Annotated in this window: 32 protein-coding genes and 8 pseudogenes; 26 read left to right on the top strand and 14 right to left on the bottom strand. The window is 69.8% G+C overall.

What is annotated here, in order from left to right:
- Window positions 1–270 precede the first annotated feature (270 nt).
- Together ACWD0J_RS29495 and ACWD0J_RS29490 are read left to right on the top strand one after the other, a co-directional pair.
- Window positions 271–945, top strand: a complete 675-nt coding sequence (locus ACWD0J_RS29495) for a formylglycine-generating enzyme family protein (protein ID WP_451498890.1) — start codon at window positions 271–273, stop codon at window positions 943–945.
- Between the two features lie 178 nt (window positions 946–1123).
- The gene (locus ACWD0J_RS29490; protein ID WP_451498889.1) at window positions 1124–1924 is read left to right on the top strand and encodes an aminoglycoside phosphotransferase family protein; all 801 of its coding nucleotides are present in this window, start codon (window positions 1124–1126) and stop codon (window positions 1922–1924) included.
- A 351-nt stretch (window positions 1925–2275) separates the two neighbouring features.
- On the opposite strand, the pseudogene ACWD0J_RS29485 reads toward ACWD0J_RS29490, so the two are convergent.
- Window positions 2276–2632 (bottom strand): annotated as a pseudogene (locus ACWD0J_RS29485) (integrase); the annotation flags it as partial.
- Here ACWD0J_RS29485 and ACWD0J_RS29480 point away from each other — a divergent pair.
- Window positions 2553–2732, top strand: coding sequence for a hypothetical protein (locus ACWD0J_RS29480; RefSeq protein ID WP_451498888.1), 180 nt, complete (start codon window positions 2553–2555; stop codon window positions 2730–2732). The pseudogene ACWD0J_RS29485 and the gene ACWD0J_RS29480 sit on opposite strands and share 80 nt — an antisense overlap.
- Window positions 2733–3086: 354 nt before the next feature.
- Here the strand turns inward: ACWD0J_RS29480 and ACWD0J_RS29475 are convergent, their stop codons facing one another.
- Window positions 3087–3542 (bottom strand): RICIN domain-containing protein, encoded by a 456-nt coding sequence (locus ACWD0J_RS29475; RefSeq protein ID WP_451498887.1) that lies wholly within the window; start codon window positions 3540–3542, stop codon window positions 3087–3089.
- A 330-nt stretch (window positions 3543–3872) separates the two neighbouring features.
- On the opposite strand from ACWD0J_RS29475, the gene ACWD0J_RS29470 reads away from it, so the two are divergent.
- A complete protein-coding gene (locus ACWD0J_RS29470; RefSeq protein WP_451498886.1) occupies window positions 3873–4505 on the top strand; it encodes a hypothetical protein in 633 nt (210 codons plus the stop codon).
- A 92-nt stretch (window positions 4506–4597) separates the two neighbouring features.
- On the opposite strand, the gene ACWD0J_RS29465 is transcribed toward ACWD0J_RS29470, so the two are convergent.
- Both ACWD0J_RS29465 and ACWD0J_RS29460 read right to left on the bottom strand, forming a co-directional pair.
- Window positions 4598–5415, bottom strand: a protein-coding gene (locus ACWD0J_RS29465) for an IS5 family transposase (RefSeq protein WP_451498885.1) whose coding sequence is annotated in 2 segments (ribosomal slippage) — window positions 4598–5052 and window positions 5052–5415 — 819 coding nt in all. Because the reading frame shifts where the segments join, the coding sequence is not laid out codon by codon here.
- Between the two features lie 89 nt (window positions 5416–5504).
- On the bottom strand, window positions 5505–6503 hold the full coding sequence (locus ACWD0J_RS29460) for an ArsR/SmtB family transcription factor (protein ID WP_451498884.1): 999 nt from the start codon (window positions 6501–6503) through the stop codon (window positions 5505–5507).
- Window positions 6504–7098: 595 nt separating this feature from the next.
- On the opposite strand from ACWD0J_RS29460, the gene ACWD0J_RS29455 reads away from it, so the two are divergent.
- On the top strand, window positions 7099–7731 hold the full coding sequence (locus tag ACWD0J_RS29455) for a DUF2461 family protein (RefSeq protein WP_451498883.1): 633 nt from the start codon (window positions 7099–7101) through the stop codon (window positions 7729–7731).
- Between the two features lie 930 nt (window positions 7732–8661).
- Here ACWD0J_RS29455 and ACWD0J_RS29450 read toward each other — a convergent pair.
- Complete coding sequence (locus ACWD0J_RS29450) at window positions 8662–9345, bottom strand: GntR family transcriptional regulator (protein WP_451498882.1); 684 nt, start codon at window positions 9343–9345, stop codon at window positions 8662–8664.
- 109 nt (window positions 9346–9454) lie between these two features.
- Here ACWD0J_RS29450 and ACWD0J_RS29445 point away from each other — a divergent pair, with 109 nt between their 5' ends.
- The 3 genes and pseudogenes from ACWD0J_RS29445 to ACWD0J_RS29435 all read left to right on the top strand — a co-directional run.
- Window positions 9455–10621 (top strand): mandelate racemase/muconate lactonizing enzyme family protein, encoded by a 1167-nt coding sequence (locus ACWD0J_RS29445; protein WP_451498881.1) that lies wholly within the window; start codon window positions 9455–9457, stop codon window positions 10619–10621.
- Window positions 10622–10784: 163 nt separating this feature from the next.
- Window positions 10785–11282, top strand: a pseudogene (locus ACWD0J_RS29440) (cation:dicarboxylate symporter family transporter); the annotation flags it as partial.
- 76 nt (window positions 11283–11358) lie between these two features.
- A pseudogene (locus ACWD0J_RS29435) lies at window positions 11359–11838 on the top strand (IS701 family transposase); the annotation flags it as partial.
- A 31-nt stretch (window positions 11839–11869) separates the two neighbouring features.
- On the opposite strand, the gene ACWD0J_RS29430 reads toward ACWD0J_RS29435, so the two are convergent.
- Window positions 11870–12691 carry a pentapeptide repeat-containing protein gene (locus tag ACWD0J_RS29430; protein WP_451498880.1) on the bottom strand — a complete coding sequence of 274 codons (822 nt, stop codon included), beginning with the start codon at window positions 12689–12691 and terminating at the stop codon, window positions 11870–11872.
- Window positions 12692–13103: 412 nt separating this feature from the next.
- Window positions 13104–13382 (bottom strand): hypothetical protein, encoded by a 279-nt coding sequence (locus ACWD0J_RS29425; protein ID WP_451498879.1) that lies wholly within the window; start codon window positions 13380–13382, stop codon window positions 13104–13106.
- Window positions 13383–13707: 325 nt separating this feature from the next.
- On the opposite strand from ACWD0J_RS29425, the gene ACWD0J_RS29420 reads away from it, so the two are divergent.
- From ACWD0J_RS29420 to ACWD0J_RS29380, 9 genes and pseudogenes are all read left to right on the top strand, one after another.
- Window positions 13708–14304 (top strand): Mu transposase domain-containing protein, encoded by a 597-nt coding sequence (locus ACWD0J_RS29420; protein WP_451498878.1) that lies wholly within the window; start codon window positions 13708–13710, stop codon window positions 14302–14304.
- Between the two features lie 181 nt (window positions 14305–14485).
- Window positions 14486–15162, top strand: a pseudogene (locus tag ACWD0J_RS29415) (ATP-binding protein).
- 85 nt (window positions 15163–15247) lie between these two features.
- Window positions 15248–15799: a putative immunity protein gene (locus ACWD0J_RS29410; RefSeq protein ID WP_451498877.1), complete on the top strand. Its 552-nt coding sequence runs from the start codon at window positions 15248–15250 to the stop codon at window positions 15797–15799.
- 548 nt (window positions 15800–16347) lie between these two features.
- Complete coding sequence (locus ACWD0J_RS29405) at window positions 16348–18906, top strand: hypothetical protein (RefSeq protein WP_451498876.1); 2559 nt, start codon at window positions 16348–16350, stop codon at window positions 18904–18906.
- Window positions 18899–23608, top strand: coding sequence for a DUF6603 domain-containing protein (locus ACWD0J_RS29400; protein ID WP_451498875.1), 4710 nt, complete (start codon window positions 18899–18901; stop codon window positions 23606–23608). Before ACWD0J_RS29405 ends, ACWD0J_RS29400 begins: the two co-directional genes overlap by 8 nt.
- A 15-nt stretch (window positions 23609–23623) precedes the next feature.
- Window positions 23624–24805, top strand: a complete 1182-nt coding sequence (locus ACWD0J_RS29395; protein ID WP_451498874.1) for a Kelch repeat-containing protein — start codon at window positions 23624–23626, stop codon at window positions 24803–24805.
- Window positions 24802–27936 (top strand): hypothetical protein, encoded by a 3135-nt coding sequence (locus ACWD0J_RS29390; RefSeq protein ID WP_451498873.1) that lies wholly within the window; start codon window positions 24802–24804, stop codon window positions 27934–27936. Before ACWD0J_RS29395 ends, ACWD0J_RS29390 begins: the two co-directional genes overlap by 4 nt.
- On the top strand, window positions 27933–33170 hold the full coding sequence (locus ACWD0J_RS29385) for a hypothetical protein (RefSeq protein WP_451498872.1): 5238 nt from the start codon (window positions 27933–27935) through the stop codon (window positions 33168–33170). The genes ACWD0J_RS29390 and ACWD0J_RS29385 overlap by 4 nt, the downstream gene beginning before the upstream one ends.
- The gene (locus ACWD0J_RS29380; protein WP_451498871.1) at window positions 33167–34984 is read left to right on the top strand and encodes a hypothetical protein; all 1818 of its coding nucleotides are present in this window, start codon (window positions 33167–33169) and stop codon (window positions 34982–34984) included. Before ACWD0J_RS29385 ends, ACWD0J_RS29380 begins: the two co-directional genes overlap by 4 nt.
- A 273-nt stretch (window positions 34985–35257) precedes the next feature.
- On the opposite strand, the gene ACWD0J_RS29375 is transcribed toward ACWD0J_RS29380, so the two are convergent.
- Window positions 35258–36205: an SDR family NAD(P)-dependent oxidoreductase gene (locus ACWD0J_RS29375; RefSeq protein ID WP_451498870.1), complete on the bottom strand. Its 948-nt coding sequence runs from the start codon at window positions 36203–36205 to the stop codon at window positions 35258–35260.
- A 106-nt stretch (window positions 36206–36311) separates the two neighbouring features.
- Between ACWD0J_RS29375 and ACWD0J_RS29370 the strand changes: the two genes are divergently transcribed.
- Entirely contained in the window at window positions 36312–36977 is a 666-nt protein-coding gene (locus ACWD0J_RS29370; RefSeq protein WP_451498869.1) for a TetR family transcriptional regulator, read from the top strand.
- A gap of 272 nt (window positions 36978–37249) precedes the next feature.
- The gene (locus ACWD0J_RS29365; protein ID WP_451498868.1) at window positions 37250–37399 is read left to right on the top strand and encodes a hypothetical protein; all 150 of its coding nucleotides are present in this window, start codon (window positions 37250–37252) and stop codon (window positions 37397–37399) included.
- Between the two features lie 188 nt (window positions 37400–37587).
- Here the strand turns inward: ACWD0J_RS29365 and ACWD0J_RS29360 are convergent, their stop codons facing one another.
- Window positions 37588–38328, bottom strand: a complete 741-nt coding sequence (locus tag ACWD0J_RS29360; RefSeq protein WP_451498891.1) for a GNAT family N-acetyltransferase — start codon at window positions 38326–38328, stop codon at window positions 37588–37590.
- A gap of 260 nt (window positions 38329–38588) precedes the next feature.
- On the opposite strand from ACWD0J_RS29360, the pseudogene ACWD0J_RS29355 reads away from it, so the two are divergent.
- From ACWD0J_RS29355 to ACWD0J_RS29345, 3 genes and pseudogenes are all read left to right on the top strand, one after another.
- Window positions 38589–38681 (top strand): annotated as a pseudogene (locus tag ACWD0J_RS29355) (IS5 family transposase); the annotation flags it as partial.
- A gap of 224 nt (window positions 38682–38905) precedes the next feature.
- Window positions 38906–40354, top strand: a complete 1449-nt coding sequence (locus ACWD0J_RS29350) for a PP2C family protein-serine/threonine phosphatase (RefSeq protein ID WP_451498867.1) — start codon at window positions 38906–38908, stop codon at window positions 40352–40354.
- 2 nt (window positions 40355–40356) lie between these two features.
- A complete protein-coding gene (locus tag ACWD0J_RS29345) occupies window positions 40357–40728 on the top strand; it encodes an STAS domain-containing protein (protein ID WP_451498866.1) in 372 nt (123 codons plus the stop codon).
- Window positions 40729–40767: 39 nt separating this feature from the next.
- Here the strand turns inward: ACWD0J_RS29345 and ACWD0J_RS29340 are convergent, their stop codons facing one another.
- The 4 genes and pseudogenes from ACWD0J_RS29340 to ACWD0J_RS29325 all read right to left on the bottom strand — a co-directional run.
- On the bottom strand, window positions 40768–40914 hold the full coding sequence (locus tag ACWD0J_RS29340; RefSeq protein WP_451498865.1) for a hypothetical protein: 147 nt from the start codon (window positions 40912–40914) through the stop codon (window positions 40768–40770).
- A gap of 376 nt (window positions 40915–41290) precedes the next feature.
- A complete protein-coding gene (locus tag ACWD0J_RS29335) occupies window positions 41291–41809 on the bottom strand; it encodes a DUF1203 domain-containing protein (RefSeq protein ID WP_451498864.1) in 519 nt (172 codons plus the stop codon).
- 395 nt (window positions 41810–42204) lie between these two features.
- A complete protein-coding gene (locus ACWD0J_RS29330) occupies window positions 42205–42423 on the bottom strand; it encodes an MmyB family transcriptional regulator (protein ID WP_451498863.1) in 219 nt (72 codons plus the stop codon).
- Window positions 42424–42746: 323 nt separating this feature from the next.
- Window positions 42747–42971: pseudogene (locus tag ACWD0J_RS29325) on the bottom strand (MerR family transcriptional regulator); the annotation flags it as partial.
- A 428-nt stretch (window positions 42972–43399) separates the two neighbouring features.
- Here ACWD0J_RS29325 and ACWD0J_RS29320 point away from each other — a divergent pair.
- The 4 genes and pseudogenes from ACWD0J_RS29320 to ACWD0J_RS29305 all read left to right on the top strand — a co-directional run bounded on the left by ACWD0J_RS29320 (window position 43400) and on the right by ACWD0J_RS29305 (window position 47262).
- Window positions 43400–44305, top strand: a complete 906-nt coding sequence (locus tag ACWD0J_RS29320; RefSeq protein ID WP_451498862.1) for an NADP-dependent oxidoreductase — start codon at window positions 43400–43402, stop codon at window positions 44303–44305.
- A 319-nt stretch (window positions 44306–44624) separates the two neighbouring features.
- Window positions 44625–45224 (top strand): NUDIX hydrolase, encoded by a 600-nt coding sequence (locus ACWD0J_RS29315; protein ID WP_451498861.1) that lies wholly within the window; start codon window positions 44625–44627, stop codon window positions 45222–45224.
- A gap of 555 nt (window positions 45225–45779) precedes the next feature.
- Window positions 45780–46027, top strand: a pseudogene (locus tag ACWD0J_RS29310) (response regulator transcription factor); the annotation flags it as partial.
- A 137-nt stretch (window positions 46028–46164) separates the two neighbouring features.
- Window positions 46165–47262: an NmrA family NAD(P)-binding protein gene (locus ACWD0J_RS29305; protein WP_451498860.1), complete on the top strand. Its 1098-nt coding sequence runs from the start codon at window positions 46165–46167 to the stop codon at window positions 47260–47262.
- Between the two features lie 110 nt (window positions 47263–47372).
- On the opposite strand, the pseudogene ACWD0J_RS29300 reads toward ACWD0J_RS29305, so the two are convergent.
- Window positions 47373–47637, bottom strand: a pseudogene (locus ACWD0J_RS29300) (hypothetical protein); the annotation flags it as partial.

The following is a 47637-nucleotide window of genomic DNA, read 5'->3' as shown; positions in this document are numbered from 1 at the left end:
AGCAGTCGGGTGCGACCACACGATTCTTCCTCGACCTGCGTGACAAGGGCGGACGGCTCTGCTTGGAGGGCTCGGCGGCCGGCGCGGAGACCGTCATCGACAAGTGTGTAGCCCCCGTGTCCGGCCCGTTCACGTCAGGAAAGCGGAATCAGTGAGTACCTGCTTGGCATGATCGGAGAAGGGTGATGACTTGCAGATTCATTCAGCCAAGGACAACCGTTGGCGGCTCTGTCGTTTCGCACTGGCAGGTCTCGTTAGGATCTTCTGATCATGGACGTGATGATGGGGAACGAGATGATCGCCATCCCGCCGGGGCAGGTGACGCTGTCGGACCGGCGGACACAACGCAGTTGGTCGGTCCAGCTTGCGCCCTACCAGCTCGCGGCATACCCGGTCACCCAGGCGTTGTACGCACAGATCACAGGCCAGTGGCCGAGTACCACCCCTGGGGACCAGTTGCCCGTCGAGTGCGTCTCCTGGTGGGACGCGGCGCGGTTCTGCAACGCGCTGTCCCAGTGCGCCGACTTGACGCCCGCGTACCACTTCCGTGCCGAGGTCGAAGATGTCGAGTGGGACGCGTCCGCCGACGGGTATCGACTGCCGACCGAAGCCGAGTGGGAGCACGCCTGCCGTGCCGGGACGACTGGGCCGCGTTACGGGGAGCTCGACGAGATCGGCTGGTACCGCGGTAACTCGCACGAGCGCATCCACGAGGTGGGCGGCAAACGCCCCAGCCCGTTGGGACTCTACGACATGCTCGGCAACGTCTGGGACTGGTGCTGGGACGTCTACGACGCCGAGGTCTATGGCCCCTACCGGGTGCTCCGTGGCGGTGGCTGGTTCGATGAGCACTGGAGTTGCCGGGCCTCTGCGCGGCGCCGCAGCCACCCGACTTTCCAGGTCGACGACGTGGGATTCCGCGTCGCGCGTTCCGTCGTGCGCTGATCCACGTCGTGGCGAAGGCCCTCTGTCGGCGAACCGGATCACTTGAGTGTTCTCGACAGGGTCTGAGGAAACCACTTGGGCAGCGAGAGCGGGGACCACGTTGCTCCGTTCGTGAAGGCGGTGGATGCGGTTCGCGGCCCGGCCCGCGCGGAATCGATCTGGCGATAGCGTGATCCTCATGACGGCTGAAGACGAGGCGCTGGTCGGCGGCATGGTGAACGCGGGGACGGTCTTCCGCCGGGGGGAGTTGGTGGAGCGACCGGCACCGCGCAACGCGCACGCCCTGCATGCCTATCTCCGCTCGCTGAAGGAGCACGGCTTCGACGCGGCGCCGGCCCCTGTCGGTCTCACCGCGGATGGCCGTGAGCAGCTGACTTTCATTCCTGGCGACGTGGCTTTGCCGCCGTTCCCGGACTGGGCGATGACGAGTTCTGCCCTCGAATCGGTGGGGAGCCTGCTGCGGCGTCTGCATGAGACCAGCGCGGCCGTCGTGGTCGACACCCGTGCCGAGTGGCCCCCGGACCTTGCCGACCCGGAGGGGGGAACGATGGTGTGCCACAACGATGTGTGCCCGGAAAACCTCGTCTTCCGCGACGGCCGTGCCGCGGCCCTGATCGATTTCGACTTGGCGGCCCCGGGCCGTGCCCTCTGGGACATCGCCATGACCGCCCGCTATTGGGTGCCCATGCTCGATCCCGGGTCCGCGGCCGCTCTCCATCCCCCCGGGCTGGATGCGGCCGCACGGCTGCGGATTCTTGCCGACAGCTACGGCCTCTCGGCGGGGGACCGCGCCGAGTTGCCCGGCGTCATAGAGCAGGCCACGGAGGTCTGCCGGGCCTTCGTGGCCCGCCGCGTGGCCGGCGCAGACCCCGTCTATCTCCAGGCGTTGGCCGAGCGTGGTGGATGGGAACGCTGGGACCGCATGCAGACCTGGCTGGTGGACCACCGCAAGACGTTCACGGCTGCCCTGCTGAACTGACCGGCCCGGAAGTTCGAGGACGGATTCACAAAACCATCGCCTTGCGTTGGCGGTATGCCTTCTGACGGCAACGCTGGGAGCACGTCCGTCGCTGTGACCTGCTGCGTCCTTCGGGCAGGGGACCCGAACAGACTGCGCAGGGCGGTGTTTCCGGGAACGCGTCCTGGACTGGGGCGAGGGCGTCAGCCCTCGCCCCAGTCGTGCTGGGTGAAGCTGCGGGTCCGGGGGGGGACCCCGAAGACGCGGATGCTGCCTGTTGTGTGGTGCGCCGGCGGTGGGCCCTTTGACGGCACCGGGCTGAGCATGTGCGGCGTTGCGACTGTCCGCGCCCGAGCGGCAGCGGCTGCTCGCAGACAGGGCGATCGGGACGTAGCCGCAGGCCTCGACCAGCGCGGCGTACTTCTGGTTGGGGGTGAACAGCCGTCCGGGATGATCGGGATCGGGCAGTCCCTCATGCGGCCCGTTCTGCCAGTGGGCAACGATCCACTCGTCCAGCAGCTCCTGCGTTTCGGGCAGCGACCACAGGTTCTCGTGTTCCGGGTGGCGGCCGCGGTGGTCGGTGTTGCGGCCGGTGCAGCCAGGGAGGAACTGGGCGAACATCGTTGCGACGGAGCCGAGCATCTTCTCGATGTGGCCCTCCTCGAAGGGCGAGCCCTTGTGCGTGGCCTGGAAGTCGATCTCCAGGAATCGGACCGAGGACCGCGAGTTGGCCGCCTTGGTCTTCTGGCGTGAGGTCACCGGCGTGGCGGGAGGGCTGATGGAGACCGACAGCCTGGTCTGGACGGAGGGAAACGGATGGGCAGCCTGAAGCGGCCGCCGGCCTTGGCGGTCGGCCAGAGGAGGGCACGTCGAAGTGCGCCTGCGCCGGCACGACGGGGAAGAGCCTGCGGGCGACGGACCGGTAGACGAGCGGTCGCACTGCCCCCGGCCGCGGGCTCGTGCGGCGGGACACGAGTGATCGTGCCAGGCCGCAGGGAGGGATTTCCGAAGACGAATCCCGGCCGGGTGGTGCACGGACGCACCACCCGACGCGAGTTGTCCCGAAAGACCCTTGCCGCCCCGGCGGTTTTCCAGGGCCCGCGCCTTTGCGAACATCCCCAGGACGCGTTCCCTCAATGTGTGCCGGGCTCCTCGGGCGAGCCGTCTCACGACAAGCGCAGGGCTACACCCATTGCTGGTAGATGCTTCCGTTGCAGGCTATGAGCCGGACACCCTGGGACACGCTGCCGTCGAGGCACCGTCCGGACTGCACGTGCCTGATCTCGCCCGTGGTGCCGGTGGGACGCCACTTCTGGTACGTGCTTCCATTGCAGGCCACGAGACGGACCCCCTGGGAGACACTGCCGTCGAGGCACCGTCCGGACTGGTAATGCCTGATCGGAGCGCTGCTGTCCCAGAAGTAGTCCCACTTCTGGTAGGAGCTCCCGTTGCAGGTGTTGAGACGGACCCCCTGGGAGACACTGCCATCAAGGCAGTGATTGGCGTAAGCCAGATTGTCCCAGGTGTTCCAGACGGTTGCCGTCGCCTGAGCAGGTGCGGCAAGCAGGGCGGTCATGGCCAGTGTTGCCGCCGTTCCCCCAGCCAGCACTGTCGCCCGGGACAGGGCACGCTTGATCATCGGCGTTCTCCTTTTTGATCGGTGACCACTTCGGCCGACAAGCGAAGGCTGCGTACCTCCGGCAGTTCGGCACCGAACGCATCCTTGGACACGTCAACGCCATGAATGCTCCGGGCCGCCGGCACGGGCGGCTACACCCTTAAGCCCTGGCTTAAGAGGCCCTAACAGACGTTGTTGATCATGTGACTTTCTACCGGCATCGGCCGACAGATCACTCGCGACGGCGGTTCACAGTCTCAGTTCGCGGGCGGCGCCTTCTGTGCGAAGACGGTCCGCGTAAGATCACCGCTGGAGGGGTGTGGCATGGCCATGAGGAATTACCGGTGGTGCGTGGCGATCGCGGCGGCCCTGCTGCTGGCCGGCTGCGGCGGTGGCGCGGAGAGCGACAGCTGGAATGGCAAGGCGGTGGCGCTCACGAAGGAACAGGTACGGGAGACGTTGCCGGATGGCGAGGCCATGACGCGTTGGAAGGAGTCGGCTCGGCCCATGGCCGTTGAGATGGACAAGCTCAACCGTTCGCAGGTCTGTCCCATCAAGGACAACGCGGGCTGCGAGAACTCCCGCTCCTACGGCGCCTCGACCTTCAGGCGCGACGACAACGCCGCCACCGTCACCTTTCTGATTATCGCCTACGACAGCGAACAGGCCGCCCGTAAGGCGTACGACGTGCTCTGGGACGGTTACTACGGCAAGAGGGTGGGACAGCGGGCCAAGACGTTCAGTCTCGGCCCGATCGGTGACGAGCGCGACGCTCGGTTCGGTTCCGCCGGCTTCCATGGCGAGCCCGGCACCGTGACCCAGACCCGGGTCGGCACGACGCTGCTGTGGACGCTGGCGGATTCCACGGACAAAGACAAGGACGGCGTCAACGAAGATAGTGCCCGGGACCTGGCCACGGTGCTCGCCAAGCGGGCCCGTCAGGCCCAGAACGGGGACGCGCCTTCCGCCGCGCTCGAGGGCTGACCGGGCGGCCACGCCGGGACCCGCCCCGCTGCTGGAGAGCATAGGAGCTAATCCACCCGAACTTGGTCCCGCTGCACGAGCTCTCAGAGGTCCTAACAAAGGCGTTGGACGTGGCGGTGGGTGATCAGGCATGTGGCGAGTCCGAGGAAGGCTTCGTGGATGTCGTCGCGTCGTTCCCAGCGGATGCGCAGGCGGCGGAAGCCGTGCAGCCAGGCGATCGTGCGCTCGACGACGTAGCGGAAGATGCCCAGGCCGGAGCCGTGTGGCTGGCCTCGTTCGGCGATGACCGGGCGGATGCCGCGGGCCCAGAGCAGTCGGCGGTACTTGTCGTGGTCGTAGCCGCGGTCGGCGAGGAGTGCGTCGGGCCGGCGTCTGGGCCGGCCGACGACGCCGGCCACGGTCGGAACTTTGTCGAGCAGGGGCAGGAGTTGGGTGACGTCGTTGCCGTTTCCGCCGGTCAGGGACACCGCGAGCGGGACGCCCTGGCCGTCGGTGAGGACGTGGTGCTTGCTGCCCGGCCGTGCGTGGTCGACCGGGCTGGGCCCGCTTTTGGGCCACGCCGGGCCGCCCTGACATGGGAGGAGTCGATCACCGCCCGCGACCAGTCCAGCTTCTTCGCCGCCCGCAGCTTCTTCAGCAGCACCAGGTGCAGTTTGTCCCACACCCCTGCTTCGTTCCACGCGGCCAGGCGCCGCCAGCACGTCATGCCGGACCCGAAGCCCAGCTCCTGCGGCAGGTACTCCCACTGGATACCGGTGTGCAGCACGAACAAGATCCCGCACAGTGCCTGCCGGTCCGGCACCCGCGGCCTGCCCTCCACCAGCTTCGGACCCGGCTCGGGCAACAATGGCTCGATGAGCGACCAAAGTTCATCCGACACGATCCATGGCCGGGACTGACGTTTCCCCACGAGCAGAACAACGACCACCCAAGCCGAAAGTCACATGATCAACAACTTCTGTTAGGGCCTCTAAGGGCCCACAGCCACGCTGCGCGGTGCTATCGCCATCGGTTCCCGGCCAGCAGTCCCCGGCCCAGGGCGGTGGCCATGTGCAGTACGGAACCACCGTGTCGGCTGGTGGTGATGAGGCGTGCCTCGCGCAACGCCTTGGTGTGCTGGCTGACGGCCGCCGGGGAGACACCGAGTCTCGCGGCCAGCTCAGTGGTGCTGCAACCGTCGGCGGCCACGCGCAGCGCGGCGGCCCGGGTACGTCCGAGCAGGGCGCCCAGGGGATCGTCGCCTACAGGGCTCTTGGGCTGCCACAGCGCGGCGCCGGTGGCCGGGTCGGTCACCGCCGGTACGGTGAGCCGCGGCACCGACGCGTCGTCGTACGGGTCGTACAGCAGGCTGAACTGACGCCAGGAGAACAGGGTCGGTACCAGGATCAGCCCTCTGCCGCCCAGATGGACCTCGACCTGGCGGGGGTGGCGTATCTCCAGCACGGGCGGCCGCCAGCGCACCAGCGGAGGGCTCAGAGCGGCCAGCAGAGCGTCGATTCCTCCCTCCAGGAACGTGTGGGCGTGCTGCGCCCGTACGGCCTCCAGCTGTGACCGGGACGCCGCCCAGTACGGTGCGACGGCCACCCGGTGACAAGCCACGAGGCCGGCCGCCAGCAGCCGCCGGGCATCGGCATCCCCGTCGGCGACGGCCCGCGCCCACGGCATGTGGGCGGGACCGACGGCGACGGGTTCAAGCTCGCGGCGTACCTGGGTGCGCGGTGCCCGCAGCAGAGCCTCCACAGCGTGGTCGATGTCGGGCGAGTCGCCGGCCAGCGCCAGCAGGTCGAGGCCCGGGCCCCGGGCCGGCAGCAGTGCGGTGAGTGGCCGGGCGTCCTCGCCCAGCCGGCCGGCCACCGTGGCGCGCCACCGTTGAAAGGGCAACGGGAGGGAACGCCCGCACAGCATCTCCAGGCTGTAATACGTCTCCGCGGCGGCCCCGATGGTAGTGGCCACCCGCGTGCGGGCGAGATCCTCCGCGGTGAAATGGATGCGCAGCACCACAGACCTCCGTCACGGAGCGGGGACACCTTCAGGCGCGGTGCCAGTCCGGCCGCCTCCTCCGTGGCGACCGTGAAATTGTCGGACGGGACGAGCGGGGCCTGCAACGCCGTTTCCGGACCTTCGGCCATGCAGCGTTCAGAGGATTTCGGTTGGCGTGAGAGTGTGCGCATCCCGCTGCCCGGGACAACTCGCATACGAGCCGCCGGACTTGTCCCGGCGTGGGCGCAGCGGGGGCGGCGCCGCGTGCGGGTGCAGGGGGCGAGCCACGGTTGTGCCGGTCTGGGTGCCGAAGGTGGACCGGAGGTCTGCGGTCAGCAGCAGAAGCGCGCTGAAGACGAGGTGGACCGGCCTGCCTACGAAGTGGCCGAAGAGGAAGCCGGTGCCGAGGATCGCCACTGCGCTGACGACCCGGATGACGGAGTCGAGGAGCGCGTGCCGGGTGCCGAGCAGGGCGGCGGGGGCGCGGAGCTGGACCTTGAGTCCGAACCGGCCGGCGAGCCCTGCCTCAACACCTCCACGACATCTGGGGCTATGCCTCCCTGCCCGTCGCACTCTCCCCGCGTACGGATCACGGATGCGCTATCCTCCGCGCATGCGCGGACAGTTCACCGGCTGGCCGGAGCGGGCCATGGACGTGTTGTGGCAGCTGCGAGGCGAACCGCCCCACGCGACCCGCGAGCGCCACCGCGCGGACCGCGAGCGCCTGGTCCGACAGCCGATGATCGCCCTGCTGAACGAGGTCGCCGACACCGACCCCCGGTACGAGGACTTCTCCGTCTGGCACTACCGCACCGACTCCTGGTGGTGGCAGCACCAGAGCGCGGTGATCCGGCTCGCCCGCAAGATCGAGATCGGTCTCCGGTTCGACCTGGACGGCCTGCGGATCCAGGGCGCCTGGTGGTATCCCGATCCCGGCCAGGTGGACATGTTCCGCAAGGCCGTGGCCTGCGAGGGGAGCGGCCGCGAACTGTCCGGCATCCTCGACGAGGTGCGGAAGAAGGGCTACGAGATCTCGGGGGACATGATGAAACGCCCTCCGCACGGCTATCCGACGGACCATTCCCGTACGCGCCTGCTGCGCCACCGTTCGCTGATCGCCGCCCGGCCCCTCGGTTGCGAGGAATGGCTGCACACGCCCGAGGCGGTCGACCGGGTCCTCTCGGCCGCCGCCGACCTGGACGCCCTGCTGATGTGGCTGGTCCGCCACGTGAAGCGCGCCGCCTGACATCAGGGGGGTGCCGCGCGGCACGGGAGGCCACTCGGTTCTTCGCCACGGCGGGCTCCACTCTCCGAGCGGGCGCCACTTCCGACCCGGGACATCTAGGTCGACCGCGAGAGGAGCGAGCTCCGCGACTTCTGCTGCGCCACCACCAACGAAGGCCACACCGTCATGACCCTGGAGCTCGGCCAGTGGATCCTGGCCAAGCTTCAGGAGGCGTAACCACCAGCCAAGGACGCCTTCGGCGGGTACGGCTTCCGGCAATGGCTGTAGCCCCGAACGCCAGTTGCTGACACGTCCCCCGACGACGGCCTCGCCCTCCAGCACCACGGGCCAGGGCAAGGTAAGCAACATTGCGGGGCAGAACGAGATGCGGAGCAGGTCGCGGTCGGGTTTGATCTCGGCAGAGGGCCAGATGCTCCGCCAGGTGAGGAGTTGACTCTTGTCGCCGTGATCCATCCGCTGGTGCACAGTGCGGAGTTGGTGCCCCCGGGACCCGGAAGCAAAAAAGGCCCCGCTCCCCGACGTGGATCGGGAAGCGGGGCTTCGGGGTGTGATGTGCGGGTCAGGGCGCCCAGGTCGCGGATGCCTTGTCGTGATCGTGGTTAGGGCGGCCAGCGGCGGTCGCCGGGGCGGCCGGGCGACGCATGGCGGTGATCGGGACGGCACCACGCTCGGCGGGCGGACTCGCCCAGACCATGCGCCAGGTGTCTTCCCACTCGCAGCCGCACGGATGGTCCGGGTGCGGGTGCGGGTGCCGTAAGAAGACGCCGTGGGTGTGGACTGCGCGTGGGATGCGAGGGATCAGCACCGAGGGGTCGTCGCCCGGGTAGAGACACTGGTGGAGTGTCGGTATTCAAGAGCCGCAGTATTCGCCCGCAGGGCGAGTGGGCGCGCACCTGGCCCGGTGACGTCAGAGGGGCCGGTCGCCGCGCGTCACGTCACGCGAATGCCCTCGCGGTCTTCGAGGGCGCTGATGGCGGTGGCGGTGAGGCTGTGGGTGATGTGGCCTCGCATCACCTGGGCGGCTTCGGCGGCGCGGCCGTCCACGATGAGGGAGACAAGTTCGTGGTGTTCCTGTAGGTCCCGGGTGCGGGGTTCGTCACCGGGCGGGAGTTCGAGGCCGAGGCGCCGGTAGCGGTCGGACTTGTCCCACAGGTCGTCCAGGAGACGGATGAGGACGTCGTTGTGGGAGGCCCGGTACAGCGTCTGGTGGAAGGCGCGGTGGGCCGTGAGTGCCTCTTCCCCCCATTGGCGGGTGACGGGGAGGAGCTTGTCGACGGCGGCCTGCATGGCGGCGATGTCGTCGTCCGTGCGTCGCTGGGCGGCGAGTTCGGCGGCGGTCGGGTCCAGGGACAGGCGGACCTCGAAGAGCTGGCGGGCCTCGTTCGAGTTCATGACGGAGACCCGGACGTCGCGGTGGGTTTCGACGGTGACAAGTCCCTCGCTGCTGAGGCGGCGGATGGCCTCGCGCAAGGGCGTGATGCTCATGTTGAGGGACTCGGCGAGGTCGTACTGGGCGAGCCGTGACCCGGCAGGAAGAGTGCCGGAGAGGATCCGGTCGCGGAGTTCTGCGTAGGCGAGGTCGCTCTTGCTGAAGAACAAGTTCTGTCCTGCCATAGCCCCCTGGACCGTTCCCTTCCGAAAGTTCCCCACCCCTTGACATCCCGCATCGGGCCAGCTCAGTCTAACAGGCGTCGCATCTTATAAGATATGAGAAAGGTCCGCAGTGAAGATCACAAACGTCTACGAGGGCGTCGTTCCGATCAGTTCCTCGATCCGCAACGCCTGGATCGACTTCAACTCCATGGACTGTTCGATCGTGGCGATCGAGAGCGATGTCATCCGGGACGGCAAGCCCGTGGTGGGCTATGGCTTCAACTCCAACGGCCGCTACAGCGCCGGCGAGATCCTGCGCCGCCGGATTCTGCCCCGCCTCCTTGAGGCCGAGCCCGGCAGCCTGCTCGACGAGCGGGGCGGCCTGGACCACGCCAAGGCGTGGGACGTGATGATGCGCAACGAGAAGCCCGGCGGGCACGGCGAGCGCTCGGTCGCGGTGGGTGTGGTGGACATGGCCCTGTTCGACCTGGCCTCCAAGATCGAGGGCAAGCCGCTGTACCGGTATCTGTCCGAGCGCTACGGCGACGGGCAGCCCGACGACTCCGTCTTCGTCTACGCCGCCGGCGGCTACTACGCCCCCGGCAAGACGCTCACCGGCCTTCAGGACGAGATGCGGGGCTTCCTCGACCTGGGCTACGACGTCGTCAAGATGAAGATCGGCGGCGCCGGCCTGGCGGAGGACCTGCGCCGTATCGAGGCCGTCATCGACGTCCTGGACGGCGACGGCTCCCGGTTGGCCGTCGACGTCAACGGCCGCTTCGACCTCGACACGGCCCTGGAGTACGGACGGGCCATGGAGCCCTACGGGCTGTTCTGGTACGAGGAGATCGGCGACCCGCTCGACTACCACCTCAACGCCACCGTCGCCGAGCACTACACCGGCCCCATCGCCACCGGCGAGAACCTCTTCTCCCTCCAGGACGCCCGCAACCTGATCCGCTACGGCGGCCTGCGCCCCGACCGCGACACCATCCAGGTCGACCCCGCGCTCTCCTACGGTCTGGTGGAGTACCTGCGCATCCAGGACATGCTCCGCCGGCACGGCTGGTCATCGAGGCGCTGCATCCCGCACGGCGGGCACCAGTTCTCCCTGCACATCGCCGCCGCCCTCAAGCTCGGCGGAAACGAGTCCTACCCGGGCGAGTTCCAGCCCACCGGCGGCTTCGCCGACGACGCCGTCGTCGAGAAGAGCCGCGTCGGCCTGACCGACACCCCCGGCATCGGCTTCGAGAGCAAGGCCGCCTTCTACAAGGTGCTGCGCGCCCTGCACGGCTGACCGCGACCCCACCGCAGACGCGCCCGCCACCGGGCGGCCGCCGTCGGCCGGCGCCACCGGATACGGGCGCCACACCCGAGATCGGGGACGCGAGCCGCGTCGTGTCCCCCGCCCCCCCACGGGACAGGGCTACACACGATCGTCGTGCGAGGGAGCACCAACGATGACAAGCACCACCACCGCCGGCCGCCCGCAGCGGTCACGGCTGAGCCGTCTCATACGGGAGCTGTGGTTCCAGGTCGTACTGGCCGCCGTCCTCGGCATCGCCGTCGGCATCCTCGCGCCCGGGCTGGGCGAGGACCTCAAGCCGCTCAACGACTGGTTCATCGCTCTGGTCAAGATGATCGTGATCCCGGTCGTCTTCTGCGTCGTCACCACTGGCATCGCCTCCATGGACAACCTGTGCAAGGCGGGCCGGATCGGTGTGAAGGCGATCGGCTACTTCCTGGTGCTGTCCCTGGTGTCCATGCTGATCGGGCTGGTCGTCGCCAACATCTTCCAGCCCGGCTCCGGCCTGCACGTCGACCCCTCGTCACTCAACGCCGACGACGTGCCCAAGACCGCCACCGAGCACGCCACCTTCACCGGCTTCATCTCCTCCCTCATCCCCGCCTCCCTGCTGGGCGCGATCACCGGGGATGCGATCCTGGCCGCACTGATGGTCTCGATCGTCGCGTTGCTGCAGGATCGGGACGACCTGGTCGACGAAGGCGTCGAAGCCGTCGTGGTAACCGTCGACGGCGATCGAGAAGCACGGCATCGGCTACGTCCTCGCAGTGGCCTGCTCAGCCCACATGGCCACCGGCGCCCGGCGCCTTCCGCGCCAATGCGCTGGTGAAGCAGGTGCCGAAGCGGGCCTGGCAGAAGCTCTCAGCCGGACGCGGCGCGAAGAGACAGCGGTTCTACGACTGGGCCGTCATCGGCCTCGCCGAGGCGGCACCGGGCCACCATCAGTTGCTGATCCGCCGAAACCGCACCACCGGTGAACTCGCCTATTACCGTTGTCACCCCGCCCCGTCGGCATCCCTCGCCACTCTGGTCACGGTCGCAGGTTCCAGATGGCGGGTGGAGGAAACCTTCCACCCTCGCGTTGCCTTCCTCACCGTCGTCCGCGCCGACGAACATGCACTGCCCCACTGATCCCGCTGACCTGTAACGAGATCCAGCGCCTGTTCATCAGTGTTGTTGTCCGGCCCGCTCACGGCCGGGCCCCATGGCTTCGTCTTCAGCCAGAGCGGTCTTCTGGCTTCAGAACTGAGTCGCTGCGTCCGTCTTTGCGACCTTCCGGATTTCCTCTGGGGTCATCCCTCGTACACCGGTCAGGTCGGCGCCAGCCAGGTCGGCGCCAGCCAAGTCCGCACCGGTCAGGTCCGCGGACCTCAGCGAGCCATAGTTGAGGTGTGTGTTGGAGAGACTCGCTCCGGTGAGGTTCGCTCCGTCCAGATCAGCGCCGCTCAAGTTCGCGAACCTGAGCTTCGCGTCGCTCAGGTTCGCGCTCTGGAAGTTCATACGGGTCAAGTTCGTAAATGACAGCCGGCTGCCGGGAATCCGAACTGCGTGGAGGTCGGTGTAAGGAACATGGGGGTCGAAGGAGGCAGGGCGGACGCGGTCGAGCCGGCCCATAACGGTCAGAGCGGCCTGAACGTCGGTGTCGGGTTCCGGGGGCAGCTTGCCGTCCGCTATAGAGGCAGCGGGATCACGCTCGCGGACGAACGCGGCCAGCACGTCGGTGATGGTGGTCATGTCCCGTGAGGAATCTTTGGCGATGCGTTCCAAGGCATAAACGGCGCTGGTGCGGACTTCGCGTCCGGATGAGCCGAGCTGTTCAGCGGCCCTGGTGTACCGGTCGGTGATCTGGCCCTCCCGGGCCGTCCGCAATTCCTCCTGCGCGGTCTGGTATGTCAGTGCAGTCGCCACCACGCCGGTTGCGGTGAACAGCACACCGAACAGGATCCCGATACTGTTGAACCATTGGTGACGGCTCTGCCGAAGACGCTCACGCTCATCCGCCTCACTCTGTCGCTGCTGTTGGAGGAGCTCCAGTCGACGGTCAGGGGGCAGCGCGTCCAACTCCTCCTGCGTGGGTCCATTGATCCGGACCCGAGGCGACCCCATCGGAGCTGTTCCTGCGGGCCCTGGGTTCGTGGGCGCTGCCGCTGCGTCGGCCGACTCATCGCCCGGAGTCGCGCCGCATTCAGGGGTGTTGGTCACCTTCAGTACGATAGGGGCAGATCTGTTCGGCGGGCACTCAGTTGAGGATGCTCAGCTCGTCGTCGCAGCCGCCGGCGAGGAAGGCGTCCACGGCCGGAGCGGCGACGAGGCGGGCCTGCCAGGTACGTACAGAGCCCCGTGCTGTACCAACTGAGCGACAGACCAGAAGAGTTGCGGGGAGCGGGCTAGAACCGGCGCCACACAAGCTTGATCAGAATCGCCTCAAGAGACACCGCGCCGTGGCCACTCGGTACGACAAGCTCTCGGTCCGCTACGAGGCAACCCTGCTGATCGCGGCCATCAACGAGTGGCTGTGACCAGTTCGAGACACACTTCGGACCAGCCACTTCCCGTCGCGCATCATGGTTCGTCCGGCCATCTCGGGAACCGTTCCCCACACCTGCAGCACCTGCGGGGTGACCTGGAAGAAGGCGTACGAGGGACGGTCCTTGCGAGGGTCCCAGCCGTGCTTGGCGGCGAAGGCGTCGCCCACCTCGGCCGGAAGCTCCTCACGGGTCAGCATGCGCGCGGTGCCGTGGACCAGGACCACGTCCCGGGTATGGCCGAAGCAGAGCCGGACCCGGCCCGAGGCGCACAGGTTATGCCCGGTCAGGTCTGAAGCCGGCGGGCAACCGGGTCTGCACCGGCCGCAGCCGGGTGGAGTCGGAGCGGTGGACGTCCTTCCGGTCGCACTACGGGATCGACGCGTTCTACGGCATCCCGGGGCCAGGTGGGCGCCCACGAGGAGGGCGGGGTCGAGCAGGAGGGCGGCCGGTTCCGGCGCACGCATCTGGTCCCTGTTCCCGACGTCGTCCCGCTGGAGGCCGGCCCTCAACGGACGGCTGCGGGAGATCGACGCAGAGGAGGACGAACGGTTGCTGTCCGGGCGGCTGACCAGCGTCGGGTTCTACTTCGTCTCCGAGACCGATCTCCTGCTGCCGCTGCCGTTCGGGGAGTTCGAGTGCGGCATCACGCTGACGCCGAAGGTCGACCGCAGCAGCCGGATCACCGTCCGCCAGCGCCACTACTCGGTCCCGGCCCGGTTTATCGGCCAGAACGTGCGGGTCCTGCTGCGGGGCAACGAGCTGCTGGTGTTCGAGAAACGGGAGATCGCCGCCCGTCATCCCCGGCTGGCCAGGCGCGGAGAGTTCCGCGCCGAGCTGGACCACTACGTGGAGAACCTGCTGGCCAAACCGGGGGCGACGGCCGGTTCGACCGCGCTGGTCACCGCGCGGGAGAACGGCTCGGCTCGTTCACCGAAGTGCACGAGGCGTTCTGGGCGGCGGCCGGTCAGCCCACGGGGACGCGGCGACCCGGGCGCTGATCGAGGTTCTGCTGTTGCACCGGCGCATGCCCGCGGCCGCGGTCCAGCAGGGCATGGCCGCCGCGATCCGGGCGGGCGCCACCACCGCGGACGTCGTCGCCGTCGAGGCCCGCAAGGCGGCCGCGCTGGTCCCCGAACCGGCCGATGACAGCGCCGAGGAGATCGAGCCGCCGCCCTGGGCGGAGCCCAGCGGGGTGGTCTCCCCGACCGCCCGCAGGGGTCCAACTGCCCAAGCACAAAAGGCCGTTGCCGACAGTCTCGCACTACGACCAGCTGCTGAAATGCCAACCGAAGGGCACCGCTGGACCACGACCGAGACCGCCACCCGGATTCCCTCGCCCCGGCGCGACACCGGGTCCGAGGAGGCGGTCGACACCGCGATCGACGAGGCTTGCCGCACGCTCCACCTGCCCAGGATCCGCAGCCGGGTCCAGGACATGGCCGGCGAGGCGATGCGCCAGCGCTCCAGCTGCAAGGGCTTCCTGGCCGACCTGCTGCAGGCCGAGTGCGCCGAGCGTGAGGAGAGGCGCGAGTTGCGGCTGCTCGGGGAAGCGAACTTCCCCGGCCCAAGCGGCTGGAGGACCTCGACTTCGAGGAGAACCCCAACGTCACCCCGGAACTCGTCGGCACCCTGTCGGACTCGGCCTGGGTCAGGGCAGGGCAGCCGCTCTGTCTGATCGGTGACTCCGGCACCGGGAAGTCCCACTTGGGCCATCGCCCGCTACGGGCGCGTCGATCTGCTCTGCCTGGACGAGTTCGGTATGTCGACCTGGACAAGGCCGTAGCGAAGCTCCTGTTCCTTATCTTCATCTTCACCGAGCGGGAGGAACGACGCGCTATCGCGATCGCGTCGAATGCACCGTTCTCCGAGTGGAAGCAGACCTTCACCGACCCTCGGCTCTGCACCGCGATCATCGACCGCGTCACGTTCAACGCCCACATCGTCGAGACCGGCACCGAGTCCTACCGGTTCACCCAGACCCAGCGCGGGCGGTGCGGCAGCTGACTCTTACCTCGACCCTCAACAAGGCTGTGTCACACCAGTCTCCGTCTGAGGCCGCAGGTGATCGGTCGATGGGAGAATCGGGTCCGTGACGATCGGATCTGGGGACTTTGAACTGACCATGGACGAATTGCGAGTCGTCGCCCACTACGTTCTGGAGAGCGCTGAGGAAGTTCTTCCGGTGTTCGAGGACGCCAACCCCGGCGATCCTCGGCCCCGTGCAGCCATTAGCGCCGCACAGCAGTTCGCGAACGGCGCCAAGAGGACCAAACTTCAGCGCATCACCTCCTTGGATGCCCACCGGGCGGCAAAGGAGGCGACCACGGAGGCCGCACGGCTCGCTGCGCGCGCTGCGGGAGATGCCGCCTCTGCGGCCTACCTCCATCCGATCGCGAAAGCCACCCAAGTGGGTCATATCCTGAGAGCCGCCGCAAGCGCCGCACGCGTTGGAGAATTGAACGCGGACGATGATCTCGCCGTCGGGCTCCGGCTGATCGACGAGGCTCGACGACGCGCCACACCCGTCCTGATCGATGTTTTGAACAGATACCCTCTGGCGCCGACGGGCAAGAGCCGTACTGCACAGCTCATGACCATCCTGGACGCGTCCCTGCGCATGCCCCGCCAAGCTGAGGGTTAGCTACTTGCCCCTGAAGAAGTCGTCGGTGCCGCTGGGTTGTCCTACGGGGAGAGCTGGTCCGAGCTGTCGGCGGCCGGAGACCTGGCCGGCGATCCGTGCGAAGGCGAAGGCCGAGGGCGGCGAGGTGCTCTTCGCCGACCTCAAACGGAGCCTGCCGATGCACAGCCGGGCCCGCGACCAGGCCCAACTCGCCGCCGAGACCCGCCGGTTCTTCCACCGACGCCAACGCCAACCACACATCGTCCGCGGCTACTTCGTTCGGCCCGCACGTCCGCTACATCCTCGAACAGAACCCTTGAGTTTCGGATCGATAGCAGGGCTCCGTTACCGAGGTTGAACTCGTGATGCCGCCTTCCGTGATCAGGCGACGCTGGAGAGCCAGCGCGCGTCGCAGCAGGGACCAGATGCTTCCCGCTGGTACGGACCATACTCGGGGCGAAGGGCGCAGACGATCCCCGGCCAGCCGTACCAGAGCACGGTGAGTATTCAAAACATTACGGACGGCGATGATAGGCTGCGTTCGTTGAGCCGTCCGAAGTCCCATTTGGATGGGGGCCCTCGTGGTACCGGACATCGTGCTGTTCCCGCACTGCGATCTCCACCTGGCCCTGTCCGGTACGCCGCCGCTGACGCTGCAGGTGTTCGACCGGACGGTGACGGCCGGTGGGTACGCGCTGACGCCGATCGCCCCGGGGGCGATCGCGGTGGACTTCTTCGCGCCGCATCGCCCCGTCGGACAGCGGCTGCTCCCGCCGCTGCCGGCGTACAACGGCGCCAACGGGCAGCTCACCGCCACCCAGCCGGGGGTGTACCTGTTCCAGGTCCGGCGCGGCAGCGACTACTTCGTCGGCCGGCTGCAGGTGCACAACTCGATCGTGGCGTGGTGGTTCGGCAACGACTCCATCACCACCGCCGTGGACGACGTGGCGCACGCCCAGCCGTCGATCTACGCCAAGTTCAGCGACGATCCGACCGGTACGGATCTGATCGGCGACATCACCGGGCACGGATACGTGACACTGACGTCGGCCGGTACCAACACCTTCGTGGTCAACCCGCAGGGGCGGCTGCGCGGGCTGCGCGAGACCACCGGCACCCCCGGGACCGTGGACCTGACGGGCGCGTTCCTCAACCAGACCCAGCGGCTGCCCGTGCGGGTGGTGAACTACGCCAAGCACCGCCGCGACCTGAAGCCGGTCCAGACGCCCAACGTGGCGCACGCGGCCGAGCAGCACAACATCGTCTTCCTCGCGGAAGGGTTCCGTAAGTCCGACGAAGAGACCTTCGACAAGATCGTCACCCGCGTCGTGGACCAGATGTTCGACCAGCCCCGGCATCAGCCGTACCCGATGCTGGAGGGCAGCTTCAACATCTTCAAGGCCTTCGGCGCCTCGCAGGAGCATTGCGCCACCGTCGCTTACCGGGTCGCCGACGCGGACCAGACGACGGGGACCGGCGTGCCCATCCCGTTCATCCGCAAGGTCAGCGACGACGAGAACGTCTACACGCTGCGGGACCTGGTGGCCAAGGTCGGGCTGCCGATGCGCAACGAGAGCAGGGCCGACCTCAAGGACATCTGGGCCGGGCAGGAGCTGACCGGGTTCGATCCCCACAAGGTGGACCAACCGTTGCTGGGGGCGTGGAAGAAGCACCAGGGAACCGGAATCCTGCACGCACGCGACACCCTGTTCGGAATGCATCTGGGCTGCCGGTGGGGCGACCGCTTGTCCAAAGGCAAGGCGGCGGTGACCCCGCCCGGAAGCGACCAGCCGGGCACGCCGGGGCTGCGCGAGTTCATCGCCCGGCTATATGAGTTCTACAAGCCCGAGCAGGCGACCAGGGCGTTGACGCCCGACCCCCGCAGGCATCCTCCCGAGCGGTTCGCCGGCCGCGGCAGCACCAATCCGGGCAACCTGATCCTGCAGTACCTCGCGGGCCTGGAGTACGCGTTCGCCCCGTTCCATCACATCGGACCGGTCTGGGAGCCCGACGACGACCACTTCAAGCCCAGCCGCGGACTGGTCGCCCTCATCACCTATGACGAGGTGAACGGCGGCAGCAACGTCAACAACAACACCCTGACGGCCCTGACGACCAACAAGGGCGACGGGGTGGAGTTCGAGTACGCCGCGGGCGACAAGCGCGTGATGCGACGCAAGCCGTCGTCGGAGCCCGACGTCAACTTCACCGAGACCGTCGACACGGTCGCGCACGAGTTCGGCCACAGCTTCGGCCTGATGGACGAGTACGAGAGCTCTGGTGGAGACGACCCGAAAGCGCCCGCGACCTCAACGGACGACATCCTTGGCGACAACGTGAGCATGCTGGGGTTCCTGCGGGTCAACGCCGCGCCCGACCGGCAGATCGACGTCACCAAGGTCAAGTGGTTCGCGCTGCCCCGGATGCGCCAGTCCGCACGGCTGATCATCGACTCCGCACCGGGTCTCGGTGGCATCGAGATCATGATCGACAAGCGGTACATCGCGCCGTGGCAGAAGATCGCGGCGCAGAACCCGCCGGCCGAGGTGCACCTGCGCAACGTCCACGTCAGCCCGCAGGGCATCCAGCTGCCGCTGGCCACCGGCCCCGCCCAGATCTTGACCAACCTGAAGATCGCCCACATCGAGCCCGAGCTGGGCACCATGACGCTCGACGGCCCGGGCCTGCCGCCCGCGCCGTTCCCGACGTTCGCCGCGGGCTCGGCCGTGTACGTGCTGCTGAAGGACGCCGCCGGTCAGGTCCGCACCGTGGTCGAGCCGGCGGTGCGCAAACACCTGACCACTCCCACCCCCGCCAACAGGATGCCGCTGAACGTCGACACCGACAACCTGCATCCCAAGCACGAGGCCGATAACCCCAGGTCCATTCCGGACTTCAAAGCGCCCTGCAAGTCCTCGAAGCTGATCGGCGTCTACGAGGGCGCGCTCGACTTCGCGGGCGGCTACTACCGGCCGACCGGAGCGTGCAAGATGCGCCGCGCCGACGACGAGGACAACGACGGCGAGTTCTGCTTCGTCTGCAAGTGGCTGATCGTCAACCGGGTCGATCCGGGTTACCACAGCATCCTCGACGCGATGTTCTACCCGAAGGCGAAGAAGAATGGCTGAGCCCGGCACGTTCGACAGGCTGGTGGCCGAGCTGGGGCAGGCGCTGCTGCCGCTGCGCGAGGCGCTCGCCTCCCCGGAGGCCTTCATCGCGTTACTGCAGAAGCTGGGCTGGCGCGCCGAGGACATCCCGCAGCCGCTGCGCGACCTCGGCAGCGGGGTGGAGACCCTCTACGACGGCCTGACCAGGCTGCTCGGCGAGGGCGGCCTCAACGTCGGCGGCTCCGTGGGCGACGGCGAGGCCTCGGTGCAGATCTCTCCCGACGACGTGAGCCGGGTGCTGCGGGCCTTCCAGGAGGTGGTCAACGCGATCAGGGCGATCGCGAACGCACCCGACTCGGCCATCCCCGCTCCGCTGCGCGCGGACGGCTTCAAGGAGAAGTTCCCCGGCCAGCTCATCGACTACCTGGTCATCACCTACCTGCAGCGGTACCACCCGTCGATCGGGTTCGGGCTGCGCGCGCTGGGCGTGGTCAAGACGGGCTACGCGCCGCCTGAGGGCAATCGGCCGCCGTACATGAACGTCCGGCTCGGCCTGACGGACCTGCCCAAGACGCTGAGCGAACCCTCGCTGGTGCTCAAGAACGCCTTCGGCTGGGGCGAGGCGGACTTCGACTTCGAGGCGCTGGCCGTGCAGGTCGACAACCTGATGATGGCCATCGGCGTGGACATCGCCACCGCCGAGATCCCGACGGCGAGTGCGGCCGCCCTGCAAGGCACCGCTCCCAAGCTGACCGACCCGCCGGTGCGCGGCATCCGGGCGGTCTTCTTCGAACGGGCGCAGGCCTCGGGCCGGATGGCCGCCGAGATGAGGCTGCTGCCGGTGCCGGCGGCAGCCGGGAGCCCGCCCGGCCTGGCGCTGATCCCCGCCTTCAACGGCGCGCTGGACTTCAAGTTCCAGCTGGGCGACGACATCGCCGTCACCATCCGTACCGACCTGAACCTGCAAGGCGGGATCGGGCTGCAGGTGCGGCCGGGCCGCCCGATCGAGATCATCGTCGGCTTCGCGGGCGGCGGCTCGCCGTCGCACGCCGACGGCTCGCTGGTGGTCAAGGCCGAGCGCGGCAACGCCGACGCCGGCCCGATCGTCTTGCTGGGCTCACCTGGAGCGACCCGGCTGCAGTTTCGCAAGGCCGGCGGCACCGGCGGCATCCGGCTGTCCGACGGCGCGGCGGATGTGTTCGCCGAGTTCGAGCTGGCCGGTCTGGAGTTCGTCTTCGACCCCGGCGAGGCCGACGGCTTCATCGCCAAGATCGTGCCGGACGGCGGCTTCTCCTTCGGGGCCGACCTGACGCTCGGCGTCTCCCAGCGCACCGGCTTCTACTTCCGCGGCACCTCCAACCTGGAGATCCAGCTGCCCGTCCACCTCAACCTGGGACCCATCGACATCCAGTCGCTGACCGTCTCGGCCGCCCCCGGCGCGGACGGCCTGCCGATCAACCTCGGCGCGACGTTCAAGGCCGAGCTCGGCCCGATCAAGGCGGTCGTCGAGGAGCTCGGCCTGGCGGCGACCTTCGGCTTCGCGTCCGGCAACGACGGCAACCTCGGCCCGCTGGACGTCTCGCTGAGGTTCAAGCCGCCCAAGGGCGCGGGCCTGTCGGTGGACGCCGGGGTGGTCAGCGGCGGCGGCTACCTGTTCTTCGACCCGGCCAAGGGGGAGTACGGCGGGGCGCTGGAGCTGGAGTTCGCCGGGCTGTTCGACGTCAAGGCGATCGGGCTGATCACCACCCGGATGCCGGACGGCTCCGCGGGCTTCTCGCTGCTGCTGATCATCACCGCCGAGTTCGGCACCGGCATCCAGCTCGGCTTCGGCTTCACCCTGCTGGCGGTGGGCGGGATCGTCGGGCTGAACCGCCGGATGAACCTGCAGGCTCTGGTGGAGGGGGTACGGACCGGCTCGATCGAGTCGGTGATGTTTCCGCGCGACGTGGTGGCCAACGCGCCGCGCATCCTGTCGGACCTGCGCGCTTTCTTCCCGCCCGAGCAGGGCACGTTCCTAGTCGGGCCGATGGCCAAGATCGGCTGGGGCACCCCCACGCTGGTCTCGGTCTCGCTCGCGGTGATCATCGAGATCCCTGGCAATATCGCCATCCTCGGCGTGCTGCGCTGCGTGCTGCCCACCACCGACCTGCCGCTGCTGGTCCTGCAGGTGCAGTTCGTCGGCGCGATCGAGTTCGACAAGCAGCGCCTGTGGTTCTTCGCCCAGCTCTTCGAGTCGCGCGTGCTGTTCATGACCCTCGAAGGCGGGATGGGCCTGTTGGTAGGCTGGGGCGACAACCCCGACCTGGTCATCTCCGTCGGCGGCTTCCACCCCTCCTACAAGCCGCCGCCGCTGCCGTTCCCGGTGCCGCCCCGCATCCGGGTGGACATCCTCAACCGGCCGGGCGCCCGGATCACCGTCTCCGGCTACTTCGCGATCACCAGCAACACGGTGCAGTTCGGTGCACGCGCCGAGATGGTGCTGGGCTTCGACGACTTCGGCATCTCCGGCCACCTCAGCTTCGACGCGCTGTTCCAGTTCTCCCCGTTCCGCTTCGTCATCGCCGTCTCCGCAGGGGTCTCGCTCAAGGCGTTCGGCGTCGGCCTGTTCGGCATCGACCTGGACTTCCAGCTCGAAGGCCCGGCCCCGTTCAGGGCGCACGGCCGGGGCTCGATCTCGCTGCTGTTCTTCGAGATCTCCGCCGACTTCGACATCACCTGGGGCGAGGACCGCGACACCACGCTGCCCCCGATCGACGTGCTCCCCCTCCTGGCGGGCGAGGTCGCCAAGCCGGAAGGCTGGCAGACCCGGCTGCCGACCGGCGGCGGCAACCCGCTGGTCACACTGCGCGCGTTGCCGCCGACCGAGGACCTGGTGCTGCACCCCCTCGGATCGCTGTTCATCCGCCAGCGTGCGATCCCGCTCGCCGTACGGCTGGATCGCATCGGCGCGCAGCGGCCGCGCGACGGCAAACGGTTCACCGTCGAGCCCCTGTCGGGCAGCGGCCTCGTGCGCGCCTCCGTCACCGCCGACAAGTTCGCGATGGCCCAGTTCCAGGACATGGACGACGCGACCAAACTGTCGCGACCGGCGTACGAGGACCAGGACGCGGGGCTGGAGCTGGTGGCGGCGCAGGGCGCGATCGCCTCCGCCCGCGTCGTCAAGCGCAGCGCCCGCTACGAGCAGATCGTCATCGACAGCAGGCTGCGCCGCTCGCCGGGCACCGTACGACCGGCGACCCGCACGATCGTGCAGGCCGACGGACTGGTCCGCGAGGTCGCCCCCACCGCCGCGCCCACCAAGACGCTGACCAGCGTCAGCCCGGCCGTGTTCACCCGGCTTCTGGAGGGCAGCAGCACCAGCCGTTCGCCCCTGTCGCAGCGCGAAGCCGACCAGCGCCAGCCGTACGCCCCTGAGGAGACCGTGCAGGTCACAGGCCCGCGCTTCGTGGTCGCCTACCTGCGCAACAACGCCCAGGCCTTCCCGCCGGCCTCGCTCGGCTCGGCCACGGCGAGTTTCCGCAGCCAGGCGGCGGCCGAGGAGGCCCTCGCCGAGTGGGTCATCGCGGACCCCGCGCTCATCGGCCAGCTCCACGTCATCCCCGAATCCGAGGCGGCGGCCCTGCCCGTCACCCCGCAGTCGTGGACCTCCACCGGCTCCCTGCCCACCCCGGCCATCGCCCCGGCAGCGGTACGGCTGAGCAGCGGCAAGATCCTCGTCGCCGGCGGCCAGGACACCGCGGGCAAGCCGCTCGCCGCCGCCGCGCTCTTCGATCCCATCGCCGGGACCTGGGCCGCCACCGCGCCGCTTCCGGTCGCCCGCGACGGGCACACCCTGTGCCTGCTGCCGGACGGCCGGGCCCTCGCCGCCGGCGGCGTGACCCAGACCGCGCCCCTGGCGACCACCGAGATCTACGACCCGCTCACCGCGACCTGGAGCAGCGGCCTTCCGCCGATGCACACCGCCAGGCTCGGCCATGGCGCCACCGTGCTGCGCGACGGCAAGGTCCTGATCACCGGCGGCACCGGCGCCCGCGGCAACTCGCTCCCGTCCGCCGAGGTGTACGACCCGGCCAAACGGCGGTGGACCGAGACCGCGATGACCGACCCTCGCTCCGACCACCAAGCCGTACTGCTCGCGGACGGCCGGGTCCTGGTGGTCGGCGGCGTCCTCAAGACCGGCCGGACCAGCGCCGCGCTCGGCTATTGCGAGATCTACGACCCGGCAACCGGCACATGGACCCCGACCGGCTCGCTCGCCACACCTCGCGCGGGTCACCAGGCGACGCTGCTCGCCGACGACACCGTCTTGGTGACCGGCGGCGATGCTGCGACCGGTCCGGCGCGCGGTCCGTACAACTCCGCCGCCCTCGCCAGTGCCGAACGCTTCACCGTCGGCTCCGGCACATGGACGGCGGTCCGCGACATGCCCGGTGGGCGCACCCGGCACCGCGCCCTGCCATTGCGCTCCGGCCTGGTGCTCGTGGCGGGCGGCACCCGGTCCCCCGCCTTCGACGGCGGCTTCCGCAGTGCGCTGCTGTATGACCCGGCCGCCGGCACCTGGACCCCCGCGAGCGGCCTGGCCAACGGCCGGTGGGCGTTCGCCGTGATCGACCTGTCCGACGGCCGGGTGCTCGTGGCCGGTGGCCGGACCCGCTCGGCCGCTGCCGCCCCGCACCCCGGCACCGACATCCTCACCCCGACCGCCGAGATCTTCACGCCCTGACGACGGAGGAACCTCATGACCAGTCCCACCGTGGCGGCTACCGGACAGTGGACGAGCACCGGGGCCCTCCCCTCCGCACGCGTGTGGTCCGGCCAGCACGACGGCCCGGTCGTGCTCGCCAGCGGGAAGGTCCTGGCGGCCGGAGGAGCCGACGCAGCCGGAGCCGCGCTGGGGCAGGTGGCCGTGTACGACCCGGCCGCCAAGACGTGGACGGCCTCCACCGCGCTGCACACCGCCAGGCGGCTGCACACGGTCACCCTGCTGGGCAGCGGCAAGGTGCTGGTCACCGGCGGCATCACCGGGGCGGCGACGTTCCCGTCGGCCGGACTGGCCTCCGCCGAGGTGTTCGACCCCACGCAGGGCACCTGGACCGCGACCGGCAGCCTGAAGACCGGCCGGTGGGGGCACAGCGCGGTGCTGCTGCCCGACAAGAAGGTGCTCGTCGCGGGCGGCTGCACCGCCCGGTCCGGGCAGTCGGTCAAGGCGCTGCGCTCGGCCGAGGTCTACGACCCGGACACCGGCGCATGGACGGAGGTCACCGCGATGACCGACGCGCGCTGCGGTCACCCGGCGCTCGTGCTCAACACCGGCAAGGTGCTGGTGGTCGGCGGCAGCGCGCCCGTGTCCCGCGAGACCGACGCGGCACTGGCCTTTTGCGAGCTGTACGACCCGGCTGCGGGCACCGGCGGTACCTGGACGCCGACCGGGAGCCTGCTGGTGGCGCGCAGCGGGCACCAGGCCACGGTGCTCCCGGACGGCACCGTCCTGGCCAGTGGCGGCAGCCCTCCGGGCGCACCGGGCAACGGCACCTTCGACCCGTTCAGCAGGGCCACCGCCGAGACGTTCAACCCCGTCGCGGGCGCGTGGAGCGCGGTGCGGGACATGCCCGCCGGGCGCGGCCTGCATCGGTCGGTCTCACTGGGCGGGGGCAAGGTGCTGGTCGCCGGCGGCACCGACAGCCCGGACCACGGCGTCGGCTACGCCAGCGCGCTGATCTTCGACGCGGCCACCCGGAACTGGAGCCCGGCGGGCGGTCTGGCGGCGGGCCGGTGGGGGTTCGCCATCGTTCCGCTGACCGGCGGCAAGGCGCTGGTCGCCGGCGGGATCACCCGCGCGGGCCTTGCCGCCGCCGACTCCGGCGCCACCGAGGTCACCGCCACCAGCGAGATCTTCGGCACCGGCCCGGTGACACCGTGAGCAACGCGTACTCCTTCCTGCCGTGGCTGCGGACCGGCCTCAGCACCCGGATCACGACCGATCCGGGCACCGCCGGACGGGCCGTCATCCCGGTCAAGCTGCGGCTGACCGGGGACGGCGTGTCCGGCGGCACGATCACCCGCGACGTCGAGAAGGCCGTACAGCTGTACGGGCCGGGCGACGTGGTGGGGGTCGATCCGCGGGTGATCTCGCGGGTGGAGCCGCGTCCCTGGATCACCAACGTGGAGCCCAACTACCTGCCGCACATCGAGTTCTACGACGAGGGCCTGCCGTGGCGTTACAGCCCGGCCCCGCCCGACGGCGCCAACAAGCGGCTGCTGCCCTGGCTGGCGCTCGTCGTGCTCGCCGGAGCGGCTGAGCCCGCGGGCGACCCGGGCGCGGAGTTCACCGAGGGCGCGGTCGCCGGGCGGCCGCTGCCGTCGATCCAGGTCAAGGACCCGGCCGGGACGCTGCCGCCGCCGGGCCAGCTCGGCGCGTGGGCGCACGTGCACGTCAACGGCGAGCTGGACGGCCTGGTCGCCAGCGACGATCCCGCCGGTGCGCTCGCCGCCCTGCGCCGGGTGCTGCGCACCAACGCCGACCTGGCGTGTTCGCGGCTGATGTGCCCGCGGCGGCTCAAGCCCAACAGCGGCTACCACGCGTTCCTGGTCCCCGCGTTCGAGACGGGCCGCCTGGCCGGGCTCGGCCTGGACCCGGCCACCGCGCCCGGCGCGCTGCACTCCAGCTGGGGCCCCGACTACCCGGGCCGCCCCGAGCCCGCAACGTTGCCGTACTACCACCGCTGGTTCTTCGGCACCGGCAGCGCCGGCGACTTCGAGTACCTGGTCCGGCTGCTGGAGCCCCGGCCCGCCGACCCGGCCATCGGCCGCCGCGACCTCGACGTGCACAACTCGGCCGGGACCGGGCTGCCGCCCATCACCAGCCCGGCGGAGCTGCACGGCGTGCTCAAGCTGGGCGGCGCACTCCAGTCGCCCAACCGGCCCAAGGGCGACGTCTACGACAAGTGGGACGAGCCGTACCCGCACCTGTTCCAGAAGGCCCTCGCCGGACTGATCAACCTGGCCGACTCCTACCTCGACCAGACCCCGGCCGCCGCACACGCCGCCTACGGGGTGCAGGACGTGGCGGGCGAGGTCGATCCGATCATCACCCCGCCGCTGTACGGGCGCTGGCACGCCCCCGCGAACCGGCTGCTGACCAAGCGCGACGGCAGCCCGATCACGCCCGACCGCAACTGGGTGCACCGGCTCAACCTGGACCCGCGCTTCCGCGTCGCCGCCCACCTGGGCACCCGCGTCGTCCAGGAGCGGCAGGAGGAGTTCATGGTCGCCGCCTGGGCACAGGCCGGCGACGTGCTGGCGGCCAACGCCAAGATCCGCGCCGCCCAGCTCGCCCGCGAGATCGGGACCGTACTGCAGGCCAAGCATGTGGAGCCCGCCGCCGCACCGATCACGCCGGCCGACGAGCCGGTGCCGTCCGGCAAGGCCCTCGTACTCACCGCTCCCGCCAACTCGCGGGTGACCACGCGTGATCGGGCCCTGCGCGGGGCGGTGGCGGCCGAGGGCGAGCGGGTCGCGGTCGGGTTCCACGTGGCGCGCAGCCGCGTGACGGCCGCGCCGCTGTCCCCGACGATGCGGCGGATGCTGCGGCCGGGGCGGCTGATCCGCGACCTGCCGTTCAGCGAGACCAAGCCGCCCGACGCGCTGATCCCGCGGATGGACGACCCGGACGACCCCGTGACGGCGGCCTCCGCCAAGGAGACTCCCGACGCGGTGGTGACACCCAAGCAGCTGCACGATGTCCTGCACCCAGCACCACCGCCGATCGGGCTCACGGCCGCCACCGAGGCCGGCCCAGCCGATCCGATCGACCGGCTTCCGCACAGCGCCAACTTCCGGATCACCTTGCCCGGCGACACGTTCGTCCCCTCCGAAGGCGGCGACGACAGCGAGGAGGCCAAGCGGTTCAAGGGCGGGCTACGCGACATCTACCGGGGCTGGCAGGCGGCGGGCGGTGGCCAGACCGAGGGCGGCGACGACCCGCTGAACGTCCGCGCCACCACCGACGCGATGATGATCGGCCTGCGCGCCGAGAGGACCGTGCCCACCAGCCTGCTGACGTTGGTCAGCCTGCCCGAACGGCTGCAGCCGTTCGCCGAGCGGTTCATCGAGGCGATGGCCTATCCCGTCATCGACCTGCCGATGTACAAGGCGCTGCTGGACCTGTCGGTGGACCACTTCGCCCCCAACCTCGGGCTGATCCCGCAGAACACGGTGACGCTGCTGGAGACCAACCAGGAGTTCATCGAGTCGTACCTCGTCGGGCTCAACCACGAGATGGCCCGCGAGCTGCTCTGGCGCGAGTACCCCACCGACCAGCGCGGCTCGCCTTTCCGGCAGTTCTGGGACACGCGCGGGGGCGCGAAGCAGTACGACATCCAGCCGCTGCACACCTGGCCCAAGGCCGCCGAACTCGGTGAGAACGACGCGCGGGAGACCGGCGGACAGGCGGACGACCTCGTGCTGGTCATCCGCGGCGACCTGCTGAAGAAGTACCCGAACGCCGCCATCTACGCGCACCGCGCCCGCTGGCAGCCCGAGTCGGGACCGCCGGACCCGGCCCAGGAACGGGTCCCGGTCGAGCTCGCCGACCCGGCGCACCCGACGCTGGAGGAGATCAGGCTCCCGCTGTACGAGGCCAAGGTGGACCCCGACCTGACGCTGCTCGGCTTCGACCTGACGGCGGCCGAGGCCAAGGGCAACTTCGCCACCGGCGCGGCGGGCTGGTTCTTCGTGATCCAGGAACGTCCCGGCGACCCCAGGTTCGGCGCGGACGAGGGCCCGCCCACCCCGGTCGAGGTGTGGAACGACCTGACGTGGGCCGACGTGGATCCGGGTGGGACCGGGTTCATCCGGCTCGACGCGAGCACCGTGCAGGTCCCGCTCAAGGACTTCGACGACCCCGCCGCCGACGCCGAGAAGAACGACCAGCACCTGGAGGACGCGTTCCTGCCCGTCTGGCACGGCGGGCTGAGCTCGGCCGACGTGGCCTACATGCTGTTCCAGGCGCCGGTGCTGATGGCCGTCCACGCTCAGGAGATGCTGCTGTGACCGCGCTCAGCGACGACTTCCCGGTACTGCTCGGCCCGGTCCGGGTGGAGACCCGGTTCACCGCCACCGAGCTGCTGGTACGGATCTTCCCGGACGAGTGGTGCACCGATAAGTTCGAGCCCAAGCCGACCCGCGCCGAGATCACCGCGGTGGACGCGTACTGGACGGCGCACTGGCGGACCGGCGGGAACGCGGTGGCCGAGCAGGCGGCCTGGCAGGAGCTGGTCGCTCGGGTGCCCGGCGGCCGGGCCAGCTGGCTGCTGCAGACCCGTACCCCCGTCAACCCCGCCGATCGGCCCGCGACGGTGCCGGAGGGCGCGACCGTGCTGGTGGTCGTGACCGGCCAGGCCGTACCGGCCGCCGACCGGCAACCGACCGTCACGTACTGGACGGCGGTGTGGCGCGCGCACGGCGACCGGGCCACGCTGCGCGCGGCCGACACCGCGCTGCGCGCCGACGTCGGTGCCGGCCGTGCGGACACGATCCGGTCCCGGCGCCCGGTGGGCATCGACGCCGCGCCCACCGCTGTCGGTGACGCGGTGATGGTCGCGTTCCTCGTGCTGCCGCCACCGGCCGCGGGAAGCCTGGCCGAGCAGTCGTGGACCCAGGCGGCGAAGGCCAGGCTCCTGCCGGACCGCTTCACCGTGCTCGGATATGTGGGCGGCGAGCGGGTACTGACAGCGACCGGCGAGGCGGTGCCCGACGCACTCGCGGTCAGCCCCGACCCCGAGGCCGACACCGACAAGCAGCTCAAGGTGGACGAGCAGACCGGCGCGCTGCGGGTGCCCGACGAGCTCCAGTGGCTGACCGACTTCGGGCGGGCGGTGACGCTCGGCATGGGCCTGCGCATCCCGCTCACCCCGCAGATCCGCAACGGCCTGGACCGGCTAGTGGTGTTCGGGCTGCGGGAGCGCTCCGGCCCCGAGCAGACGGCCGTCCAACTGGCCGACCTCATCACCCGGCAGCTGCGCAGCCCGTCCGGGTACGGGCTGCTGCCGCAGGGCACCCCAACCAACAACAGCGAGGCCGCCCCCGCCGGGCAGGACCGCCGCGCCGAAGCCGAGGCCGCGCTACGCACCGCGTTCGGGTTCGCGGCGGCGGACGCGCCTGACGACTGGCGGACCCGGACCGACGGGCAGTGGCTGGCCGACCTGCTGGGCATCGACCCCGCCGTGCTGACCGGCATGCCCAACGCCGACGGCACCGACCAGCGTGACGCCCGCGCGGCCAACATCGCCCTGTGGCCCGCGACCTGGGGCGCCTACCTGCGCGGCATGATGCATCCGATCCTGTCCGAGCAGGCGGTCGACCAGACGCGCGAGTTCTTCGTGCGGTACGTGTCGGGGCGCGGCCCGGCCCCGGCGGTCAAGATCGGGCGGCAGCCGTACGGCATCCTGCCCACCACCGCCTTCTCCAAGATGACCTTCCCGGAAAGCGCGACGCACCGCCGCGCGCTGCACAAGCTGCTCAGCGTGGCGGCGGAGGACTGGCAGAAGGCCGCCGCGAAGGTCAGCTACCTGGGCAAGGGCGGGGACCCGCACCAGCTGCTGCTGGACATCCTGGCGCTGCATCCGACGTCGGCGGAGTTCTACCAGCGGTACGCGCAGAGCGTCGAGGACATCTTCAACCGGGAGAACCTCAACAGCGGCGGCCCGCGCGTCATCCCCGCGCTGGACCAGCTCAACATGCCGCAGCCGATCCGTGCCCTGCTCAACCGCCTCGGCTACGCCATCCCGCCTGGAGCCGACCCGGAGGTGATCCGGCGGCTGTTCGTGGGCGACCAGTACCAGCTGCTCGGGCCGCTGGTCGATGACCGGCCGCTGTCGGAGACCGGCCACATCCGCGCGTACCTTCCCGACGGCGGCAACTACCTGCACTGGCTCGCCCAGCACGCCGAGCACGACCTGGAGACCATCCGGCTCGAACTGGGCTTCAAAGGCGACAAGCCGCCTGCGGCGCTGCTGTATCTGCTGGCGCGGCACGCGGTCCTGCTCGCCTGGGAGGACGCCGCCCGCCGCCTGGCCGCCGCAGCCGGGAGCACGGTGCCACCCGCGCGCGATCCGCTGTTCGTCCACGTACGGCCCAACCGGCCCGGCGCACCCCCAGTGGGCAGCGAGAGCCGGTTCCGCCGGCTGTACTCGCCGGACCGGGCCATCACCGGCAGCCCGGACCGGCTGGTGGCGAGCTTCATCCCCGAGGTCATCAGGCAGAGCCCGGCCACCGCGCAGCTCGCCGAACAGATCGACGCGCTGAAACACCTGGCCGGGCTGCCGACCGCCCGGCTGGAACGGGTGCTGACCGAGCACCTGGACTGCGCGACCTACCGGCTCGACGCTTGGCGCTTGGGTCTGGTCAACGAGCGGCTCGCGGAGCTGCGGTACGGGTCGTCCGGCACGGGACCGGCCCGGCGCGGCATCCACCTCGGTGCGTACGGCTGGCTGGAGGACGTACGGCCCAAGCCGCGCCCCGGCATGACGCAGGTCGAGCTGACCGGCGACCTCGGGCAGCTGTTCAACCCGCCGGGCGCGCAGCCGCTGATGCACGACAAGGCCAACGGCGGTCACATCCACGCTCCCTCGCCCGCGCAGGCCACCACCGCCGCGGTCCTCCGCGCCGGATACATCGCCAACGCCAGTCCCGCCGACCGGCACATGTTCGCCGTCAACCTGAGTTCCGAACGGGTCCGGGTGGCACTGACCCTGCTGGACGGGCTGCGGCAGGGACAGTCGCTGGGCGCCCTGCTCGGCTACCGGCTCGAACGGGCCCTGCACGACCGGTATCCGGACACCGAGCTGGACTCGTTCATCACCGCGCTGCGCGGGGCCTTCCCGCTGCGGGCCGGGCGGATCGAGGAGACCAAGCCGCCCCCGGGCACCGCCGTCGAGCTGGTCGAGGCCCGCAACGTCATCGACGGCCTCGAACTCGTGCGGCGGGTGACCCAGGTGCCCGGCGCGGACGTCTACCCGTTCGGCGCCCAGGGGCTCCCGGCCCCCGACACCAACCAGCGCAAGGCCATCAACGAGGAGGTGCACCGGCTCCTCGACACCCACGACGCGCTGGCCGACCTGGCGGTGGCCGAGAGCACGCACCAGGCGCTCGCAGGCAATCCCGAGCGGGCGACGACGACCCTCGACGCCTACGCGAAGGAAGGCGTCGCACCCGAACCCGAGGTGGTCCGGACACCGCGCAGCGGCACCACCTTGACCCACCGGATGGCTCTGCAGCTGACGCCGGGCATCCGGCCGGGCCACAGCGCCCCGTCCGTACAAGGCGAAGGCCCGCGCGCCAAGGCCGAGCCCGCCGTGGACGACTGGCTGCCCACGCTGCTGCCCGACCAGCGGGACGTGGCCGCGCTGGTGACCTGGACCGACCCGGTCAACGGGGTGGCCCGCAGCAGCGTGGTCACCCAGCGGGACCTGCGGCTGCGGCCGATCGACCTGCTGTGGGCGGTACGGCCCGCGAGCGAGGCGTCGATGACCGATCTGGACGACCGGATCATCGGCGTGGTCGCCACCCGCGACCAGCCACGTCCGGACGCGCGGCTGGTGATCGAGCACACCAAGCGCATCACCGGCAAGGTGACGTTCTTCGAGCTGTCGCCACTGATCGCCGCTCTGCGGTCGCTGCTGACCACGTCCCGGCCGGTGCGGCCCACCGACCTGATCCCGGCCGCTGGTGACACCCCGATCGACCGCTCCGCCGACGCGGCCGTGACGCTGCCCCGCGAACGGCTGGTGGCGGTGCGGGACGCGCTGGTGGCGCTGCGCACGGCCGTCACCGGCTACCTGAACGACCTCGGGCCGCTGTTCGCCGAGCCGTCTGCGCCGGTCCGGCGCAGCGAGGTGATCAGCGGCATCGACACGTTCCTGCGCCGGTACGGGGATCTGATCGCGACGGCGGGCGGGTTCGGCATGGTGCGCAGCGGCTGGGGCGAGGCCGCCGGGTGGCGGCGGGACCGCTACACCGAGGTGCTCGCGGCCGTCGACGAGGTCGCCGACCGGATGGCCAAGGCGCTGGCCGACGCCAACGCGCTCATCGCCGCTTACGACGCGCTCCCTGCGGCCACCGCGACCCCGGAGCGGTTCCGGCTGCTGGAGCAGATCGAGCGGCTGCTGACCACCACGCCGACCACGCCGCGCCCGAACACGCCCCAGCAGCTGCGCTCGATCATCAACAACCGGCGGCAGGCGTTCCAGAACAGGCTGCAGGATCTGCGCGAGGTCGCCGGCACCGGCCAGAAGACGCTGGGCGGGCTGCTGGCCGAGGTCGCCGCGCTGCTGCCGCTGACCGGCTTGGACCCGGCCGGGCTGACGCTGACCCCGTACGAGGACCTGGTCGTCGCGTACGGGAAGGAACTGCTGGACCGGGCACGGGCGCTGCAAGCCGAGATCGCCGAGCGGCTGACCGCCGCCGACGCGGCGCTGACCGAGCACGACACGGCGGTGACCGGGCCCGACCGGGTGGAGGCCGCGCTCGACGCCCTCAAGTCGCTGCTCGGCGAGGATGCTCTGGCCGTACCGGAGTACACCCCGTCGGCCGCGCTCGCTTCGGACTGGAAGAAGGCCCGCGACGACAGCGGCGGCCTGGTCGAGCACCTGGAGGACGCGGGGCGCGACTTTCCGGTGGACGACTGGCTGCACGGCATCGCCCGGGTCAGGGAGAAGCCGCGGCTGTGGGAGCAGGTGGCGATCCTGAGCGACGCGCTGCGCGGTGACGGGGGACTGCTCGGCCATCTGCCCGGCTTCGAGGAGCCGCAGCTGGTGCCGATCCAGCTGCCGTACCGGACCGACGACCACTGGCTGGCCATGGAGTTCGCGCCGGGCACGACGCTGGATGAGGACCGGCTGCTGTTCACCGCGCACTACGCCACCAAGCCCACACCGCCGACCGATGCCTTCTGCGGCCTGCTGCTGGACGAGTGGACCGAGGTCATCCCGGCGCAGAAGGAGACGACCGGGATCGCGCTGCACTATGACAAGCCCGACTCCGAACCGCCGCAGGCCATGCTGCTGGTCACCCCGCCCACTCGTACCGGGACGTGGAACGCCGACGACCTGGTGGCGGCGCTGCACGAGACGTACGACCTGATGAAGGCCCGCGCCGTCGAGCCCGCGCACCTGGACGAGACCGCCTACGCCCACCTGCTGCCCGCCACGCTGGTGTCGGCCGCCAGCAAGCCGATCACCATCAGCACCGACTTCGCGACCAACAACCTGCGCGGGAAGAACCCATGACAGAGCGCATCGAGAACCTGCCGAAGGCCCTGGCGGAGCGGGAGCACCCGACCGTCGGCCTGTGGAACCGGCTGGAGGGACGTCCCCGCACGGCGGACTTCGAACGGGCCTTGCGCGTGGAGGTGCGGGACGCGCTGTGGCTGCTCACCCGGCAGTGGCAGCTCGGCGAGTTCCGCGGCTCCGACGCCGGGACGCCGGTCACCGCCATGTACTCGGTGGGGATGGCGGTTCCGAGCCGGTTCCAGTCCGCGTTGGGCGGCTCGGCTGAGAACCTGCCCGCTGACCGTCCGTTGGAGGACATCGCTGAACGCCAGGCGCTGCCGTTCGCCTTCGGGCCGGAGCGGATCTCGTACGATCTGCGCCTTGCCATCGGCCGCCGCTGGCTCAAGCTGATGAGCCTGCACCCGCCCATCCGCCACCATCGGCAGGACTTCGTCGAGCTGTATCCCATCGCACTGCCGTCCCCGGCCAGCGACGCCGACACCCCGCGGGTGGCCCACCCCGAGGTCTGGTCCACGCTGCAGGCCGTCGCCGGCCGCCGGATGGACGGGTACGAGCTGTACCTTCACATCAGGGCGGGACATGAGGCCGCCGACGGCATCGACCATGTCGCGCCACCGCACCGCACGCTGATCAACGAGCTGGGCACCCGGCTGGTCGGCTGGTTCGACGGCCTGATCGATCAGCCCGCCGGCGACGCCACCTGGGATCCGCGCCGCCTGGAGCACCGGTTCTCGGTCGCCGCGGGGCAGCCGGGGGGCGCGGAGAAGGTGCTGACCGCGCAGGAGTACCCGGGCGGCGAGCTCGACTGGCATGCCTTCTCCATCGACCCCGGAACCCAGGTGGGCGGGGCCGCCGCACCGCCCGCCCCGGTCAACCGCACGGTGTTCCCGGCCCCGGTGCGCTACTCCGGCATGCCGCTGCCGCGCTGGTGGGCGGTGGAGGACGGCAAGACCAACTTCGCCGCCGTCCGCCCGGACCGCACCGACATGGCCCGCCTGGTCGTCCTGGAGTTCGCCCTCGTCTACAGCAACGACTGGTTCCACCTGCCGTGCGACCTGCCCACCGGGACGCTGGCCTCGCTGCGCGGCCTGGCCGTCACCGACGTCTTCGGCCAGCGCCTGTGGATCACGCCCGCCGGGGCAGGGGCCGACAACGACTGGCAGCGCTGGTCCATGTTCACCCTGGACACCATCGGCTCAGACGCCGTCCCCGCCGACACAGGCCTGTTCCTCTCCCCCACCGTCCCCAAGGTCGCTGACGGACCCGTCCTGGAAGAGGTCGACCTCATCCGCGACGAGAACGCCAACATGGTCTGGGGCATCGAGCAGACCGTACGGCTGCCCACCGGCCCGGGCCGCAGCGGCAGGGAGGTCGCCGCCGAGATCCTCGCCCAGCGCCGCCGCCTGTTCCCGCCCACGCCCCCCACCGCCCCGCTGGCCCCCATCGCCTACCTGGCCATGACCTCGGTCCCCGGCCACTGGATCCCGTTCATCCCCGTGCACGTCCCCGGCGACAGCCGCAAGATCCAGCTCCAGCGCGCCGCCATGCCCAGCGAGATCGACACCACGCCCGTCCGCCCCCGCACCACGATCCTCCGCGAGGGCCTGGACGCCGCTCCGCAACGCTCGTACTTCCTCAACGAAGAGGAGGTCCCGCAGACCGGCACCAAGGTCACCGTCGCCTACAACCGCACCCGCTGGGGCAACGGCCGCGTCGCCGTCTGGCTCAGCGCCCGCCGCGGCACCGGCCGCGGCGAAGGCTCCAGCGGCCTAACCTTCGACCTCCCCGCCGACACCGAACCCCTCTCCTGACCGGACCCGCGGCAGCTCCCGGCTCCTCGGACCCTCCTGGTTCACCGCTCTCACCTCTCTCACCGAGTCCGGCGAAGAGCTGACCGACTACATCTTTGGACAAGCACTCGAGACCCAGGGCCTGTCCGGCATCCCCGCAGCGCTGTACACCTTGCCCCTGCGCCGCCCCGCTGGCAGTTGAAAGAAGCGGCAACCCGTACGCGAAGCCCCACCCAGCGGTCTCGGTGCCACCCGCTCGCGCCGCGACGAGCCGGCGCCTCCTACCAGCGCGGGCTACATCGTGATGGCCGATCCGGAGGGAAACGAGTTGTGCATGGACTGAACGACGGGGAACTTCACCCCGGTGAGGTCTTCGGAGACGGCCCACAGCCGCTGCTGGACGGCTGCCTCGTACGACTGCGGGCTGGAGGTGACCAGCCGGGGGTGGCCCTTGACCTCGTTGCGTCCGCCGGGACCGTAGTACTGGCCGCCGAGCGCGGCGGGGTCGGTGGCGGCGCGCAGGGTCGGCAGCGCGCCCATCGCCGGCGTCTGGGTGATCAGCGGCGCGAGCCAGGTGAGCGGAAGGCGGAGGGCCGCGGGAGTGTTGCGGGCCAGCTCGGTGCTGGACATGCCGGGGTGTGCGGCCACCGCGACGGTGGTGCCGTGCGTGGCGAGCCGGCGCTGCAGCTCGTAGGTGAACATCAGGTTGGCCAGCTTGGACTGACCATAGGCGGCTGCCCGGCTGTACGACCGCTCCCACTGCAGGTCGTCGAAGTGGATCGCGGCCCGGATGCGGTGGCCGGTGCTGCTGACCGTCACCACGCGCGAGCCGGGCACCGGCAGCATCAGGTCCAGCAGCAGCCCGGTGAGCGCGAAGTGGCCGAGGTGGTTGGTGCCGAACTGCATCTCGAAGCCGTCCCGGGTGGTCTGCTTCGGGGTGTACATCACGCCGGCGTTGTTGATCAGCAGGTCGATCCGTTCGAAACGGGACCGCAGCGCCGCCGCCGCGGTCCGGACGGAGTCGAGCGAGGTCAGGTCCAGCGCCTGCACGGTCACGTCGCCGGTCATGCGGGCCGCGGCCTGCTCGCCCTTCTCGACGTTGCGCACGGCGAGCACCACGGACGCCCCGCGCTCGGCGAGCGCCTTGGCGGTCTCGTACCCCAGGCCGGTGTTTGCGCCGGTCACCACAGCCACCCGCCCGCGCTGGTCCGGAATGTTCGCCGTCGTCCACTTCTCGCTCATGCCAGGCTCCCAAGTTAACGTACCGAAGGTATCTTGTGCCGACGACGTTAAAGTACTTTCGGTACTCTGTCAACGTACCGTCGGTACCTAAGTTAGGCTGGTGATCGTGACTTTCCAGCGGGCACGAACCGAAGAGCAGCGGGAGATCCGCCGACGGGCGATCCTCGACACGGCGTCGGCGATGCTCGACGAGATGCCTGTGGCCGCGGTCACCCTGAACGAGCTCAGCCGCCGGGTAGGCCTGGCGAAGCCGAACGTGCTGCGCTACTTCGAGTCTCGTGAGGCGGTGCTGCTGGAACTGCTGGACCGCCTCCTGCAGGAGTGGCTGACTGAACTGGCAGGAGAGTTGGCGGCCGGCATCGACGAAAATCTGCCCATGGCCGAGCGAGCGGCAGCGGTGGCCGAGAGCCTCAGCCGCTCGCTCTCCGGCCGAGTGGTGTTGTGCGACCTTTTCGGTGCACAGGGCAGCGTCCTGGAACACAACGTCTCCGTCGAGGTCGTCGCACGCTACAAGCGCGCCTCCCTGGACCGCCTGACAACCATGACCGCCCTGCTCCTGAAGTACCTGCCGGAGCTGGGCGAGAACGCGACGCTGTTCAGCCTGCAGACCATGGTCATGGCCGGCGCGCTGTCGGCGTACAGCACACCCCCACCCAGTCTGCGGGCGGCCTACCAGGCCGAGCCCGACCTGGCCCGCTTCCACCTGGAGCTGAAGGACTACTTGAAGCTGGCCCTGACCGCAACCCTCCTGGGCGTGCTCCCCCGTAGCTGACGTCGTGCGTCGCACTAGACACGCCAAAATCTCTGTACTTCTCGCGCTCGGACGTCGGAGGGGCCGGGGTGCCAAGCTCGGGCCGCTGGCCCTGACCACTTCGGACTCCGCGGCACCGCTCTTCCTCGGCCCCGGTGACGGCTGAGCCGTCACGCCGGCGGCAGCGCCCGGCGGACCTGGTCGACCGAGGTGTGCAGAGCCGCGGCGAGCGCGGCCGTCTCAGGCGCTCGCCGCCCGCCTATCCTGCTCGACGGCGGCGGAGGCTGCGGCTGATGCCCAGCACGGCAGCGACGTCGTCCTGGGGCAGCCCCAGTCGCGCGCAGCGTGACCGGTGTCCCGGGCGCCAGCAGCCGCAGCACGTCGACGCCGAGCACTGCCACTGCACCGCCTTCGCCCGCGGCCTGGTCCGGCCGGACTCGTAGCAGGACACCCGCACCACCAGCGTGCGGATCTGCCGGGCGGCGTCGAGGACCGACGCCGGCCCATCGGTGCGGGCCTGCGCGAGGCGCTCGGCCAGCTCGACCTGGCTCCAGTCACGGGTCTGGCGACAGGCCGCGAGCCGGGTGCCGTCGAACGCGTCGCAGACGACGGGGGTGAGTCCTTGGGCCCTTCAGCCCTTGAGTCCGTAAAAGCGCATCGGGGAGTTGGGCCGGAAACCGATGCGCGGGTACACCGGTGCCCCGGCGACGGTCGCATGCAGGGTGGCGCGGGTCAGCCCGGTGGCGCGGGCGCCTTCGTACAGCGCCTTGCGCGTCACCGCCTCGCCGTAGCCCCGGCGCTGGTGTCCGGGGTCGGTGGCGACGAGTACGACGAAGAGCCGGCCCTCCGCCTCGACCGTGGCGGCGCAGGCGACCGGCGCGCCGTCCCGCAGGGCCAGGTACGCGTACACCTCCTCCTTCCACAGCGTGGAATCGGCCAGACCGTCGCGGCCGTCCTCCTGGGGGAAGCCGTAGGCCCGGCAGTTGATGTCGGCGTAGGCCAGCAGCTGTTCGTCGGTGGTGACCCGCTCGAACGTCAGCTCCGGATGGTGGGGCTCGGGGATGGGCAGCAGGTCGCCGGCCATGCCGGTGCCGGGGAAGGCGTGGACCAGGCCGGCGCGCTCCGCCGCCTCCGTCAGCGCCGCGCGTGCGTCGTCCGCGAGCAGGTCCTCGAACAGCCACAGGAAACCTGGCTGGGCCTTGGACCGCATGATGTCCGCCGCCTGTGCCAGACGCTTTTCCAGAAGTACGGCGTCGGCCCCGGTCTCGGTCAGGGTGATCGCGTTCCAGAAGGCGAAGCGGCAGTCGGCCCAGCGGACGGCGACGCCTGGCAGATCCCGTACGTCCGCCTGCTCGTCCCGGTCGAGCACCATGGCGCGCCAGACCGTGGAGAGCTGTGCCACGGATTCGACCGCAGCCTCGAGATTCGTCACGGCAACCCCTCACCCTTGTCGTGTGTGCGAAACGGCCTACGGGGGTGCAACGCTCCCGCCCGCCCGAGGGCTCAGACACGGCGGCACATCGCGTCGCTTTCCGGACAGGCAGCCCCGGGCCTCCGCCCGCTCCCGCCTCCACTGCGGATCCCGGCGAAAGCCGGGGGACCGCCACCCCTGCCACCACGCCGAGACGGCTCGCCCACTCGAAGAGCATGATCCGCCTCGCAATGATCTCCAACCTGGCGAAACGGGCAACCGGCGAAACGCCCATGACCTGGCTCAATCCATGAACTATCCCTCAATTGAGCGGGGAGGTCCTCTGACATCGGACGGGGACCGATTGCCAATGAAGTCGGACCAGCTCCTGCTGGATATTGGCGCCTTCATGTGGAGATATAGCGGGGCGAGTGGTTGATGCTCGGAGGCGGAGGCGGGTTTCGCTGCTGTCGTAGGGTCGGTGGTCGAGGACTGGGCGTTGGGACCGGTTCCGTCGCGGAAGAGCAGGAGCTGAGCGATGGCAGGTGCGCCTGAGGCTTCGCCAGGCGAGTTGCGGCTGAGGCGGGTACCGCCGGCCGGGGTGGAGGCGGCGCGGATGGAGGCGGTGCGCCGCTACGACATCCTCGACACCCCGCCCGACGGGGCGTTCGACCGGGTCGCGGCGATGGCCGCCCGCCTGTTCGATGTCCCTGTGGCCAGCGTGACGATCGTCGATGCCGACCGGATCTGGTTCAAGGCCATTCACGGCCTGGAAGGGGTCGCGGAGATTGGCCGGGACCCGGGACTGTGCGGGTCGGCGATCCTACGCGATGACACGCTGGTGATCCCCGACACCCTTACCGATCCGACCGCCTGCACCAATCCGCTGGTCACCGGTCCTCTGGGGGTGCGGTTCTACGCGGCGGCGCCGATCATCACCGCCGACGGCCACCGGCTGGGCACGGTCAACATTCTGGACACCAGACCGCGTCTGATCACCGAGGCCGACACCGAAACCCTGGCCGACCTGGCCGCGGTGGTTCTGGACGCCATGGAGCTGCGACTTTCGGGCCTGCGGCTGCTACGCGAGGAGCAGGAGCGCCGCAGGGGGGAGGAGGAGGCGCGGACGCGGGCCGAGCGGGACGCGGAGGCGATCACCGCGTTCGCCACCACCCTCCAGCGCACCCTGCTGCCTCCCGCGCTGCCGTCGGTTCCGGGGCTGGAGCTGGCCTGCCACTATCAGACCGACTCGCCCCGCGATGTCGGCGGTGACTTCTACGACGTCTTCTCCCTGGGCGGACAGCGGTGGGCGTTCTTCCTCGGGGACGTGTGCGGCAAGGGCGCCGAAGCCGCCGCCGTGACCTCGCTGACCCGCTACACCCTGCGCGCAGCCGCCCAGCATCACGACGATCCCACTGAAGTCCTCGACGCCCTCAACAGCGCCCTGCTCCTCGATCCCTCGATGGGCAGCCGGTTCTGCACTTGTGTCTTCGGCACCCTGCAGCCCGCTCCGGGCGGCGGTTTCACCGTGAGCGTGGCCACGGGCGGTCATCCCCCCGCCTTCCACATACAGCACGGGGATGACGGCGCGATGGTGGTGAACGGGGTACGCCCCAGGGGCGGCATGCTCGTGGGCGCACTGGAGGGCGCCCGGTTCGCCTCCCACACCTTCCACCTCGCCCCGGGCCAGGGCCTGCTGCTCTACACCGACGGGCTCACCGAGGGCCGCCTGCCGGACGGGACCATGTTGGGTGAGGAAGGCGTGGCCGCCTTCCTCACCACCCGCACCACCCCGGACGCCGGCCGCCTGATCGAGGACACCATCGCCCTCATCACCGACCTGCCCACCGGTCCCGGAGACGACGTCGCCCTGCTCGCGCTGTCCGTACCCCTGGCACCGGCCACTGAACAGACGGCCGCCGTATCCACGGCCCGTAGCCTGGTCACGCCCGTCGCCGGCGCCGCCCGCGCCGACCAGGAGTACTGACCGTGATCGACGACCTCACCCTCACCACCACCCACACCGACAGACACCTGGCGGCCCTCTGCGTCGGCGGAGAGATCGACACACAGACCGCTCCCGCCTTGCGCGAAGAAGCACTGGACGTCATCGCCCAAGGACATCCGCACCTGATCCTGGACCTGACCGGGATCACCTTCTGCGACTCCTCCGGCTTCAACGCCCTGATCGGCATCATGCGCTGCGCGATGGCCGCAAACGGCTCGCTGACCCTGGCCGCGGTCCCCGACCGCCTGTCCCGAATGCTCGATCTCACCGGCCTGAGCACGCTCATGCCGTCCTACCCCAGCATCGGGGCCGCGATGAACGCCCGCCTCCCTGCCACGTCCGAGTCCGCCTGACCCGGCCAATCCAGCCGCCCGGTCCAACTGAATGCTGCGCTACGAGCGGGCGCGGGCGAGGGACGCGGCGAGGTCATCGGCGGCTTCGGTATCGGCAACTGCGCGGGCGGCGAACAACAGCTGACCGATGCCGACGCCCGGGACCAGGCGGGCGAGTGCGGCGAGCAGCGCGGCGTGCATGAGCACCGGCGCGGGCAGAAGGACGGCGGCCTGGCGGGCGACCGGGTCGCGGTAGTGCCCGAGGTTCGCGGCCAGGGCACGGGCGAGCCAGGCGCCGGCGTCGGCCTGGACGTACGACCCGGCGCGGCGGGTGAGTCCGTCCCGGACGGCTTCGTCGCCTTCGCGTGGCTCGGTCTGCTCCAGCGTGCCCCGCTCGCGCAGCGCCTGGAGCTCGTCGGCGCGGGCCGTGATCCGGGCGGCTTCACGCAGCTCGGCTTCCGGGCGACGGCGGCGACCGCGGCTTCGGCTTCGGCTTCGGCTTCGGCAGTGAGCTCAGCAAGGCCTCCCTCGACTGATGCCCGCAGCCGATCTCTTGAAGTCGATCATTCAGGTGGCACGGCTGCTACTGATCCTTGGCGGAGGAGCGTCGCACCTCGAAGTGGAAGCATCCGTATTCCAGTGCCCTGACGTGTACAAGCACCACGTCCGGATCGTTGAACGCATCATCGAAGGCTGCGTCGAAGCCAGTCGTGGCGTCGGCCGGAATCTCCAGAAGACGGCCGCCTGCGATATGGCCCCGGGCGTCATAGCGGCGCACGGTACGCAGGGCTCCCGGCCGAGCGAAGGGATAGTTCTCGCCGGGAGTGAACCCGCCGCAGTCGTCGGCATGGATGAAGACGGGGCCCTGTTCGTCATACGCGCCCGGATCCGCACCCGTAGTGGCGGCCCAGCGACGCAACGGGGCGTACGAAACAAGGGCGATCCGCTCGCCGAGCGTGATGGGACGCAGGCAGCAGCGCAGCGGAGAGCCCACGTCTTCGCCGGTCGCGATGTACGGGGCGCAGGGACGGCCCGCGTCGTCGAGAACCCGCAGTTCCTCCAGGACGGCTGCGTCAACGGGGAGCACGGTGTATCTGGTCATGTGCCCATGCTGAATCGACGCACGGGCGGTTGCTGGCAGGAAACGGACGTCACGTTGGTGCGCGCCCACGCAGAAGACCGGCTGGAAAGGTCACACCCGCCGAACGCAGGCCGCCTACGATCGCCGACCCCTTGGAAATGATCGTCTAGTGGGGACGGCATCCGCTGCCGACCCCGCCAGGATCGTCGGGCGGGGCGATGCGTGCGGTGACGCGTTTGCCGATCGGCTCCTGGCAGACCTCGTAGCTCTTGACGAGGGCCACGCGGATATCCGCCGGGCCGGGTCTGCCGGTCTGCGGTGCTCTATTCGTCGATGTCCTGGTCAGGACATCGACCGATGGCGCGTCTGACGAAGGTGCGGGTCTCCGGCGGTGAGGCCGGGACCGGACCGGAAGCTCAGCGCGCGCGGTCGCCGGCCGGCATGGGGGAAGGAATCTCAGCGGCCCAGGCCAGCAGCATCCGCAGGGCGTCGTGCGAGGGGCTGCCCGGCTCGGCGGCATAGGTGATCAAGGATTGATCGGGGTCGTCCGTTGCGCGCAGGGTCTCGTAGGCCAGTTCCGGATCGCCGGCCACTGGATGGTGGAATCGCTTGGTTCCCGAGCCAAAAGAAGTCACATGTCCACCTCTCCGGTATCGATGGCGTGGTCGATCCAGCCGAGCGGGCCGCCCGGACCCTTGCTATCCGCTCGTGGACGTTGTCCGGTCGGAGAGGTTGCGGCTGACCGGTCCTGCGGTGTGCCAACACCGTGGTCAGCCGCGGCCTGCCCTGCCCACCGCTGCCCGGCGTGCGTCCTGGGTAGCGAGAGCGACGAACGCTGTTTCGACGGCCTCCGGATAACGACTGGGGCTTCCCGTGGCCGGCCAGTGCCCGGTAGATGCCGGACAGGTCGGGGCCCCTACACGACGGGTTGATCAGTCCTGCGCCACGTTCGCCGCGGGGTCGCGACGCCGGTGCTCACGCACGGCAGGAGTTCGACGACGGTACGGCTGGACAGGCCGGCCGCGAAGAGGTCCTGGATGAGCTGGACCCGCTCCAGGGCTTCGTCGGGATAGTCACGCTGCCCACCGGGCGTCCGCGCCGATTCCAGGAGCCGCTGTTCCTCGTAGTAGCGCAGGGCCCGCACGCTGACCCCTGACCGCCTGGCGAGCTGCCCGATGCGCATGACGCAGGACACTCCCTTCCCGCTCGTACCTCACGTTGACGTCAACTTTAGGCTAGCAATGCCGGCTCCGGGGGCAGCCCTGGGGGCCGGTCGAACCGTTGCCGACGCCGAGATTGATCACGACCGGGCGGCGGACCCGAGAGCGTTCACGCGGTTCACGCACGCACGGCAGTCCTCGCTTCGTGCCGGGATCGCCGAGCCCGCCCGCGGGCACATGGGTGTCGTCGATCGTGACGGGCGTGTGATCCCTCGTAGTGGCGCAGGCCCCCACGCTCACCCCCGCCCGCTCGGCAACCTCACCCATCCGCGCCTGCCCTCCTTCGGCCGGGCGGCAGTTGCGACTTGCACCTCACGTCAACGTCAGGTTCTAGAGTGACGAGCGTCGGATGAACACGTCATTCCGGCCCGTCAAAGTAAGGCAGACCAATATGCGCGCAGCCCGGTTCCACGCATACGGTGGAGCGGAGAGCCTGGTGATCGAGCAGGCCCCCGCCCCCAACCCCGGACCCGGTGAGATCCGTGTCCGCGTCGCGGCGACCAGCGTCAATCCCATCGACTGGAAGCTGCGCGCCGGCGCCCTGCACCAGCTGATTCCCCTGGAGCTGCCCGCCATTCCCGGGCGCGACGGCGCCGGTGTGGTCGACGAGATCGGCGACGGAGTGCAGGGGGTGAGCATCGGCGACCGCGTCTTCGGACTGGGTGGTGTCACCGGGGCGACCGCAGAGCTGCTCATCCTCTCGGCCTGGGCGCACACCCCCGCCACGTGGAACGACGAGCAGGCCGCTGGTGCCGGTCTCGCGTCAGTGACCGCGATGCGTGGGCTCGACGCGCTCGGCTCCCTCGCGGGGCGCACCCTTCTCGTCGAGGGCGCCGCCGGAGGCGTGGGCAGCGCGACGGTCGAGATCGCGGTAGCGCAAGGTGCCACTGTGATCGGGACAGCCAGTGAACGCAACCACGAGTTCCTCACCACACTCGGCGCCGTTCCCACCACCTACGGCCCCGGCCTCGCGCAGCGCCTCACCACCCTCGCTCCGCACGGCGTCGACATCGTGCTCGACACCGCGGCCTCCGGCTCCCTGGACGACCTCGTCGCGATCACAGGTGACCCGAAGCGCGTCGCGACGGTCGCCGACCACGCGGGCGGGCAGCGCCTGGGCACGCATGTGGTCAACGCGGAGAACGATTCCACTCTCCTGTCCGCGGCTGCGGAACTGGGCGGGCAAGGCCGCTACACACCCCGTATCGAACAGGCCTACCCCCTGGAACGGATCGCCGACGCCCACGCGCACGCCGAGCGCGGACGCACCCGAGGAAAGATCGTGATCTGCATCTGAACAGGCCGATCGGTATCTGAACAGGCCCACGAGGTAGGTAACTCCGCAACGTGCGGGGCTGCGTGGCGAGCGTGCCCTCGATCGGTACCGGCGGGCGGGCGGTCCGGAGCGGGCCAATCTCCATGGCGCCTCGTCAAGCAGGCCGCCCCCACTCGGTCACCGCACGTGGCACATGAGCCGTCGTCATTCAACCCGCCCTGACCGGCTGATCAGCACCTCCCACTCGCCGGGGGAACCTCACCTCGTCTTGATCGGTGCACCTTGGTCGGAGCACGTGATCAGACGAAGGCCGCCTCAGCATCCGGCGAATGCCAACCGAGTGAACCAGTTCGAGACGCTGTTCGACGACGAAAAGGTACGAGTCGGGCTAATGCCGGAGCAGCGTGGGCATCATGTCGAGATGGCTGCCCCGCACTCCCCGCCGCTTGCCGTCGACGACCGCGGCAACGCCTTGGTCTCCTTCGTTCTGGCAGCGGAAGACAAGCCACCCAGTGACGCGCCCCTGCCCGCGGCGCTGGTAGCCCTGTGGCACGGCAACCGCGTCCTGATGGTTTTCGACCGGTTCCGGCAGACCTGGGAACTGCCAGGCGGACAGATCGACCCTGATGAGCCCCCTCGCCATGCGGCCGCGCGCGAGTTACTGGAGGAAACCAACCACGTCCCCGAAGGCCAGTTGCGTTTCGTCGGCTTCCCGAGCTTCACTCTGGCGCCCGACCAGCATGCCGAATACGGTGCCCTATTCACCGGCCAGGCCGCTGACGCCTCACAGTCCTTCCAGCCCAACGACGAGATCGCGGCCATCCGATGGTGGGACCTTCGCCAGTCCTTGCCAGAGCGGTCCCAACCGCTGGATGCCTACCTCGCAGAGCTGACCCGCAACACATCATCGATCACTCGCCACGGCACAGTCGGAGGTTGAAGAACTTCCCAACAACGATGTCAAAGCCGCCGCTGTGACGGGCGGTGGCCTTCGTAAGACGCTCCGTGGCGGAGCATGGCCCACAAGACGTTGGCTCGTCGACGGGCCAGAGCAGCCGACCAGGACCTGATGGTGCTGATCCTGTCGAACGCGGCACTGCTGGACCGGCTTCCGGTGCAGCCGGCCCCGGCCGGCTACCCGATGGCGCAGGCCGACAAGGAACCGTCGGCCTCTTCCAGCTCGGTTCTGTGTCAAGCCCATGTGTGTTGCCTGTGTTCGGGCTGCGCAACCGCCCATGGGCTACAGAGGACATCGGGCAGGTCGGCTGGACAGCTGGGCCGCCCTGTGGTCCCCGGCTCACTCGTTGAGGCGATACAGGTGCGCATCCGGCCGGGGGGATGCAGAAGCGCGCCCTCCAAGGGGACGAGTGACCAACGACCCTCATCGTCAGGTCCGGTTACGTCCTGCACGCGGCGGCCGGCGCCGGACCGTGTGCGGCGGCGGGTGCGCGACGAGCGGTCGCAGCCGGAGCCGGTCGGCTGCTCGACGTGGCGGCTGCTCGACGTGGCCGGCCGACTGGCCCCGCCCTCCGCCGCACCCTCGGTACCGGGCCCGCCCCTGTCACCCCGGGAACTCGATGTCCTGGCGCAGGTGGCGCTGGGCTGCAGCAACGCCGAGACCGGTCGCAGGCTGCCGCTGCCGCCTGAACGGCCAAGTCGTATCTGCGCAGCGCGATGCGCAAGCTCGGAGCCGGCACCCGCTTCGAGGCGGTGGTCGCCGCACGTCGACAGGGTTTGCCGCCTAGGTTCCGTCCAGGTCGGGGTCTCGCGGGACAGCAGAGTTCCGTGGGGACCCTGACGACCCCTGTGCGCTTGCCGCCTGGAGACCGATCGGTGTACTGTGTTGGAAACCGATCGGTTTCCTCCTTGGAGTCACAACCATGACCACTCACGCCACCTCCTCCATCTTCGTCATCGGCGGCACAGGGGCCCAAGGAATGCCCGTTGTCCGCGCCCTTGTCGCCGACAAGAAGTACTCCGTCAAAGTCCTCACCCGGGACGCCAGCTCGCCCCGAGCTCAGGAGCTCGTTGCGCTTGGCAACGTCTCCATCCTCGAAGGGACGTTCGCCGATGAGGACGTACTGCGCGAAGGATTTCGCGGCTGCGACGGGGCGTTCATCAACATCGACGGGTTCAACACCGGCGAGAAAGCGGAGACCTACTGGGCCATCCGCACGTATGAGATCGCGATCGAAGAAGGAATCAAGTTCTTCGTCTACGGCAATCTTGACTACGCCCTCAAGAAATCGGGCTACGACTCCAGGTTCCGCACCGGTCACTATGACGGAAAGGGCCGCATGGCTGAATGGGTACTGTTCCAGAACGAGAAAAACAGGGACCGGATGGGAGCGGCGGTCTTCACTTCGGGGCCCTATATCGAGATGGTGATCTCACCGCTCACGCCCATGACGCCCTCCGTCGAGAACGGTGTCGTCACGTGGCGAGTCCCGCTCGGCGAGGGGGCCGTCCCGCACGTCGCTCTGGATGACTGCGGCTTCTATGTCCGCTGGCTCTTCGACTACCCGGAACGGGCCAACGGCATGGACCTCGAAGTCGCCATCGAGCACATGACCTATGCCGACATGGCCGCGGCGTTCGAAAAGGTCACCGGGCATCCGGCGCAGTACATCGACACCGATCTGGACGCGTACTGGAACAGCCCGGACCTGACCGGAATCGCCGACCACCCTGCCGGATACAACGCCGACCCCGACGACAAGAGCACCATGAGCTTCCGTGACAACTTCACCGGCTTCTGGAATGTATGGAAGCACGGGATCATCACCAGGGACTACGCCCTGCTCGACGAAATACACCCCAAAAGGATGAGGACCGCTGAGGCGTGGTTCCGTCGAGAGGACCAGTTGGGCAGGGAATCCGGCAAGGGAAGCCTCTGGGAAAGGGTCCAGGCGGAGAACTGGACCGTGAACTCCGCGGTCCTCAAGAGCAGCGCGGATTTCAGGACGGGCAAGTTGTAGACGGCCCTCGTCCCGCGGTGTGCTCGGAGTCACTCACGGTTCCCCCATTAACCTCGATTCGTCAGCGGGGTTTGGTGGCTGACTTGCTCGGCAGTTCGCCCGTAATGTCCTCAGGCCGTTGGAGGTGGGCCGTCGCGTGACGCCGCGGGTGCGCCGGGTTCCACGAGCCCGGAGTCCTGCCGGTTTTTCTCCTTCCTGGTCCTTCGGCGTCGGGCGTGATCGGCGAGGCGGGCGGGCAGGTGGTAGAGACGGAAGCGCATGGTGTCCGGTTCGGCGCCGGCCAGGCCGTCGATGTCGTGCAGGGCCAGCAGCCGCACCCAGGCGTCGAGATCACTCGCGAGGTTCGCAGCGAGTATCCAGCCGCGGTTCACTTCC

The sequence above is a fragment of the Streptomyces sp. NPDC003011 genome (genome assembly GCF_053591515.1).
This window is presented reverse-complemented; position numbering and strand designations above follow the sequence as displayed.

Bases quoted from the DNA above. Each gene is read 5' to 3' on its own strand.
- ACWD0J_RS29495 (WP_451498890.1), top strand. From the start codon at position 271: ATGGACGTGATGATGGGGAACGAGATGATCGCCATCCCGCCGGGGCAG.
- ACWD0J_RS29490 (WP_451498889.1), top strand. From the start codon at position 1,124: ATGACGGCTGAAGACGAGGCGCTGGTCGGCGGCATGGTGAACGCGGGG.
- ACWD0J_RS29480 (WP_451498888.1), top strand. From the start codon at position 2,553: ATGTGGCCCTCCTCGAAGGGCGAGCCCTTGTGCGTGGCCTGGAAGTCG.
- ACWD0J_RS29475 (WP_451498887.1), bottom strand. From the start codon at position 3,542: ATGATCAAGCGTGCCCTGTCCCGGGCGACAGTGCTGGCTGGGGGAACG.
- ACWD0J_RS29455 (WP_451498883.1), top strand. From the start codon at position 7,099: ATGCGCGGACAGTTCACCGGCTGGCCGGAGCGGGCCATGGACGTGTTG.
- ACWD0J_RS29450 (WP_451498882.1), bottom strand. From the start codon at position 9,345: ATGGCAGGACAGAACTTGTTCTTCAGCAAGAGCGACCTCGCCTACGCA.
- ACWD0J_RS29405 (WP_451498876.1), top strand. From the start codon at position 16,348: ATGGGGGCCCTCGTGGTACCGGACATCGTGCTGTTCCCGCACTGCGAT.
- ACWD0J_RS29400 (WP_451498875.1), top strand. From the start codon at position 18,899: ATGGCTGAGCCCGGCACGTTCGACAGGCTGGTGGCCGAGCTGGGGCAG.
- ACWD0J_RS29395 (WP_451498874.1), top strand. From the start codon at position 23,624: ATGACCAGTCCCACCGTGGCGGCTACCGGACAGTGGACGAGCACCGGG.
- ACWD0J_RS29380 (WP_451498871.1), top strand. From the start codon at position 33,167: ATGACAGAGCGCATCGAGAACCTGCCGAAGGCCCTGGCGGAGCGGGAG.
- ACWD0J_RS29375 (WP_451498870.1), bottom strand. From the start codon at position 36,205: ATGAGCGAGAAGTGGACGACGGCGAACATTCCGGACCAGCGCGGGCGG.
- ACWD0J_RS29365 (WP_451498868.1), top strand. From the start codon at position 37,250: ATGCCCAGCACGGCAGCGACGTCGTCCTGGGGCAGCCCCAGTCGCGCG.
- ACWD0J_RS29360 (WP_451498891.1), bottom strand. From the start codon at position 38,328: ATGGTGCTCGACCGGGACGAGCAGGCGGACGTACGGGATCTGCCAGGC.
- ACWD0J_RS29350 (WP_451498867.1), top strand. From the start codon at position 38,906: ATGGCAGGTGCGCCTGAGGCTTCGCCAGGCGAGTTGCGGCTGAGGCGG.
- ACWD0J_RS29335 (WP_451498864.1), bottom strand. From the start codon at position 41,809: ATGACCAGATACACCGTGCTCCCCGTTGACGCAGCCGTCCTGGAGGAA.
- ACWD0J_RS29320 (WP_451498862.1), top strand. From the start codon at position 43,400: ATGCGCGCAGCCCGGTTCCACGCATACGGTGGAGCGGAGAGCCTGGTG.
- ACWD0J_RS29305 (WP_451498860.1), top strand. From the start codon at position 46,165: ATGACCACTCACGCCACCTCCTCCATCTTCGTCATCGGCGGCACAGGG.